At 68.3% G+C, this 57,671-nt stretch carries 47 protein-coding genes and 5 tRNA genes (2 of these 52 running past the window's edge); 26 read left to right on the top strand and 26 right to left on the bottom strand.

Features of this window, described 5'->3' with window-relative positions; genetic code table 11:
- Positions 1-1,106, top strand: partial view of an MFS transporter gene (locus KW843_RS05925; RefSeq protein WP_218294130.1) — the 3' portion only. 70 nt of this gene lie to the left of the window's left edge; 1,106 of the gene's 1,176 nt are visible here — the last part of the coding sequence; its start codon lies beyond the left edge, outside the window; its stop codon occupies positions 1,104-1,106.
- Between the two features lies 1 nt (position 1,107).
- Here the strand turns inward: KW843_RS05925 and KW843_RS05920 are convergent, their stop codons facing one another.
- The gene (locus KW843_RS05920) at positions 1,108-2,073 is read right to left on the bottom strand and encodes a LysR family transcriptional regulator (RefSeq protein ID WP_218294129.1); all 966 of its coding nucleotides are present in this window, start codon (positions 2,071-2,073) and stop codon (positions 1,108-1,110) included.
- A gap of 163 nt (positions 2,074-2,236) precedes the next feature.
- Here KW843_RS05920 and ilvD point away from each other — a divergent pair, with 163 nt between their 5' ends.
- Positions 2,237-3,943, top strand: coding sequence for a dihydroxy-acid dehydratase (gene ilvD, locus KW843_RS05915; RefSeq protein WP_218294128.1), 1,707 nt, complete (start codon positions 2,237-2,239; stop codon positions 3,941-3,943).
- Positions 3,944-4,154: 211 nt separating this feature from the next.
- Here the strand turns inward: ilvD and KW843_RS05910 are convergent, their stop codons facing one another.
- The 5 genes from KW843_RS05910 to KW843_RS05890 form a co-directional block, all read right to left on the bottom strand.
- Positions 4,155-5,354: a hypothetical protein gene (locus KW843_RS05910; RefSeq protein ID WP_218294127.1), complete on the bottom strand. Its 1,200-nt coding sequence runs from the start codon at positions 5,352-5,354 to the stop codon at positions 4,155-4,157.
- Positions 5,351-6,091 carry an ABC transporter ATP-binding protein gene (locus KW843_RS05905; protein ID WP_369642173.1) on the bottom strand — a complete coding sequence of 247 codons (741 nt, stop codon included), beginning with the start codon at positions 6,089-6,091 and terminating at the stop codon, positions 5,351-5,353. The genes KW843_RS05910 and KW843_RS05905 overlap by 4 nt, the downstream gene beginning before the upstream one ends.
- 47 nt (positions 6,092-6,138) lie before the next feature.
- On the bottom strand, positions 6,139-6,969 hold the full coding sequence (locus KW843_RS05900) for an ABC transporter permease (protein ID WP_218294125.1): 831 nt from the start codon (positions 6,967-6,969) through the stop codon (positions 6,139-6,141).
- A 12-nt stretch (positions 6,970-6,981) separates the two neighbouring features.
- The gene (locus KW843_RS05895) at positions 6,982-8,103 is read right to left on the bottom strand and encodes a glycosyltransferase family 1 protein (protein ID WP_218294124.1); all 1,122 of its coding nucleotides are present in this window, start codon (positions 8,101-8,103) and stop codon (positions 6,982-6,984) included.
- Between the two features lie 191 nt (positions 8,104-8,294).
- Positions 8,295-8,537: a TIGR04438 family Trp-rich protein gene (locus tag KW843_RS05890; protein ID WP_218294123.1), complete on the bottom strand. Its 243-nt coding sequence runs from the start codon at positions 8,535-8,537 to the stop codon at positions 8,295-8,297.
- Positions 8,538-8,643: 106 nt separating this feature from the next.
- Here KW843_RS05890 and KW843_RS05885 point away from each other — a divergent pair, with 106 nt between their 5' ends.
- A complete protein-coding gene (locus KW843_RS05885) occupies positions 8,644-8,949 on the top strand; it encodes a c-type cytochrome (RefSeq protein WP_218294122.1) in 306 nt (101 codons plus the stop codon).
- Positions 8,950-9,076: 127 nt separating this feature from the next.
- Here the strand turns inward: KW843_RS05885 and KW843_RS05880 are convergent, their stop codons facing one another.
- Both KW843_RS05880 and acs read right to left on the bottom strand, forming a co-directional pair.
- On the bottom strand, positions 9,077-9,562 hold the full coding sequence (locus KW843_RS05880; protein WP_218294121.1) for a LapA family protein: 486 nt from the start codon (positions 9,560-9,562) through the stop codon (positions 9,077-9,079).
- Between the two features lie 404 nt (positions 9,563-9,966).
- Entirely contained in the window at positions 9,967-11,961 is a 1,995-nt protein-coding gene (gene acs, locus KW843_RS05875; protein ID WP_218294120.1) for an acetate--CoA ligase, read from the bottom strand.
- A gap of 187 nt (positions 11,962-12,148) precedes the next feature.
- On the opposite strand from acs, the gene KW843_RS05870 reads away from it, so the two are divergent.
- The 8 genes from KW843_RS05870 (at position 12,149) to KW843_RS05835 (ending at position 20,169) form a co-directional block, all read left to right on the top strand.
- Positions 12,149-12,757 (top strand): TIGR00645 family protein, encoded by a 609-nt coding sequence (locus tag KW843_RS05870; protein WP_255591377.1) that lies wholly within the window; start codon positions 12,149-12,151, stop codon positions 12,755-12,757.
- A 61-nt stretch (positions 12,758-12,818) separates the two neighbouring features.
- Positions 12,819-13,913: an RDD family protein gene (locus KW843_RS05865; protein ID WP_218294119.1), complete on the top strand. Its 1,095-nt coding sequence runs from the start codon at positions 12,819-12,821 to the stop codon at positions 13,911-13,913.
- A gap of 196 nt (positions 13,914-14,109) precedes the next feature.
- Positions 14,110-14,976 carry an intradiol ring-cleavage dioxygenase gene (locus KW843_RS05860; protein WP_218294118.1) on the top strand — a complete coding sequence of 289 codons (867 nt, stop codon included), beginning with the start codon at positions 14,110-14,112 and terminating at the stop codon, positions 14,974-14,976.
- A 237-nt stretch (positions 14,977-15,213) separates the two neighbouring features.
- Positions 15,214-15,516 (top strand): hypothetical protein, encoded by a 303-nt coding sequence (locus tag KW843_RS05855; protein ID WP_255594561.1) that lies wholly within the window; start codon positions 15,214-15,216, stop codon positions 15,514-15,516.
- A 20-nt stretch (positions 15,517-15,536) separates the two neighbouring features.
- Positions 15,537-17,135, top strand: coding sequence for an ATP-binding protein (locus KW843_RS05850; protein ID WP_218294117.1), 1,599 nt, complete (start codon positions 15,537-15,539; stop codon positions 17,133-17,135).
- Positions 17,132-17,830 carry a response regulator gene (locus KW843_RS05845; protein ID WP_010460588.1) on the top strand — a complete coding sequence of 233 codons (699 nt, stop codon included), beginning with the start codon at positions 17,132-17,134 and terminating at the stop codon, positions 17,828-17,830. Before KW843_RS05850 ends, KW843_RS05845 begins: the two co-directional genes overlap by 4 nt.
- Positions 17,831-18,143: 313 nt before the next feature.
- Positions 18,144-19,220: a DNA topoisomerase IB gene (locus tag KW843_RS05840; protein WP_370628440.1), complete on the top strand. Its 1,077-nt coding sequence runs from the start codon at positions 18,144-18,146 to the stop codon at positions 19,218-19,220.
- A 157-nt stretch (positions 19,221-19,377) separates the two neighbouring features.
- On the top strand, positions 19,378-20,169 hold the full coding sequence (locus tag KW843_RS05835; protein ID WP_218294115.1) for a Crp/Fnr family transcriptional regulator: 792 nt from the start codon (positions 19,378-19,380) through the stop codon (positions 20,167-20,169).
- 30 nt (positions 20,170-20,199) lie between these two features.
- Here the strand turns inward: KW843_RS05835 and KW843_RS05830 are convergent, their stop codons facing one another.
- The 3 genes from KW843_RS05830 to fumC all read right to left on the bottom strand — a co-directional run bounded on the left by KW843_RS05830 (position 20,200) and on the right by fumC (position 25,593).
- Positions 20,200-22,635, bottom strand: coding sequence for a TonB-dependent siderophore receptor (locus KW843_RS05830; RefSeq protein WP_218294114.1), 2,436 nt, complete (start codon positions 22,633-22,635; stop codon positions 20,200-20,202).
- A 191-nt stretch (positions 22,636-22,826) separates the two neighbouring features.
- Positions 22,827-24,182, bottom strand: coding sequence for a sigma-70 family RNA polymerase sigma factor (locus KW843_RS05825; RefSeq protein WP_218294113.1), 1,356 nt, complete (start codon positions 24,180-24,182; stop codon positions 22,827-22,829).
- Between the two features lie 25 nt (positions 24,183-24,207).
- The gene (gene fumC / locus KW843_RS05820; RefSeq protein WP_218294112.1) at positions 24,208-25,593 is read right to left on the bottom strand and encodes a class II fumarate hydratase; all 1,386 of its coding nucleotides are present in this window, start codon (positions 25,591-25,593) and stop codon (positions 24,208-24,210) included.
- A gap of 436 nt (positions 25,594-26,029) precedes the next feature.
- Between fumC and KW843_RS05815 the strand changes: the two genes are divergently transcribed.
- The 4 genes from KW843_RS05815 (at position 26,030) to murI (ending at position 31,729) form a co-directional block, all read left to right on the top strand.
- Positions 26,030-28,192: a bifunctional diguanylate cyclase/phosphodiesterase gene (locus tag KW843_RS05815; RefSeq protein WP_218294111.1), complete on the top strand. Its 2,163-nt coding sequence runs from the start codon at positions 26,030-26,032 to the stop codon at positions 28,190-28,192.
- Positions 28,193-28,387: 195 nt separating this feature from the next.
- Positions 28,388-28,828 carry a hypothetical protein gene (locus KW843_RS05810; protein WP_218294110.1) on the top strand — a complete coding sequence of 147 codons (441 nt, stop codon included), beginning with the start codon at positions 28,388-28,390 and terminating at the stop codon, positions 28,826-28,828.
- 244 nt (positions 28,829-29,072) lie between these two features.
- Entirely contained in the window at positions 29,073-30,641 is a 1,569-nt protein-coding gene (locus KW843_RS05805; protein ID WP_218294109.1) for a fumarate hydratase, read from the top strand.
- Positions 30,642-30,787: 146 nt separating this feature from the next.
- Positions 30,788-31,729 (top strand): glutamate racemase, encoded by a 942-nt coding sequence (murI, locus tag KW843_RS05800; protein WP_218294108.1) that lies wholly within the window; start codon positions 30,788-30,790, stop codon positions 31,727-31,729.
- A gap of 49 nt (positions 31,730-31,778) precedes the next feature.
- Here murI and KW843_RS05795 read toward each other — a convergent pair whose 3' ends face one another.
- The 13 genes from KW843_RS05795 to KW843_RS05735 all read right to left on the bottom strand — a co-directional run bounded on the left by KW843_RS05795 (position 31,779) and on the right by KW843_RS05735 (position 44,509).
- The gene (locus tag KW843_RS05795; RefSeq protein WP_218294107.1) at positions 31,779-32,303 is read right to left on the bottom strand and encodes a M48 family metallopeptidase; all 525 of its coding nucleotides are present in this window, start codon (positions 32,301-32,303) and stop codon (positions 31,779-31,781) included.
- Between the two features lie 131 nt (positions 32,304-32,434).
- Positions 32,435-33,067 carry a DUF6806 family protein gene (locus KW843_RS05790; RefSeq protein ID WP_218294106.1) on the bottom strand — a complete coding sequence of 211 codons (633 nt, stop codon included), beginning with the start codon at positions 33,065-33,067 and terminating at the stop codon, positions 32,435-32,437.
- A gap of 13 nt (positions 33,068-33,080) precedes the next feature.
- Positions 33,081-33,173: transfer RNA gene (locus tag KW843_RS05785), tRNA-Leu, on the bottom strand.
- Between the two features lie 155 nt (positions 33,174-33,328).
- Positions 33,329-33,404 (bottom strand) — tRNA-Gly (locus tag KW843_RS05780).
- A 188-nt stretch (positions 33,405-33,592) separates the two neighbouring features.
- Positions 33,593-33,666, bottom strand: a tRNA-Cys gene (locus KW843_RS05775).
- Positions 33,667-33,724: 58 nt separating this feature from the next.
- Positions 33,725-33,800, bottom strand: a tRNA-Gly gene (locus KW843_RS05770).
- Positions 33,801-33,887: 87 nt separating this feature from the next.
- Positions 33,888-36,320: an endopeptidase La gene (lon, locus tag KW843_RS05765; protein WP_218294105.1), complete on the bottom strand. Its 2,433-nt coding sequence runs from the start codon at positions 36,318-36,320 to the stop codon at positions 33,888-33,890.
- Positions 36,321-36,446: 126 nt separating this feature from the next.
- Positions 36,447-37,712 carry an ATP-dependent Clp protease ATP-binding subunit ClpX gene (gene clpX, locus KW843_RS05760; RefSeq protein ID WP_218294104.1) on the bottom strand — a complete coding sequence of 422 codons (1,266 nt, stop codon included), beginning with the start codon at positions 37,710-37,712 and terminating at the stop codon, positions 36,447-36,449.
- A gap of 102 nt (positions 37,713-37,814) precedes the next feature.
- Positions 37,815-38,423 (bottom strand): ATP-dependent Clp endopeptidase proteolytic subunit ClpP, encoded by a 609-nt coding sequence (clpP, locus tag KW843_RS05755; RefSeq protein ID WP_304505098.1) that lies wholly within the window; start codon positions 38,421-38,423, stop codon positions 37,815-37,817.
- 128 nt (positions 38,424-38,551) lie between these two features.
- Positions 38,552-39,865 (bottom strand): trigger factor, encoded by a 1,314-nt coding sequence (gene tig / locus KW843_RS05750; protein ID WP_218294103.1) that lies wholly within the window; start codon positions 39,863-39,865, stop codon positions 38,552-38,554.
- Positions 39,866-39,940: 75 nt separating this feature from the next.
- Positions 39,941-40,027: transfer RNA gene (locus tag KW843_RS05745), tRNA-Leu, on the bottom strand.
- A 91-nt stretch (positions 40,028-40,118) separates the two neighbouring features.
- Complete coding sequence (locus KW843_RS05740; protein ID WP_218294102.1) at positions 40,119-43,301, bottom strand: efflux RND transporter permease subunit; 3,183 nt, start codon at positions 43,299-43,301, stop codon at positions 40,119-40,121.
- An 8-nt stretch (positions 43,302-43,309) separates the two neighbouring features.
- Positions 43,310-44,509 carry an efflux RND transporter periplasmic adaptor subunit gene (locus tag KW843_RS05735; protein WP_218294101.1) on the bottom strand — a complete coding sequence of 400 codons (1,200 nt, stop codon included), beginning with the start codon at positions 44,507-44,509 and terminating at the stop codon, positions 43,310-43,312.
- Positions 44,510-44,626: 117 nt separating this feature from the next.
- On the opposite strand from KW843_RS05735, the gene hpnC reads away from it, so the two are divergent.
- Both hpnC and KW843_RS05725 read left to right on the top strand, forming a co-directional pair.
- Positions 44,627-45,565, top strand: a complete 939-nt coding sequence (gene hpnC, locus KW843_RS05730; RefSeq protein WP_218294100.1) for a squalene synthase HpnC — start codon at positions 44,627-44,629, stop codon at positions 45,563-45,565.
- 84 nt (positions 45,566-45,649) lie between these two features.
- Positions 45,650-46,369 (top strand): hypothetical protein, encoded by a 720-nt coding sequence (locus tag KW843_RS05725; RefSeq protein WP_255594560.1) that lies wholly within the window; start codon positions 45,650-45,652, stop codon positions 46,367-46,369.
- Between the two features lie 74 nt (positions 46,370-46,443).
- Here KW843_RS05725 and KW843_RS05720 read toward each other — a convergent pair whose 3' ends face one another.
- Entirely contained in the window at positions 46,444-47,415 is a 972-nt protein-coding gene (locus tag KW843_RS05720; RefSeq protein WP_255594558.1) for a LysR substrate-binding domain-containing protein, read from the bottom strand.
- Positions 47,416-47,687: 272 nt separating this feature from the next.
- Here KW843_RS05720 and KW843_RS05715 point away from each other — a divergent pair, with 272 nt between their 5' ends.
- From KW843_RS05715 to KW843_RS05675, 9 genes are all read left to right on the top strand, one after another.
- A complete protein-coding gene (locus KW843_RS05715; protein ID WP_218294099.1) occupies positions 47,688-48,059 on the top strand; it encodes a RidA family protein in 372 nt (123 codons plus the stop codon).
- Between the two features lie 363 nt (positions 48,060-48,422).
- Positions 48,423-49,823: an L-serine ammonia-lyase gene (locus KW843_RS05710; protein WP_218294098.1), complete on the top strand. Its 1,401-nt coding sequence runs from the start codon at positions 48,423-48,425 to the stop codon at positions 49,821-49,823.
- 131 nt (positions 49,824-49,954) lie between these two features.
- Entirely contained in the window at positions 49,955-50,794 is an 840-nt protein-coding gene (hpnD, locus tag KW843_RS05705) for a presqualene diphosphate synthase HpnD (RefSeq protein WP_218294097.1), read from the top strand.
- 19 nt (positions 50,795-50,813) lie between these two features.
- The gene (gene hpnE / locus KW843_RS05700; RefSeq protein ID WP_218294096.1) at positions 50,814-52,133 is read left to right on the top strand and encodes a hydroxysqualene dehydroxylase HpnE; all 1,320 of its coding nucleotides are present in this window, start codon (positions 50,814-50,816) and stop codon (positions 52,131-52,133) included.
- 124 nt (positions 52,134-52,257) lie between these two features.
- Positions 52,258-53,271, top strand: a complete 1,014-nt coding sequence (locus KW843_RS05695) for a tripartite tricarboxylate transporter substrate binding protein (RefSeq protein ID WP_218294095.1) — start codon at positions 52,258-52,260, stop codon at positions 53,269-53,271.
- Between the two features lie 161 nt (positions 53,272-53,432).
- The gene (locus KW843_RS05690; RefSeq protein WP_218294094.1) at positions 53,433-54,101 is read left to right on the top strand and encodes a response regulator; all 669 of its coding nucleotides are present in this window, start codon (positions 53,433-53,435) and stop codon (positions 54,099-54,101) included.
- Between the two features lie 2 nt (positions 54,102-54,103).
- The gene (locus KW843_RS05685) at positions 54,104-55,501 is read left to right on the top strand and encodes a sensor histidine kinase (RefSeq protein ID WP_218294093.1); all 1,398 of its coding nucleotides are present in this window, start codon (positions 54,104-54,106) and stop codon (positions 55,499-55,501) included.
- A 23-nt stretch (positions 55,502-55,524) separates the two neighbouring features.
- Complete coding sequence (locus tag KW843_RS05680; protein ID WP_370628439.1) at positions 55,525-56,580, top strand: Bug family tripartite tricarboxylate transporter substrate binding protein; 1,056 nt, start codon at positions 55,525-55,527, stop codon at positions 56,578-56,580.
- Positions 56,581-56,731: 151 nt separating this feature from the next.
- Positions 56,732-57,436 carry a DUF899 family protein gene (locus KW843_RS05675; protein WP_218294092.1) on the top strand — a complete coding sequence of 235 codons (705 nt, stop codon included), beginning with the start codon at positions 56,732-56,734 and terminating at the stop codon, positions 57,434-57,436.
- 51 nt (positions 57,437-57,487) lie between these two features.
- Here KW843_RS05675 and KW843_RS05670 read toward each other — a convergent pair whose 3' ends face one another.
- Positions 57,488-57,671: the 3' end of a M14 family metallopeptidase gene (locus KW843_RS05670; protein ID WP_218294091.1), read on the bottom strand. Its footprint extends 1,325 nt past the window's final position; the window shows 184 of its 1,509 coding nt (coding positions 1,326-1,509); its start codon lies off the right edge, out of view — the gene reads right to left on this strand; its stop codon occupies positions 57,488-57,490.

Genomic DNA, 57,671 nt, shown 5'->3' with positions numbered 1-57,671 from the left:
TCATCGGCATCACGCTCACCTCCATCGTGGGGGCAAGGCTGGCGCCCTGGCCCACCCTCGCCACGCTGCCGCTGGCGCTGCTGGTTCTGGGCAACCTGCTGTCGGTGCAGCCGCTGTCGCTGTTCATGCAGCGCCGGGGGCGGCGCGCGGGGCTGCAGGCCGGTGCGCTCCTTGGCGTGGCGGGCGGGCTGGTGAGCATGGCGGGCGTGCAATGGGGCAGCTTTGCCGTGTTCTGCGCGGGCACGCTGGCCATCGGCGCGTACCAGGCATCGTCGGGCTACTACACCTATGCGGCGCTGGAGGCGGTGGACCCGCAGCAAAAAGGGCGCGCGGCGGCCTGCGTGGTGGCCGGCGGCCTGTGCGCCGCCGTGTTCGCGCCACCGCTGGCGCTGTGGTCGCGCAACCTGCTGGCCACGCCGCTGGCGGGCGCCTACCTGACCATTGCGGTGTTGTCCGCACTCGGGTGGGCGGTGATGGCACGGCTGCGCGAGGGGGCCGCGCCCCAGCCTGCGGCGGGCGGCATCGCGGCCATGCGCACCCTGCTCGCCCGGCCCGGGCTGCGCGCCGCCGTGGTGATGGCGGCCATCGGCCACGGCCTGATGATCCTGGTGATGAACGCCACGCCGCTGGCCATGGAGGTGTGCGGCTTCTCGGCGGCCTCGGCCGCGCAGGTGATCCAGTGGCACGTGATCGGCATGTTCTTCCCGGCGCTGTTCGCGGGCCAGCTCGTGGACCGCTTCGGCAGCCGCCCGGTGGCGGCCGTGGGGGCGGCCTGTCTGGCGGCCAGCGCGGCGGTGGCGCTCTCGGGCATGGCGTTCACCGAATTCCTGGCCAGCTCCTTCCTGCTGGGCACGGGCTGGAACCTGATGGTGATCTCGGGCACAGCGCTGCTCGCCGAAAGCCATGCACCCGAGGAGCGCGGCCAGGCGCAGGCGCTGATGCAGCTGGCCAACGGCACCGTGGCGGCGGCCATGTCCTTTGCCTCGGGCGCGCTGCTCACTGGCGTGGGCTGGACGGCGATCAACGCGGTGATGCTGCCACTGCTGGCCATCGCGGTGGGGCTGCTGTTCGCGCGCGGGCGCGCCGCGCCGGCCGCGGCGGGCTGACTCACCCCGCCGCCGAGCGCTCGCGCACAAAATCAGTGAAGCGCGCCAGCGCGGGGTTGTTGAGCGCGGCGGGCCAGACCAGGCTGGTTTCGCACACGGGCAGTGGCGGCGCGGCCGCCGCCTTGGCGGCCCTGGCCGGGGCCCTGGCCGGCGCGGCCCCGAACGCATCCGCCGCGCGGTAGACCACGCCCTCGCGGCGGAACTGGGTCACGCTCTCGGGCACCCAGGCCACGCCCAGGCCGCCCCATACCAGGTTGACGATGGTCTGCATCTGGATGGCCTCCTGCGCCACCACGGGCACGCGGCCCGCTGCGTGGTACAGCGCAAAGATCGCGTCGTGCAGCGAAGGCACGATGCGGCGCGGAAAGATCACCAAAGGTTCGGCCAGCACCCGCGCCAGGTCCAGGCGCGACGCACCGGCCAGCGCGTGGCGCTCGGGCAAGGCGAGCACCAGCGGCTCCTGCGCCACCACCAGCCGCGCCAACCCGGGCGGCGCGAAGCCCGGCGAATGCAGCATGAGCCCGGCGTCCAGTTCACCGCGCGCAAACAGTTCGCGCTGCACATCGCCCGTGGCCTCTACCAGTTCCAGCGCCACCTGGGGGCACAACACGCGAAAGTCCCGCACCCATTCAGGCAGGCGCTCGAACCCGATGGTGGAGACGAATCCCAGGCGCACGCGCCCCACCTCACCGGCCGCCGCCGCGCGGGCGCGGGCCGGCAAGGCCTGCGCACGCTCCAGAAAGTCGCGCACGTCGGGCAGCAGGGCCTCGCCCGCCGGGGTCAGCGCCACGCGCCGGCGCGTGCGGTCGAACAGCACCACGCCCAGCGAGCGCTCCATCTGCGCGATCGCCTGGGTCAGGGGCGGCTGCGTCATGTGCAGGCGCAGCGCGGCGCGGCCGAAGTGCAGCTCCTCGGCCACGGCCACGAACTGGCGCCAGGCGCGCACGTCGATGAATGCTTCTTTCATAGCGGTGGTGATCCGGTGATATGTTTTATATATTACTGAAGCAGGCGAAAGGGATTGGAAACGCCACTCCAAACCTCGCATACTTGCACCCCGACAGCCGAAGACCCGTGCGCCCCTCTGCGGCGTCTTCCCACTACAACGACTCCCCACCAGGAAAACCGCCATGGCAGACAGCAAGACCATCCCGATCCAGCCCATCAACCGCCGCAGCGCCAACATCACGCAAGGCAAGTCGCGCGCGCCCAACCGCTCCATGTACTACGCCATGGGCTACGAGGAAGGCGACTTCGTCAAGCCCATGGTCGGCGTGGCCAACGGCCACAGCACCATCACGCCCTGCAACAGCGGCCTGCAGAAGCTGGCCGACGCGGCCATCGCCGGCATCGAGGAAGCGGGCGGCAACGCCCAGGTGTTCGGCACGCCCACCATCAGCGACGGCATGGCGATGGGCACCGAAGGCATGAAGTACAGCCTGGTGAGCCGCGAGGTCATCAGCGACTGCATCGAGACCTGCGTGGGCGGCCAGTGGATGGACGGCGTGCTGGTGGTGGGCGGCTGCGACAAGAACATGCCCGGCGGCCTGATGGGCATGCTGCGCGCCAACGTGCCCGCCATCTACGTCTACGGCGGCACCATCCTGCCCGGCCACTACCAGGGCAAGGACCTGAACATCGTGAGCGTGTTCGAGGCCGTGGGCGAGAACGCCGCGGGCAAGATGAGCGACTTCGACCTGAAGGAAATCGAGAAGCGCGCCATCCCCGGCACCGGCTCGTGCGGCGGCATGTACACCGCCAACACCATGTCCAGCGCCTTCGAGGCCCTGGGCATCAGCCTGCCGTACTCGTCCACCATGGCCAACCCGCACGACGAGAAGATGAACTCGGCCAAGGAATCGGCCAAGGTGCTGATCGAGGCCATCAAGATGGACCTGAAGCCCCGCGACATCGTGACCAAGAAGGCCATCGAGAACGCCGTGGCCGTGATCATGGCCACCGGCGGCTCCACCAACGCGGTGCTGCACTTCCTGGCCATCGCACACGCCGCCGGCGTGGAATGGACCATCGACGACTTCGAGCGCGTGCGCCAGAAGACCCCCGTGCTGTGCGACCTCAAGCCCAGCGGCAAGTACCTGGCCGTGGACCTGCACCGCGCGGGCGGCATCCCGCAGGTGATGAAGGTGCTGCTCAACGCCGGCCTGCTGCATGGCGACTGCATCACCATCAGCGGCAAGACGATTGCCGAAGTGCTCCAGGACGTGCCCGACGTGCCCCGCGCCGACCAGGACGTGATCCGCGGCATCGACAACCCGATGTACGCGCAGGGCCACCTGGCCATCCTCAAGGGCAACCTGAGCCCCGAGGGTGCCGTGGCCAAGATCACGGGCCTGAAGAACCCCGTCATCACCGGCCCCGCCCGCGTGTTCGACGACGAACAATCGGCCCTCGAAGCCATCCTGGCCGGCAAGATCAAGGCCGGCGACGTGATGGTGCTGCGCTACCTCGGCCCCAAGGGCGGCCCCGGCATGCCCGAGATGCTGGCCCCCACCGGTGCGCTCATTGGCGCCGGCCTGGGCGAAAGCGTGGGACTGATCACCGACGGCCGCTTCTCCGGCGGCACCTGGGGCATGGTGGTGGGCCACGTGGCGCCCGAGGCGGCGGCCGGCGGCACCATCGCCTTCGTCAACGAAGGCGACAGCATCACCATCGACGCGCGCCAGCTGCTGCTGGAGCTGAACGTGCCCGAGGAAGAAATCGTCAAGCGCCGCGCCGCCTGGACGGCCCCTGCCCCCCGCTACACCCGCGGCGTGCAGGCCAAGTTCGCCTTCAATGCATCGAGCGCGAGCAAGGGTGCGGTGCTGGACGCCTATTGATGAACGGATGAGCGGCCATTGATGGCCCTTTCTGGCGGCAGGCCGCCGCGCCCCCGGGGCCGCGCCGGACAAACAAGCGCCCATGCTGCCCCGCATGGGCGTTTTGCCTTGGCGGGCATCACCACAGGGAGGCCCAGGGCACGCGCCCCGGGTGTTTCCCGAAAGACGCTGGCCAGCCCATCACCGTGCGTGCCGGCCCGTTCGCAGGGCCTCAATGCTTGCGAAACCGGGAGATCCAGCGAAGCCATCCTCCCGCCAGGCTTCTGAGCGGGGCCGTCACACGCCATGACCAGCTGGCGCGCATGAGGGCCGCTTCATTGCGCACCGCGCCCATCAGCAACGCCTCTCGCGCGGAGACACCGCGCGCCAATCGAAGCATCGCGGTCCGCAGCCCCTCGCCCGCGGCCTGTGCGGGCGCCAGCGTGTCCCGCTGGCGCAGGTCAGGCGGCAAGATGGCCTCAAGATCAAAAAAGGCCAGGGGCTGCTCCGCACAGGTGGTGACCAGCAAACCCCAGGGCTCATGCACATCCACCCCCTTGGGCCCGCCCTCCCTCGGGTTGTGCTGCCCCTTGCGGAAGGTGGCATCGTCGAGCACCCGCACCAGCGCATGGGGCTCGGACGCACCATCCGGCCAGCCCTGCGGCGCTCGGCGGAACAACGCGATGTGCGGAGTCCCCGCATCCGCGACCAGCAAAACTCTGCCCCTCGCCGCGAAGCACACGCCATGGGGATAGCTGAGCCCGTGCAGTTCGGCCGATGGCCTGGCGGCGGCCTCCAGCCGCGCATCGTTGCGATACAGGGCCACCACATGCCGGTCATGGTTGCTGATGGCGACCCAATCGCCCGCAGGATCCAGTGCCACGCCATCGGGCACTTCCAGGCCTTCGCGCATCAGGACCTGGGCGTCCACATGGGTCAAGCCGGAACGGGCATCCAGCAGGTGGTGGGTCACGTAGTGCGCGAAGCCATTGCACACCCAGAGTTCAAGCAGTCCGGAGCCCAGAGGCCTGGCGCACAGGCTGCCGGGCGACTTCAGCAGTTCGGTATCGCCCTTGCCAACCGTCGCCAGCGGCTGCAGCCTGCAGGCGGACACGGGCCGCTGCGCGGCGGGAATATCAAAGAACGACACGTTGCCCTCGCGGCTGGCAACCGCCACGGTCCCGTCGCTGACCCAGCACACTCCGTGCGGGCGCTTCAGGCTGGAGGAAGCCACCTGCATGGCATCGGAAACATGGATGCATTTATGCCCATCCTCCAGGCGGCAGTCCACGCCGAGAATCAGCAGCTTGTCCACCGCGATGCCGGCCAGCGCGATGCGGCGCCCATTGGGCGACCAGCTCACGTCCTCGGTACGCCCCAGCGCCGCGATGGTTTCCAGCACCTCGGCCGGGCCCGTGCATTTCAGTCTCACCGGAGCACCCCTTGCTGCAGGTTGTGGAAAGCCAGGGCGTCATCGACGCTGCCATCCATCACCACGCGCCCCTCGCTGAGTACGAGTGCGCGGTTGCAGAAGCTCCGCAGGATGACCTCGTTGTGGGATGCCAGCACCAGGATGGAGACCTGCTCGATCAGCCCGTTGATGCGCTCCTTGGCCTGGCTGAAGAACTTGGCGTCCCCGGCGCCAATCATCTCGTCCATCAACAGGATATCGGGCACCACACTCGTGGACACCGCGAACGCCAGGCGCAGCAGCATGCCCTGGGAGTAGGTCCTTACCGGCAGCTGCAGGTGCTCACCGAGCTGGGTGAACGCCTCCACCGAAGGGACAAGTTCCATCGCCTGCCTGCGCGTGAGGCCCATCACGATGCCGCGCATGATGATGTTGTCGTAGCCCGTGGCATCCACGTCCATGCCGAGCATGATGTCCGTGAGGGCGGCCACCCGGCCGCGGAAAGACAGATCGCCCTGCATGGGCTCATACACGCCGGACAGCACGCGCAGCAGCGTGGTCTTGCCGGCGCCGTTGGAGCCGATCAAGCCGACGCGGTCCCCCGTGCGCAACGCCAGGTTCACGTCGCGCAACGCATGCACGCTGACCCGGCCCAATCCGCTGGATTCGACACGGGCCTTGTCGCGCTGGGGAAACCCCAGCACGGTATTGAGCAGGCCACGGGAACGCGTCGTGAAGACGGGGAAATCTATCGACACGCCTTTCAGCTGGATGTAGGCCGTCTCCGACCCCGAAAGCGCCCGCATCACAGCCAGTACACGATCCGGCGCCGGATCACCACGTACTGCCAGAAAAAAACCAGCGCCAGCAGCACGACCATGCCGCCGGCCGCCCCCCAGGTCCGCATGCTGGGCACGGTCCCCATCAAGGGACTGCGCACCAGGTCCAGGAACAGGGCCAGGGGATTCAGGTGCACCACCCACTGGGCCCGTTCGGTCAACTGGTCCGGCACCCACAGCACGGGCGTCACAAAGAAACTGACCTGCATGAGGCTGCCCGTGGCCACCGTGACATCACGGAAACGGGTGGCCAGGCCCCCTAGTATGGCGACCACGAAGCAGGCGGCGGCCAGCGTCAAGGCAGCCGCGCCGAGCAAGGCCCACCACTGCACGTCCCCCAGCCGCCCCGACCAGAGCAGCACCGCCAGCACGATGACCGCGCTGTGCAACATCAGAAGGGAGCACCGGAACACGGTGCGAAAAACAAACGCCATCTTGGGATAGGGCGTCTGCTTCAAGAAGGCGTCCGCGCCGATGTAGGTCAGGCAGCCCTCATTGATCAAGGCGCTGAAATACCCGAACAGCACATGCCCCGCGCAAAAATAAGGCAAGTACCAGTCCGGCGGGTACTTGAACAGCTGCGCACCGATCAGGCCGAAAGCGATGATGAACAAGGCCGTGTGCAACGCAATCCACACGGGGCCCAGGAAGGTGCGCCGGTACTGCTTGGCGACATCGTTCCATCCCATGAAGCACCAGAACCTCCATGCGAGCATGGCGCCGCGGATATCGCGCCACAGCAGCTGAACCTGGCGCTGTCGCGCCGAGACGGAGGGGCTGTGGGTCGCTGTGGTCATCGCAGAAATATTTCAAGCCATCGACTCGTAGACACGCAAGGTTTTTTCGGCGCACGCCTGCCAGCTGAACGCCTGCACCCGGTCACGCCCCCGTGCCACCAGCCGGGCCGCAAGCTCAGGCTGCTCCGCGATGCGGCGCATCGCATCCGCGATCTCATCGGTGCGAAGAGGGTCGATCAGCAAGGCCGCGTCACCCGCGACCTCGGGGATCGATGTCGTGTTGGACGCCACCACCGGCACGCCGGCAGCGAATGCCTCCAGCACCGGCAAGCCGAAACCTTCGTGCAGCGACGGAAACACCAGGGCGGTGGCCCGCTTGATCACGACCTGAAGCTCCGCATCCGGCAGATGCCGAAGCCACCGCACATGCTTCAATCCACCCCCCGTGAAGCGTGCAACGACGTCATCGCACCCCCAGCCCGGCTTGCCGACGATGAGCAAGGGGTACTCGCGCTGCAGATGCTCTGGAAGGCTCGCGTGCGCCGACAGCAGGCGGTCGATATTCTTGCGCGGCTGCAGGGTGCCCACGCTCACGAAATAGTGATCGGGCAGCGCATGCCGCGATCGCACGGCCTCATGCAGGGCCGCGTCCAGAGGTACGAACCACTGGGCCCCGACTCCCAGCGGAATCGCGGTGATCCGCTCCTCGGGCAGGCGGAAATGGATGGCGATCTCCTGGCGGGAATACTCCGAAATCGTGATGACATGCTGCGCCCAGAAGGCCGTGCGCCGCCACAACTCATTTTTCAGGCTCTTGAAACGGTATCTGACCCACTCCGGGTTCGACAGCGGTATGGCATCGAAGATCGTCGCCACCACCGGGATTCCGCGCAGGCGCGGCACCAGGTGGTCGGTGGCATGCACGAGATCGGTCCCCTTCCCCAGTGCGCGGCGTGCGTGGCCAAAGTCCACCCCTACCAGCGTCGCGGCCAATGCCTGCCAAGCAAAGGAGCCAAACGGCATCGCGGGTGTTGCTCCCCGCCACACACTGGTCGGCGCGTCGAATACATAGGGCTGCAACCGTGCCGCCTGCGGCATGGCCGCCATCAGCTCCCGAGTGTAGGTGCCAATGCCATCCACGCCGCCCTGCTGGATAGAACGTGCCAGCACGCTGACACCAAAGGCCACATTCATTGGACCACCTCAACGTGGATGATCCTCAGCATGCCGTAGTCGCTCATCAGGCACTCGGGTCGCAAATCGGCTTCTACCCTCATGCGGCAGAGCTGTTCCTGTTTTGTCATGTACAACGGTGATCGGTTCTTCTTGTGGCGCAGCCTTGTACATCCGCGCTGGCGGTGCGAGGAACAAACGCAATGGACTGTCTAGCGTGGCTTGCGCGGGCGCATGCCCAGGGCTTCCTTGTTCTTGTTGATCCGGTCCTGCTTGCGCTGGTCCATCTTTTCCATGGCTTTACGTTTCGTATACCCTGTGGAATCCGCCCAGGCCCACCATAGGGCCGTGGCGGCAAAGGGTGCCAGCACCCACCACCAGGACCAGTTGGCCACGGGTCCGATCTCGAAATACTTCAGTGCCAGAAGCACCAGTGAAAGACCCAGCAGGTACATCGCGATCTCCAGAAAACGCCGGGTTGACGACAGACAAATGCCTGTCAACCCAACTCACTACAATTCCATTAAAAGAACTGTAACCCAACCCACAGGAAATCCCACCATGAAGCGTACCCTGATCACCCTTGCCATGACGCTGTCGGTTGCGGCACCCGCCATGGCCGATCTGGCCCTGGCGACCTCGAAGAACTGCATGGCCTGCCACGCCGTGGACAAGAAGCTGGTGGGTCCTTCGTACAAGGACGTGGCCGCCAAGTATGCGGGCCAGAAGGATGCCGTGGACAAGCTGGCCGCCAAGATCATCAAGGGTGGCGCGGGCGTATGGGGTCCGGTCCCGATGCCGGCCAACGCGCAGGTCAACGATGCAGAGGCCAAGAAGCTGGCGGCTTGGGTGCTGACGCAAAAGTGATGCGCCTTTGATGGACTTACGGCGGGGGGCTGCATCGCCCTTCCCCGCCCCTTGCGGCCGTGCCAGATCCCTGTCACGGCCGCAAACGTTTCCGGGCCCTGCCGCCCGCGCCTCGCGCAAGCGGGGATCAGACGAGTGGCGGCACCACGGGCGCGGGCTCCAGGCCCCGGGTGCGCAGCTGGTGTTCCAGCTGCCCCACGTAGGCCGCGGTGGAATTGTCGGATTCGGCGACCCGCGCCGCCAGGCGCGCCTCCAACTGGTCCAGCCGGGTCAGCAAGGCGGCGTGCGCCTGATGGTGCTGGGCATCCAGGAAGGTGCGCAATTCCGTGAACCGCGAGGCTTCTGCCTTGTCGGCCAGTTCACGCTGGACTTGCATCTCCTTGCCGTGGCGCCGCGTCTCCATGAGCACGGACCCCTGGAGGGACAGGACGTAGGCCAGGAAGAATATCCCCAGCAGGGCCGTCAGGGCCAGCATGATGAGGCCCAGCGGTGCCTCGAAGACCACGATCCCCAGGGAGACCAGGGCGGGAGCGGCCAGGGTGGGCCAGTTGAGCGCCGCGAGTATCGCGATGGCCAGCACCGTCAACAAAAGTACTATGGAACGCAGATGCATGGGAAACCTCCGGTATGCAGCGCCCAGGCATGCAGCCTGGGACACGATGCCGCCGTTGTAACCCATGCAGGGGCCATCCCGCGCCGCGGGGGAGCGGTTTCAGTCGGTGTCCTACAAGGGGCCGCGCACGCCTTCGGGCTGGACGGCACCCCGTTGCCGATGGCGAGGTTCCCGTGAACGGTGAACGCCAGCCACGCCCCCACGCAAGGCCCCCCACCACGCTGATTTGCAGGCGCAGCGCGCCCGCGCCCCGCGGCGGTGCACCGCCCTCTGGTCAGTTGGCCTTGGCCAGCTGGTCCAGGATTGCCGGATTCTGTGGCCACGTCACATCGCCTGTGGCGACATGAGTGGCCCCAAACCCGCAGGCGCTGCACGCTGGCGCCGCATGCACGGCACCTCCTGGATCAGTTGGTCTGGGCCAACTGATCCAGGATTGCGGGGTTTTCCAACGTGCTCGTGTCCTGCGTGATGGCTTCCCCCTTGGCGATGCTGCGCAGAAGGCGGCGCATGATCTTGCCGCTGCGGGTCTTGGGCAGGTTGTCGCCAAAGCGGATGTCCTTGGGCTTGGCGATGGGGCCAATCTCCTTGGCAACCCAGTTGCGCAGCTCGTTGGCGATCTGCTTGGCTTCCTCGCCGGTGGGGCGCGAGCGCTTGAGCACCACGAAGGCGCAGATCGCCTCGCCGGTCACATCGTCGGGGCGGCCCACCACGGCGGCCTCCGCCACCAGGTCGGTCTTGGAGACCAGTGCCGATTCGATCTCCATCGTGCCCATGCGGTGGCCCGACACGTTGAGCACGTCGTCGATGCGGCCCGTGATGCGGAAGTAGCCCCGGTCGGCGCTGCGCACGGCGCCATCGCCAGCCAGGTAGTAGCCCTTGAGCTCTTCGGGGAAGTAGCTCTTCTTGAAGCGCTCGGGATCGTTCCAGATGGTGCGGATCATGCTGGGCCACGGGCGCTTGATGACCAGGATGCCGCCGGCGCCGTTGGCCACATCGTTACCGGTCTCGTCCACGATGGCTGCGGTGATGCCGGGCAGCGGCAGCGTGCAGCTGCCGGGCACCAGCGGCGTGGCGCCGGGCAGCGGGGTGATCACGTGGCCGCCGGTCTCGGTCTGCCAGAAGGTGTCCACGATGGGGCAGCGCTCGCCGCCCACGTTCTTGTGGTACCACATCCAGGCCTCGGGGTTGATGGGCTCGCCCACGCTGCCCAGGATGCGCAGGCTCGACAGGTCCGACCGCGCGGGGTGCACGGCGGCGTCGGCCTCGGCCGCCTTGATGAGCGAGCGGATGGCGGTGGGCGCGGTGTAGAAGATCGTGCACCGGTGCTTTTCGATCATCTGCCAGAAGCGCCCGGCGTTGGGGAAGGTGGGAATGCCCTCGAAGATGATCTGCGTGGCGCCAGCCGCCAGCGGTCCATAGGCCACGTAGGTGTGGCCGGTGATCCAGCCGATGTCGGCCGTGCACCAGAACACGTCGTCCGGGCGCAGGTCGAAGGTCCAGTCCATGGTGAGCTTGGCCCACAGCAGGTAACCGCCGGTGCTGTGCTGCACGCCCTTGGGCTTGCCGGTGGAACCGCTGGTGTACAGGATGAACAGCGGGTGCTCGGCCCCCACGGCCACCGGCGGGCAGTCGGTGCTCTGGCCCGCAAGCGCCTCGGCGAAGGTCTTGTCGCGCCCCGCCACCATGTTGCAGGCCGTGGATGTGCGTTCATAGACAAACACGTTGCGCAGCGTGTCGCAGCCGCCCGTCGCCAGGGCCTCGTCGATGATGGCCTTGAGCGGCAGCTCCTTGCCGCCGCGCATCTGGTAGTTGGCCGTGATGACGGCCACGGCCCCCGCGTCGATGATGCGCTCATGCACCGCCTTGGCGCTGAAGCCGCCAAACACCACGCTGTGCGTGGCGCCGATGCGCGCGCAGGCCTGCATGGCGATCACGCCCTCGATGGTCATGGGCATGTAGATCAGCACGCGGTCGCCCTTGTTCACGCCGTGGGCCTTGAGCGCGTTGGCGAACTGGCTCACGCGGGCCAGCAGCTCCTTGTAGGTGATCCTGGTGACGGTGCCGTCGTCGGCCTCGAAGACGATGGCGGTCTTGTTCTCGGTGGGCGTGCCGATATGGCGGTCCAGGCAGTTGGCCGAGGCGTTGAGTTCCCCATCGGCGAACCACTGGAAGAAGGGTGCGTTGGATTCATCCAGCGTGCGCGTGAAAGGCTTGGTCCACTGCACGTTCTCGCGGGCCAGGCGGGCCCAGAAGCCTTCGAAGTCCTTGTCGGCTTCGGCACACAGCGCATCGTAGCCCGCCATGCCCGAAATGCGGGCAGCCTTGACGACCGCATCGGCGGGCGGGAACACGCGGTTCTCAACCAATACGGACTCGATCGCGGATGTGGGCGCACTCATGGTGTTGTCTCCTGGGTCTGATGGAATTGGAATTGGGCGGTACTGTCGGACGCGGCACTTACAAGCCACTGACTGGCACGAAGCTTACAGAATCGCCAGTGCCGGGCAGGGAAGAAGGCACCTGTGCGCGAGGGGCTGTCACGCGGCACCCCTAAAATCGCGCGACCCAAGTCCCACCCTACATTCCATGTCCCTCCCCCCAAATCCCGCCACCCCGTCGCCCATGCGCCCCTTGCCGTCGCTGATCTTTGCCAGCCGCTGGCTGCAGCTGCCCCTGTACCTGGGCCTGATCCTGGCGCAGGCGGTGTACGTGTTCCACTTCTGGGTGGAGCTGGTGCACCTGATCGAGGCAGCCTTCGGCAACACCGCCGCGCTCAAGCAGCTGGTCTCCAGCATCGGCTACAAGAGCGATTTCGAGGTCACCGCGCTCAACGAGACCATCATCATGCTGGTGGTGCTGGCGCTGATCGATGTGGTGATGATCTCCAACCTGCTGATCATGGTGATCGTGGGCGGGTACGAGACCTTCGTCTCGCGCCTGCACCTGGAAGACCACCCCGACCAGCCCGAATGGCTGAGCCACGTGAACGCCTCGGTGCTCAAGGTCAAGCTGGCCACCGCCATCATCGGCATCAGTTCGATCCACCTGCTCAAGACCTTCATCAACGCCGCCAACTACGACCTCAAGGTGCTGATGTGGCAGACCATCATCCACGTGGTGTTCCTGCTGAGCGCGCTGGCCATCGCGCTGACGGACCGCCTGATGGCGCACACCGCGCCGCCCGCACGGCACTGAGCCCCCACCCCGCGAGGAGGCCGCCTGGCGCGGCCTCTTGCCCACCCCAGGCGCACCCTCCATGCAATGCCCCCGCTGCAACTGGCAGAACCATGCTTCCTACACGCAGTGTTTCAGTTGCCAGGCGCCGCTGGTGGCGGACATGCCCGCCCCGAGGGCCCCGGCAGGCCGGGGGCAGCCCGCCCAGACACCCGCGCCGGCGCGGCTGGTGGAGGTGTTTCCGGGCACCATGGCGCGCCTGGGTGCCACGCTGATCGACGGCGCATGCATGGCGGCCTTTCCGGTCGCGCTGGCGCTGGCCTGGGTGTTCGCGCGCCCGGCCTTCGACAGCGCCCCGGGCGCCACGTACCCGGCCGCGCTGGCGCTGGGCATCCTCGGCCTGTTCCTCCCCGCGCTGATGGATGCGCTGGGCCAGGGCTCGGCGGGCAAGCGGCTGCTCGGCATGCGGGTGGCGACCCGCACGGGTGAACGCCCCGGCATCGCGCGGTCCGTGCTGCGGCACTTTCTGAAGTATTCGCTCACCCTGGCGCTCACGCTGGCCGTGCCGTTCCTGCTGCACCGCCTGCTGACCGCCCTGTTTGGCGAGCGGGGCCTGCACAGTTCGATCACGGGCACGTTCGTGGTCTCCCGCCACGCCAGCGATACCGCCATCCAGCAGGCAGTGGCCCTGGTCCGCGGGCCCGGCTGGTTCCTCAAGGCGCTGGTGATGCTGGGCGGGGTGGCCGCCTTGAGCTTTGCGGCCATGGTGGCCGTGGCGCTGTGGCACCAGGGAGAGGAGCCCGCCAATCCGCGCCGCGAAGCCGTGCGCCAGCTGGACGGCGCCGCGCGCACGGTGCTGGGGCTGGTGGAGAACCACTACCGGAGCACCGGCGCCTTTCCCGCCAGCGCCGCCGCCATCGGCCTGGGCCGGCCCGGGCAGCTTCCCACCGGCTTCCAGGCCATGGCCATCGATCCGGCCAATGGCGTGGTGCGGCTGACCATTGCCGACAGCTCAGGCGACCGGGCGCTGGCTGGCAAGCACCTGGTCTACACCCCCGTGCTGCGCACCCGCAAGCAGCAGACGGACATCCACAAATGGCAGTGCGGCAGCGACGACATCGTGCGTGGCGACCGGTCCTTCAGCTGCCGGCACGAGGCCACCGGGGCGGCGAAGTAAGCCCACGAAGCCCGCCCGGCGCCGCGCAGTGCGCTTGCATCCGGCGCCCACGGTTTCCGGCAAAAACCGCTTTTTCGCTTTAGGGACAAGCGCTGATAGCTATTTAATTTATAGCACTCCAAGGGAGCAGCGGCTCCCTAATTTCTCCCCAATCGGACGGCACAGTGCAGGCCATACCCACTTGCAGGAGCCATCCATGGACCGCCTCCCCTTCCCCGAGCCCCTGGCCGCCGCCGCACAGGCCCCTTCCAACCGCCGCCTTGCGCTGAATGCCCTGGGTTCGCTGGGCGTGGCCACGCTCCTTGGCTGCGGGGGCGGGGGCAGCGACACCGAAGCCAGCGACACGACCGAGGCCACCGGCACGGGGACCGGAACGGGAACGGGAACAGGTACGGGCACCGGGACAGGCACCGCCGCCACCTGCTCGGTTGTTCCGGAGGAAACCGCCGGCCCCTACCCGGCCGACGGTTCCAGCGCCAGCAACAACACCTACAACGTGCTGGCGCTCAGCGGCATCGTGCGCTCGGACATCCGCAGCTCCATCGGCTCCTCCACGCAGGTCAGCGGCGTGCCGTTCACCATCACCATCACGCTGACCAACACCAACGCAAGCTGCGCCGCGCTGTCCGGCTACGCCATCTACCTGTGGCACTGCACGCAGGACGGCAACTACTCCGTGTACAGCTCCAGCAACATCGCCGACAACTACCTGCGTGGCGTGCAGGCCACCGATGCGAGCGGCACGGTCACCTTCACCACCATCGTGCCCGGCTGCTACGCGGGCCGCATGCCCCACATGCACCTGGAGGTGTACCGCAGCCTGGCCGCCGCCAGCAGCGCGAGCAACAAGATCAAGACCACGCAGCTGGCCTTCCCCACCGCGCTGCTCAGCACCATCTACAGCGCCAATTCGGGCTACAGCGCCAGCGTGCGCAACCTGGCCTCCATGTCGTTCGCCACGGACAACGTCTTCAGCGACGGCACCACGCTGGAGATGACCACCATGCAGGCCAACAGCGGCGGCGGGTACTCGGCCAGCATCACGATCTCGATCGCAGCTTGACTGAAAGCCCCCCTGAGTCGCCTTCGGCGCCTTCCCCCGGAGGGGGACGCACCCGGTGGTCCGGCGAAGCCGGTTCCTCGGGTGCACTGGCCTGGGCGGCGCCGGTTTCTGACAACGTGCCCCACCCGTCAACCGCTTTCCTTAATCCATTGCGCCCTCAGACGCGCCGCGCCGGTAGCACGTGCTGGCGCTGACTTGCTGATCTCCTTTCTCCACAACACTGAAAGAAAAAACACCATGCCTATGCACTCTCTTCGTCCCCGCTGGCTGGCCCGCGTGGCGCTCACGACCATGCTGGCTGCAATATCCGCCACCCCCGTGCTGGCGCAATCCCAGGGCCGGCAGGACCCACCCGCGCCGCCGCCCGAGGCCTATGCCGCCTGCAAGGGCAAGACCGAAGGCGCCAGCGTGACGTTGACCATGCCCGATGGCAAATCGCTCGCAGGCACATGCCGCACAATGGGCGGCACCCTGGTGGCCATGCCCGCAGGCGGGCCTGGCGGCCCCGGCGGAGCAGGCGGCCCGCCCCCCGCCCGCTGACGACACCTGCTCCCCTATCGATGCCCCACCTGACCCTGCACCGCAAAGCCTTCATCGCCCTGGCCGCCCTGCTGGTGGCCTTGCTGCTGATTTTTGCGGGCTTTTCGCGCCTGGGTCTGCAGCGGGGCCTGGGGCCGTATGTGGCAGAGATCGAACTGGCCCGCATGGGCTGGCTGGCCGAGCGCCTGCAGGCCCACCACACGCAGACGGGCGGCTGGGACACCCTGCGCAACCAGCCCCACCTCTGGGGCCAGCTCAGCCACCCGGGTGGCAGCCTGCGCCGATCAGGCACCCAGGGCGTGGAAGGTTCACCCCCCACCGACCGCGGCGGACCACCCGGCATGCCCCCCGAACTGGCTAATGGCAACCCGGCAGTGGGCCGCAGCATGCAGCGGCCCCCGCCACCGCCCCCCGACGGCGGCCCGCCCCCGGGCGAACGCAGCGCGGGTGGCCCACAACGCCACCCCGATGACCTGTTCCCCCGCCTGGGCCTGGTGGATGCACAGCAAAACCTGGTGGCAGGTGCCACGCCCCAGCCCGGCAGCGCGCGCCTGGCCCTGACCGGTGCCGATGGCCAGACCATCGGCCAGCTGGTGCTGGCCCCCCCGCAGGGCGTGCGCAGCGAGGCCGATCAGGCCTTTCTGGCGCAACACCTGGGCTTTGTGGCGTGGACAGGCCTGGCCGGCCTGGCGCTGGCACTGCTGCTGTCGGGCTGGCTGGCACGGCGCTGGCTGGCGCCGGTCGAAGCCCTGGCCACCGGCGCACGCGGCATTGCGCAGGGCCACCTGCACACCCGTGTGCCTGTGCACGGCAACGATGAACTGGCCCAGCTGGCCCGCACCTTCAACACCATGGCCGAACAACTGAGCAGCATCGAGTCCTCGCGCCGCCAGTGGCTGGGCGACGTGGCCCACGAGCTGCGCACCCCCCTGGCCGCCATGCGCGCCGAGATCGAAGCCGTGCAGGACGGCGTGCGCCCCTTTGACGACAAGACCGCGCTGCGCCTGCACCGGCAGGTGATGCGCCTGATCCAACTGGTGGGCGACCTGCGTGCCAGCCTGGACGCCGCTGGCACCAGCGCGCCATCGGCCCAGGTTCCCGTGCACCCGCTGTCGCTGCTGACCGAAGCACTGGCGTCGATGCGCCCGCGCCTGGCGCAGGCCGCCATCGATGTAGATACCACGGGCCTGGACGCCCTGGCCGCGCGGTCGTCCGTGTCAACGCCCGCCCCAATACCCGCCCCATTGGTGCGCGGCGACGCGCAGCAGCTGCACCAGGTGTTTTTGAACCTGCTGGAAAACAGCCTGCGCTACACCGACGCGGGCGGCCTGCTGCGCATCGCAGCGCGCCTGCTGCCACCGGCCGATGGAGCCCCCCAACTGCAGGTGCAACTGGACGACAGCGCGCCCGGCGTGCCCCCCCACGAGCTGCCACGCATCTTTGACCGCCTATACCGCGCCGAAACCTCGCGCAACCGCGACCATGGCGGTTCCGGCCTGGGCCTGGCGATCTGCCGCGCCATCGTGCTCGCGCACGGCGGCACGCTGGTGGCCGACACCTCCCCCCTGGGCGGTCTGCGCATCACGCTGCAACTGCCACTGCTGGACAACCCCTCATGAGCCACCGCATCCTCGTCGTCGAAGACGAACCCGACATCGCCGCCATCGTGGTCGACTACCTGCGCCACGCGGGCTATACCGTTGAGCACCAGGCCGATGGCCGCGCGGCGCTCGCCAGCATGCTGGCCGCGCCGCCCGACCTCACGCTGCTGGACATCATGCTGCCCGGCATGGATGGCCTGGAGGTGCTGCGCCAGGCACGCCGCCACACACAGCACCCCATCATCATGCTGACCGCACGCGTCGAAGAAGTGGACCGCCTCATCGGCCTGGAGCTGGGCGCGGACGACTACATCTGCAAGCCTTTTTCGCCGCGCGAAGTGGTGGCGCGCGCCAAGGCCGTGCTGCGCCGCACCGCCGCCGCGCAAGAGCCCCCGGCAGCCACCACCACGGTGGCGGCGCTGATGCTGGACGAATCGCACTGGCAGGCCACACTGCACGGCACGCCACTGGGCCTCACGCGGCGCGAGTTCCGGCTGCTGCAGGTGCTGGCCCGCCAGCGCGGGCGCATCTTCTCGCGCGCGCAGCTGCTAGACCAAGCGTACGACGACACGCTGGACGTGAACGAGCGCGCCATCGACAGCCACATCAAGAACCTGCGCAAGAAGCTCAAGGCCGCCAGTGCCGATGGCAGCGACTGGATTCGTTCGGTGTACGGCGTGGGTTTTGCCCTGGACCCGACTGCGGCCGATTGAGCGTGGTCCGATCAAGCAGGTTGCTAGATTTTTTGTAGCTATTGGCGCTTATCCAATAAGCGCAGGAGCCATTTTTTTACCCACAATGGTGGCACAACAGGCTACCGATTCGGTCCCTGTCTCACCCCTGCGCACGGAGCGCACCTACAGCGCCACCGCCCGGGCACAGGTGTGATCGGGGCCACGCACTGGCCCTTACCACCTGCTCGCCCCGATGCACACTCCCTCCCCAACGCCCCGCGCGCCTGCGCCAGCCCGGCCCCCAACGCGCCCACAGAAGCTGCCCGGTGGGCTGGTGTACGTCACACCCGCCATGCCCGGCCTCACCCGCGTGCGCAACGGCGCCAAGGCGTTTCGCTACCGCCAGCCCGATGGCCAGTGGCTCCAAGACCCGGATGAGATCACCCGCATCAATCGCCTGGCCATCCCGCCCGCCTACACCGACGTCTGGATCTGCCCGCTGCCCAACGGCCACCTGCAGGCCACTGGACTGGACGCACGCGGGCGGCGCCAGTACCGCTACCACCCGCAGTGGCGCAAGCAGCGCGACGAGGGCAAGTTCGAACACATGCAGGCCTTCGGCCGGGCGCTGCCGCGCATCCGCGCCCGCGTGGCCCGCGAGCTGGCGGCGCACCGCAGCGGCCAGCCGCTGACCCGCAGCCTGGTGCTGGCCACCCTGGTGCGCCTGCTGGACACCACCTTCCTGCGCGTAGGCAACGAGGAATATGCCACCACCAACAAATCGTACGGCCTGACCACGCTGCGCACGCGGCATGCGCAGGTCAAGGGTAGCCAGCTCAAGCTGCGTTTTCGGGGCAAGAGCGGCGTGCAGCAGGAGGTCGAGCTGAGCGACCCCCGTGTGGCCCGCGTGGTGCGCCACTGCCGGCAGTTGCCCGGGCAGGAGCTCTTCCAGTACGAAGATGAGGACTGCACCCCGCGCACCGTGGGCTCGGGCGACGTGAATGACTACCTGCGCGAGATCACGCACGGCGCGTCCGACACCGACTGCGATCACTTCACCGCGAAGGACTTTCGCACCTGGCACGGCACCACGCAGGCGCTGGAGCTGACGCGCCTGGCGTGCACCCAGACCGACGCCTCCGGCGCGGCCGACAAAAACGTGCGCTACAGCGCCAAGGCCATCCTGGCCGAGGTGGCGCGCCAGCTGGGCAACACGCCTGCCGTGTGCAAGAAGTCGTATGTGCACCCGGCCGTGCTGGATCTGGGCTCGCGGCTGGCATCCGACGCGGGGCCGGGCATGCAGGAGGTGTGGAATCACATCGGCAGCACCACATCGCCACGGGGCCTGAGTGCGGCGGAGCGCCGGCTGCTGGCGTTTCTGCGCAAGCCACAAAGGCAGCACAAGGCGCGCCCCAGCGCCAAAGCGTAGGCAGGGCTGCGGCACCCGGCGATGGGGTGTCGCGCAAGTGCCGTGCAGGACCATCGCGGTGCGGGCTGTATCGCTAAACTGGCATGCTGCGCCTTGTCACCGTCTTTCCGCCCGGCCCTGCGCACAGGCCGGCCCCGCCCAACTCCAGCCTGCCGCCATGCCCACCGCCACCATTGCCTTGCCAGAGTCCACCCATTCCCTGGCCGACCACCACCTGCAACGCCCGTTCCTCAGCCAGACGGAGCGTGAAGCCATCAACCGAGGCCGCTGGTTCGCCGCGCTCACGCCGTCGCTGCGGCATGACATCTTCCGGCTGGGCCGCATCACGCGCTATACGCATGGCCAGATGATCGTCGAGCAGGGGGATCTGGCGCAGGACTGGTTTGCCTGTGCCAGCGGTGCCATCCGGTTTCGGCGCACCACACCGTCGGGCAAGCAGGTGACGCTGGCTTACGTGGAGCCCGGCATCTGGGTGGGCGAGGCCGAGGTGCTGCACCGCGGCCCCAACACCTACGACGCGCATGCCCACGGCCCCACCACGGTGCTGAGCGTGGCCGAGGGCGTGTTCCGCCAGCTGCTGCGCGAACACCCCGAGTTCGGCGAGGCCCTGCTCACGCTGCAGGCGCGCCGCATGCGCTACCTGTACTGGATGATGGAAGACATGGCCACCCTGCCCCTGCGCGCGCGGCTGGCCAAGCAGCTGCTGCACGTGCTGCGCCGATTCGGCGAGCGCGCCGCCGTGCCCGGCCAGCGCGGCGCCATCGGGCTGTCGCTGGTGCAGGACGAGCTCGCGCAGCTCCTGGGCGGCTCGCGCCAGCGCATCAACGTGGAGCTCAAGTGGATGGAACGCGAAGGCATCATCGGCATCCACCAGCGCAGCATCGTGGTCTACCAGCAGGAGCAGCTCGAGGCGCTGGCGCAGCAGGAAGTGGCCGAGCCCCACGGCTAGGCCCCGCACATCCCCGCCCGCCGCAGCGCATCACCAGCGGTACGCGGCCGAAAGCGTGGCCGTGCGCGGGCTGCCGTCCCGGCAGTGGGCGCCGTTGCAGATCAGGAAAGCCTTGTCGAACAGGTTGCGCACGTTGAGCGCCACGCGCCACGGCCCGTCCTGCCAGGCGAGCATGGCATCGACGAGTCCATAACCCGGGATGCGGTAGGCGCTGGCCGTGCCATCGACCATGTCGCCGGTGTAGCGCAGGCCCGTGCCCAGCGTCCACGCCGGAAGGCCCCAGGCCGCCAGGCGGTAGTGCCCCCAGACCGAGGCCTGGTGGTAGGGCACCTCGGCCGCACGGCGGCCCACTTCGTCCGGCAGGTTGCTGCGCGTGATGCGGCGGTCGGTGTAGGCATAGGCGCCCACCACCTCCAGGTGGCGCGCCACCTGCCCGCGCACCTCCAGCTCGGCCCCGCGCGAGCGTGCCTGCCCCGTCTGCACGCTGAACTGCGGATGGGCGGGATCTGGCGTGAGCACGTTGTCCTGGCGCAGGTCGTACACGGCGGCCGACAGCATCATCCCCTCGCTGCCGCTCGGCTGCCACCGCACCCCCAGTTCAAACTGCTCGCCCTCGGTGGGCTTGAAGCGCCGGCCCTGCGCGTCCGTGCCGCCCTGCGGCTGGAACGACTGGCTGTAGCCCGCGAACGGCGCCCAGCCGCCCGGCGCCAGGTAGACCACGCCCACGCGGCCGGTGAAGGCATCGGTGCGCTCCACCGACCACGGCGCGGCCGTGAAGAACGGGCGCGAGCGGTCGTCGCTCCAGTCGTGCCGCAGGCCGGCCAGCACCACCCAGCGCTCGCCCAGCTTGATCTGGTCCTGCGCATACAGGCCCGCCTGCCAGCGCTGCGACGTGTCCGAGAACGCCATCGGCGCGGGCGCGCCGGGCACGGCGCCGTACTGCGGCTGGTACAAATCCAGCGGGGCGAGCGTGCGCGCGTACCACTCCGATTCCGAGCGGTAGCGGGTGTAGTCCACGCCGGCGATCAGCGTGTGCTCCACCTCGCCACTGCGCCAGCGCTGCTGCAAGCTCGTGTCCGACGAGAAGCCGCGCACGCGCTCGAACTCGTCGATGGCGCGGCGCTGCACGCGCGTGGGCGCGGCCGGGTCCACGGTGGCGTTGGTGAAGAAGATGTCCGCCTCGGAGTCGAAGAACCGCAGCCCCTGGCGCAGGGTGGCATGCTCGTTCACCTGGTGCTCGAACAAGGCGGTGAGCGTGGTCTGCCGCACATCCTGCCGGTCGTAGGCAGGCTCGCCCACGAAGCGAAAGCGCGCGATGCGCTGGCCGCCGGGGCCGGGCAACAGGGTGCCCACCCGCGGCAGCGGGTACGAATAGCCCAGGCGGCGCTTCTGGTGCTGCATCAGCAGGGTGAGCGATGTGGCGGCCGACGGCTGCCAGCGCAGCGCGGGCGCGATGTACACCGCGTCGTCCTGCAGCGGACGCACGGGTGTCTCGCTGTCGCGCGCCAGCGCGGTGAGGCGCCAGGTCCAGTCGCTGCCCGGTGCCACCTCGCCACCCAGGTCCACGCCGATCTGCCGGTGCGCATACGTGCCCGCCTCCACCACCACCTCGCGCACGGCATCGGCCGTGGGGCGCTTGCTCACCGTGGCCAGCACGCCGCCGGGCGCCGACATGCCGTACAGCACCGACGCCGCGCCCTTGACCAGTTCCACGCGCTCCAGCCCGTACGGCTCCTGCTTGCCCGAGGCCCAGGAGTTGTCGGACACCTTGAGCCCGTCGGCAAACAGGCTGCCATTGCGCGCATCGGCCCAGAAGCCCCGGCTGTAGATCGCGTCGTACGAACCGCTGTAACCGGACACGGGACGCACGCCCGCAGAGTATTCGAACGCCTGCTCCAGGTCGCGCACGCGCTGCACCTGCATCTGCTCGGCCGTGACCACGGTGATGGTCTGCGGCGTTTCCATGAGCGGCGTGTCCGTCTTGGTGGCGCTGGCGCTGCGCCGGGCCACCAGTCCGCGCACGGGGCCGGTGGCGGTTTCGACCTCGGCCTCGGCGGCCACGCGCACCTCGGGCAGCGCGGCGGCGCCGTCGGCCGGAGCGCGTTCCACCACCAGGGTGGCGCCGTCGCGGCGCATGCGCAGGCCACTGCCGCGCAGCAGCTCGGCCAGCGCCGCCTCGGGGCTGCGCGCGCCCTGCACGGGCTGGGCATGCCGGCCCTGCACCAGCTCGGGCGGGTAGATCAGCTGCACGCCCGACTGCCGGGCGAATTGCGCCAGCGCGTCAGGCAGGGGCTGGGCGGCAATGTCGAAGGCCGCCGGGGCCGGTGCGCCCTGGGCGGTGGCCATGTCCATCTGCAGCGACGCCATGGCCAGCATGGCGGCGGCGAGTGCGTGGCGGGCAGGACGGGAGGTGCGTGCGGGGCCGGAAGGCCGGGGGGCCGGGGTGCGGGGCCGTTGTCGGTTCATGGTGAAGTCCTTTCCCCGCTACAACGAATGGGCCCTCCCACTTCCTGAATGGCGGCGCGCCTGCCAGCGCCCTGATCGGCCAAACAGCTATTAAAACAATAGCTTTCAGCGCTTATGGAGCAAGCGCTGTCGGCCACTTTCACCAACATTCCCCAAAATCGCGCGTCCTGCCCCATCCTCCGGCCTGGCCGTCAGCGCGCGGCCACCCGCCATTGCCCCGCCACGAGCCGCACCTGCACCGGCACGACGGAAGGCAGTGCCCGCACGAAGTCCTCGGCCTGTGCAATGCGCACCTGCCCCGACAGGCGCAGCGCGGCGGCACCGGCCTCCACCTGAACCGGGCGCGGCAGGTAGCGGCGCAGGCGGTCCACGGCCTCGGCCAGCGGCGCATCGGCAAAAGCCACCACGCCGTGGCGCCAAGCGGCGGCCTCGTGCGCCGGGGCGACGGCCTGGGCGAGCGGTTCGCCCGGCCGCACCCGCAGCGCCTGTCCGCCCGCGAGTTCCCGCACCGCCAGGGGCTGGCCATCCGGCCCCAGCGACTCCACCCGCACGCGGCCCGACTCCACCTGCACATCGACCCCGCTGGCGCCGTGCTCCACACCGAAGCGCGTGCCCAGCACGGTCACGCGCACGGCGCCCCCCTCGGCGCCACCGGGCACCTCCACCACGAAGGGGCGGTCCGCGTCGCGCACCACGTCGAAGAACGCCGCCCCGGCCAGCAGGCTCACGCGGCGCTGCCCGGCGTAGTACGCCATGTGCACGCGGCTTTGCGCGTCGAGCGTGATGCGGCTGCCGTCGGGCAGCGGGTGGCGCAGCGTCTGCCCCTGGCCGGTGCGTGCCACCTGCTGCCACTGCGCGACTGCGGTGCGCCACCATTGCCAGGCCCCCACGCCGCCCACGCCCATTGCGGCAAAACTCAGCAATGCCGCCAGCGAGCGGCGGCGGCCGGTGCGGCGGGTTTCGTGGTGCGACGCCGGTGCCACAGGAGAGCTGCGGCCCGCCGCGTGCCACTGCTCCATGGCAGCCTGCACGCGGTCCATGGCGAGCATCATGTCGCGCTCGACCATGTTGCGCGAGATGCCGTATTCGGCCGCGAGCGCGCCCTGGCCTTCGCCGTTGATGCGGTGGCGCAGGAAGACCTGGCGCGCGCGCTCGGGCACGGCGGCGAGCGCGGCTTCGACCGCGTCCACCGCCTGCCGGTACATCAGGGCCTCGGCGGCATCGGGGCCGTGGCGCGCCGCCGTGCCGGCGCCCGAGTCCGCATGGGCCTGGGCCAGCGCATGGCGGGCCACCACGCCCGCGTGGCGCTGCCGGTCGATGACGAGATTGCGCGCCATGGCGAATACATAGGCCCGCGCCTCGGCCTCGCACAGCGCGGGCCGCTCGCCGCGCAGGTCCATGTCGGCCAGGCGCAGCCAGGTGTCGTGCGCCACGTCGCGCGCGTCATCGGCATTGCCGGTGCGGTGCGAGAGGTAGCGCAGTAGGTCGCGGTAGCTGTCGCGAAAGCTCGCGAGCAGCGGAGATGACGGCAGTGCCCCCGTGCCCATGGCGTGCAGGCCGACCCGGGCGGAATCAGCGGCCCACCATGTGGCCCGGCACCACCCACTGGTCGAACTGCTCGCCCGTGACGTGGCCCGAGGCGACAGCAGCTTCGCGCAGGCTGGTGCCTTCCTTGTGCGCCTTCTTGGCGATGTAGGCGGCCTTGTCGTAGCCGATGTGGGTGTTGAGCGCGGTCACCAGCATGAGCGAGCGGTCCACCAACTCGGTGATGCGCTCGCGGTTGGGCTCGATGCCCACGGCGCACTGGTCGTTGAAGCTCACCATGCCGTCGGCCAGCAGGCGCACGCTCTGCAGGAAGTTGTGCGCCACCATGGGACGGAAGACATTGAGCTCGAAGTTGCCCGAGGCACCTCCGAAGTTGATGGCCACATCGTTGCCGAACACCTGGGCGGCCAGCATGGTCACGGCCTCGCTCTGCGTGGGATTGACCTTGCCGGGCATGATGGACGAACCGGGCTCGTTCTCGGGGATGCTCAGCTCGCCGATGCCGCTGCGCGGGCCGCTGGCGAGCCAGCGCACGTCGTTGGCGATCTTCATCATGCTGGCGGCCAGGGTCTTGAGGGCTCCGTGGGCGTGCACCAGGCCATCCACCGAGGCCAGCGCCTCGAACTTGTTCGGCGCGGTGACAAAGGGCAGGCCCGTGAGGCGCGCCAGCTCGGCGGCGGCCTGCTCGGCATAGCCCTTGGGCGCGTTCAGGCCCGTGCCCACCGCCGTGCCGCCCAGGGCCAGCTCGTAAAGGTGGGGCAGCGCGGCGCGCACGTGGCGCTCGCCATGGTCGAGCTGGGCCACATAGCCCGAGAACTCCTGGCCCAGCGTGAGCGGGGTGGCGTCCTGCAAATGGGTGCGGCCGATCTTGACGATGCCGTCGAAATCCTGCGCCTTCTTCGCCAGCGTGGCGCGCAGCCTGGCGATGGCGGGCAGGAGCCTGTGCGTGAATGCTTCCACGGCGGCCACGTGCATGGCGGTGGGGAACACGTCGTTGCTCGACTGGCTGCGGTTCACATCGTCATTGGGGTGCACCAGGCGGCCTTCGCCGCGCTCGCCGCCCAGGATCTCGCTGGCGCGGTTGGCCAGCACCTCGTTCACGTTCATGTTGGTCTGCGTGCCCGAGCCCGTCTGCCACACCACCAGCGGGAACTCGCCCGGGTGCTTGCCGGCGATCACTTCGTCGGCGGCGGCCACGATGGCCTCGGTCTTCTTCGCGTCCTGCAGGCCCAGGGCCTGGTTGACCACGGCCGAGGCGCGCTTGACCTGCGCCAGGGCCTTGATGATCTCGCGCGGCTGCTGCTCGCCCGAGATGTCGAAGTTCTGCAGCGAGCGCTGCGTCTGCGCGCCCCAGAGCCTGTCGGCCGGCACCTCGATGGGGCCAAAGGTGTCGCGTTCGGTACGGGAGGTCATGGGCAGTGGTTCTCCAAGTGAAACAACAGGCGGGCGGACGCCGGACGCCCGGCGTGGCGGGAAGGCCACGGCGGCGGGCCAGCGTCTGGCCGGAAAAGGGTGCGGCCGGGGAATGTCGGCGCGACCGGCAGCATAATGCAAAAACAAACCATTCTCATTTACAGACTTGTATGGCCCGTGCGGGGGCGTGGAGCAGTCAGTGTGCGGCAAGCCCTGCCCCGGAAGGAAACAGCCCGCACCGCCACCACTGCAGGTGGGGACATCCACCCGGCCAAGCCAGGGCAAACCCCCACTCCGGCGCGGCTTCGCGCCCCTGGCTACACTCCGTCGCGCGCGGCCCCTGCCCTGCAGGCTTTCGCCGCATGTCTGCCCAGGCCCTTGACGGCGCCGCGCGCCCGATGCACCCTGCCCTTCCAACCCCAGCACCTTTCGCACCATGAACACGTTCATGCCCTCCAGCTACAACCTGTTCGTGGTGGCCGCCTCCTTTGCCATTGCCATGCTCGCGTCGTACGTGACGCTCGACCTGGCGCGGCGGGTGCGCACCGCGCAGCGCCGCGTCGGCCTGGCGTGGTGGGCCGCGGGGTCCATCGTCATGGGCACGGGCATCTGGTCCATGCATTTCCTGGGCATGCAGGCCTTCCGGCTGCCCATCGAGATCGGCTTTGCCGGCGGGCTCACGCTGCTGTCGTGGCTGGCCGCCGTGGCCGCCTCCGCCATGGCCCTGCAGCTCGCAAGCCGCACACACTTTGGCCGGATGCAGCTGGCGCTGGGCGCGCTGGTGATGGGGGCCGGCATCAGCGGCATGCACTACATCGGCATGGCGGCCATGGAAATGGCGCCAGGCATCGTGTGGAACCTGCCGCTGGTGGCGCTGTCGGTGCTGATCGCGGTGCTGGCCTCGGCCACGGCCCTGCTGATCTTCAAGCTGCTGCGCCGGGTGCGGCCCAGCCAGCGCCTGCCCTACCAGCTGGCGGCATCGTTCGTGATGGCCGTGGCCATCTGCGGCATGCACTACACCGGCATGGCGGCGGCCAGCTTTGCCATGGGCTCCGTGTGCCTGAGCGCGGGAGAGCTCGGCGGCCCGGGCCTGACGGCCATGGTGCTCATGGCCACCGGCATGCTGCTGGTGAGCACCTTGTTCACCTCCATCCTGGACGCGCGGCTGCAAGCCACGGCCGAGCGTCTGACGCGGTCGCTGCAGGACAGCAACACCCGCCTGCAGGCGGCCAATGACGAACTGCAAAAACGCGCATTCGCCGATGCCCTCACCGGCCTGCCCAACCGGCTGCTGTTCGAAGACCGCCTCATCCACGCGCTGCTGCGCCTGGACCGCACCAACCACCACCGCGTGGAGGACCGCCTGGCCGTGCTGTTCGTGGACCTGGACGGCTTCAAGCCCATCAACGATTCGTTTGGCCATGCCGCGGGCGACGTGATCCTGCGCAGCGCGGCCGACCGGCTGCGCCGCGAAGCCCGCGAGGGCGATACCGTGGCGCGCGTGGGGGGCGACGAATTCCTGATCCTGCTGGAGGACGTGAGCGACGTGGCCGACTGCGTGACGGTGGCCAACCGGGTGCTGTCCTCCCTGTCGCAGCCGTTCGAGGTGTCGGGCAAGCAGGTGCAGATCGCCTGCTCCATCGGCGTCGTGGTGCACCCCGACCACGGTGACCGCAACAAGCTCGTGGCCAACGCCGATGCCGCCATGTACGCCGCCAAGCGCGCGGGTGGCGGCTGCTATGCGCTGTTCGAACCCCACATGGGCTCCGATGCATCCGAGCAGCTGGAGCTGCAGAACGACCTGCGCCAGGCGCTGGACCGGGGCGAACTGGCCCTGCACTACCAGCCCAAGATCGACGGCACGCGCGGCCAGATCAGCGGCGTGGAGGCCCTGCTGCGCTGGAACCATCCGAAGCATGGCATGGTGAGCCCGGTGGTGTTCATCGCGCTGGCCGAGCGCTTCGGCCTGATCGGGCGGCTGGGCAACTGGGTCATCAACGAGGCCTGCCGCCAGGTCGCCGAGTGGGCGCGCAGCGGCATGCGCATGCGCGTGGCGATCAACCTGTCGGTGCACCAGCTGCGCGAAAGCGGGCTGGCCGAGCGCATCGGGCAGGCCCTGCTGCGCCACGGGGTGGATGCCTCGCAGCTGCTGTGCGAGATCACCGAATCCGTGGCCATGGAAGACATCAAGGCCACCCAGCGCACTTTCGACGGGCTGGCGCGCATCGGCGTGTTCCTGTCTATCGACGACTTCGGCACCGGCTACTCCAGCCTGAACTACCTGCGCCAGCTGCCCGCGCAGCAACTCAAGATCGACCGCAGCTTCGTGAACGACCTGGAAAGCAGCGAGGACGCCCGCGCCGTCGTGGCCGCCGTGGTCAGCCTGGCGCATGCCCTGGGCCTGCGCGTGGTGGCCGAGGGAGTGGAGACCAGCGGCCAGCGCGACATCCTGCTGGGCATGGGCTGTGACGAGCTGCAGGGCTTCTTCTACGCCCGCCCCATGCCGGCAGACACACTGCTGGCCTGGTCGCAGGGCGAAAAGCCCGTGGGCAGCGCGGACTTCACCCCGTCCGTCATCGGGACGCTGCCGGACTTCTGAGCGCGGCAACCAGCGCCCGGGCACCTTTTCAAGGCCTTGGGAAGGTACCGGCGAAGATGGACGACACCCATGTCAGCGCTGCCTGACGCGGGGCAGCGCCGTGCACGCCGACGATGGCATTGCGGCGGTGTTTCCGCCTCCGCGCCGCGGATCCGCATGGAGCCCGCGCCCCCTCCTCAACCATCGGAGCAGACCATGGCCACCAGCAGCCTTCTCGGCATCGACGCCGACAACCTTCCCCCCGCCCACAGTGCCACCGGCATCGACAGCCTGGGGCCCAGTGACGCCTCCGACTCCGGCAGCGACAGCGCAGGGGCCTACAGCACGGAATCGGACAGCGACACCGACCGCTTTGGCACGGGCGAGCGCGGCAGCGTGGAGCCCGACCCGCAGCCCACCGCCCGCGACATCCTCCCCGACCATGTGGAAACCATGCAAGCTGGCGGTCCCGGTGACGGCGGCGGCCCGGATGAAGGGATGCAGGACGACGAACGCGACGCCGTGGATACCGAGCGCGAGACGCCAGGGCGCGGCAACCGGCAGGCCGGCGCGCCCCCCTTGAGCGCGGACGACCTGCCGGGCACCAGCGACACCGACGAAGAACCGGAGGACGGGGAGGGAACAGGAGCGCCGTGAACACGGCGGACCGAACACCACCCCATGGGGGTATCTGGCGCCCCCGTGCAGGCGCCAATGGCCGACCGGCGGCGCCCGCCTTTGCCCGGGCGCAAGGTGGCGCCAGCGGGGGTCTGTCAAAATACGGTCCGCCTGCCATCGGCAGCGCGGTTTGCGGCCCAGCGCTGGTCGACAGGCGGCGTGTGCGGCGGGCAGGACAGGAACGCGTTTGCGTTCTCCACAAAAGACTCCCCCACGAACCGCCATGACCACCTCCATCCGCCAGGACGATCTCATCGAATCCGTAGCCGCCGCGCTGCAGTACATCAGCTACTACCACCCCACCGATTACATCGCCCACTTGGCCCGCGCCTACGAGCGCGAGCAAAGCCCGGCGGCCAAGGACGCGATCGCGCAGATCCTGACCAACAGCAAGATGAGCGCCACCGGCCAGCGCCCCATCTGCCAGGACACCGGCATCGTCAACGTGTTCCTGAAGGTGGGCATGGACGTGCGCTGGGACGGCTTCACGGGCAGCCTGGACGACGCCATCAACGAAGGCGTGCGCCGCGGCTACAACCACCCCGACAACACCCTGCGCGCCAGCGTGGTGGCCGACCCGCAGTTCGACCGCAAGAACACCAAGGACAACACGCCCGCCGTGATCTTCACCGAGATCGTGCCCGGCAACACCGTGGACATCACCGTGGCGGCCAAGGGCGGCGGCTCGGAGAACAAGTCCAAGATGTACATGCTCAACCCCAGCGACAGCGTGGTGGACTGGGTGCTCAAGACCGTGCCCACCATGGGCGCCGGCTGGTGCCCGCCCGGCATGCTGGGCATCGGCATCGGCGGCACGGCGGAAAAGGCCGTGCTCATGGCCAAGGAGAGCCTGATGGACGACCTCGATATGTACGAGCTGCAAGCCAAGGCCGAAGCCGCCAAGACCGGCGGCCCCGCGCTCGACAAGGTCGAAGCGCTGCGCCTGGAGCTGTTCGAGAAGGTCAATGCCCTGGGCATCGGCGCTCAGGGCCTGGGCGGCCTGACCACTGTGCTGGATGTCAAGATCAAGATGTACCCCACGCACGCGGCCAGCAAGCCGATCGCGATGATCCCCAACTGCGCCGCCACGCGCCACGCGCACTTCGTGCTGGACGGCTCGGGGCCCGTCTACCTCACGCCGCCCAGCCTGGACCTGTGGCCCAACGTGAACTGGGCACCCGACTACAACAAGAGCAAGAAGGTTAACCTGGACACGCTGACCAAGGAAGAAGTGGCCAGCTGGAAGCCCGGCGACACGCTGCTGCTCAACGGCAAGATGCTCACCGGCCGCGACGCCGCGCACAAGCGCATCCAGGACATGCTTGCCAAGGGCGAGAAGCTGCCCGTGGACTTCACGAACCGCGTCATCTACTACGTGGGCCCCGTGGACCCGGTCAAGGACGAGGCCGTGGGCCCCGCCGGCCCCACCACCGCCACGCGCATGGACAAGTTCACCGACATGATGCTGGAGAAAACCGGCCTGATCGCCATGATCGGCAAGGCCGAACGCGGCCCGGTGGCCATCGAGTCCATCAAGAACCACAAGAGCGCCTATCTCATGGCCGTGGGTGGCGCCGCCTACCTGGTGAGCAAGGCCATCAAGACCGCCAAGGTCGTGGGCTTCGAGGACCTGGGCATGGAAGCCATCTACGAGTTCGACGTGGTGGACATGCCCGTGACCGTGGCCGTGGATTCCGGCGGCACCAGCGCGCACATCACCGGCCCGGCCGAGTGGCAAAAGCGCATCGCCACCGGGGAGTTCAAGGGCATCGGGGTCGCCGCCACCGCCTGACAGGCGGCCCGCGCAGCCTGGTGGGTGGCCTCCTCGGGCCCTCGCCAGGCACGCGCTCCCCGGAGTGCCTCCCGCCGCGCGGCATTTTGCGCGCGACTGCGGCACACTGTCGACTTCATCTCCCCCAGCATCGCAGTGATTTTTTCATGATCCAGCCAACGCCGCCGCAGCCACAGCAACCCATCGGCGTGTTCGACAGCGGGGTCGGCGGCCTGAGCGTGCTGCGCGCCCTGCGGGCCGAGCTGCCCCACGAGCGTTTCGTGTACCTGGCAGACAGCGCCAACGCCCCCTACGGCGAGCGCGGCGATGCCTACGTGAGCGCGCGCACCCACGCCATCACGCAGTACCTGCGCGGGCAGCACCACATCAAGGCCCTGGTGGTGGCATGCAACACCGCCACGGCGGCGGCCATCCACGAGGTGCGCAGCAACCACCCCGACCTGCCCCTGGTGGGCCTGGAGCCCGCCATCAAGCCAGCGCTGGCAGCCACCAGAACAGGCCGCGTGGGCGTGATCGGAACGCGGGGCACACTCACCAGCAGCAAGTTCGGCAAGCTGCTGGGTTCGCTGGCGGATCAAGCGGAGTTCGTGGTGCAGCCGTGCGACGGCCTGGCCCATGCCATCGAGCGCGGCGTGGCCCAGCCCATGCCAGCACCTGGCGGCGCCGTCGGTGCCACCGAAACCGGCGCCCTGTGTGAGCGCTACATCCGCGCCATGGGCATGTTCGGCGCTTCAGCCGGGCAGATCGACACGCTGGTGCTGGGCTGCACGCACTACATCTTTGTGGCGCATGAATTGCGGGCGCTGGTGGGGCCTGACGTCCAGTTCATCGAAACCGGCGCGCCTGTGGCACGGCAGACGCAGCGGCTCCTGGAAACAGCGGGATTGCTCAACACACCCTCCAGCGCCACCGCGGCGCAATCGCCGGACATCCGCCTGCTCACGACCGGCCCGGTGGCCATGCTCGAGGCGGCGGCGCAGCGCTGGCTGGGCCTGCCCGCGGATTGCTGCGAAACCGTTGCGGTGCCTTGTCCAGGCGCCTCGGAGGCCCTCAGCGCGCGCAGCGCAGGCCTGCCCATCATCTCCTGAGCCGCACCGCCCGCGGCCGTAGCCATCGCGCTGGCGTCCAGGAGCCGCTTCACGCAGGCTCCGCGCTCCAGAGCCGCTCTCCGGCATGCTCCACGTGCGTGAGGTACAGACGCAGGTCGAATTCGTACTGGTGGTACTGCGGCTCCATGTGGGTGCACAGCTGATAGAACGCCTTGTCGTGGTTCTTCTCGCGCAGATGCGCCAGCTCGTGGACCACGATCATGCGCAGAAACTCGTCCGGCGCTTGCTTGAACATTGCGGCAATGCGGATTTCATGCTTCGCTGCGAGCCGGTTGCCCTGCACGCGCGACACGGCCGTGTGCAAGCCCAGCGCATGGCGCACCACATGGATCTTGTTGTCGAAAAGCACCTTGTTGACCGTGCCTGCGTTGCGCAGGTGGCGCGCCTTGAGCTCCAGCGCATAGTCGTACAGCGCCTTGTCGCTGCGCACCGCATGCGCGCGGGGGTACTTGCGCAACAGCATCGCCCCCAGGCGCCCTTGCGCGAGCAGGTCGCGGGCCTGGTCCTGCAGGGACTCAGGGTAGGAGCGCAGGTAAGGAAGATCGGATGTCATGGTTCATGAACAGCGAAGAGGCAGCGGCGGCTACTACGGTGCCGGTTCAGCGCCAGCGCTTGCACCGCGCGCTGATGCCCGAGCCCGCTGCGGCCCCACGAACAGCGGAGCGATGCAAAGCCGGCGGCCGCTCAGTGGAGGTGGCGCGGACGGCGCCCCCCCCCGCCACCGTGTCCGCTGCCCGAGCCCCCCGGGCCCCTGGGGGGCTTGCCGATTTCCAGCGAGCTCACCAGGGCATCGAAGCGCTGGCTGAATAGCTTGTCGATCTCAGCCACCACGCCGCCGAGTTCCGCGCCGTCGAAATGGCGCTCCATCATGTTCACCACGTCCTGGACCAGGAGATCGCGCTGCACCTGCATGATGGCCGCAGGCGTCGGGCCCACGAAAAGCATGACGAAATCATCGCGCGACTCTGCGTCCTGCTCTTCCTCTTCCTCGTCGAAGTCCGCATCGTAGAACGTGACTTCAATGGCGGCACCCTGCTCGGCCAGCTCGTTCAGGCTCATGCACATCTCGTCGAGCGATTGGCGAAAATCCTCATCCCCCCGCACGGTCCAGCACATCTGCAGTAGGTGCTCCTGCGTGTCGAACTTGATGCCCGGCTCTTCCTCGTAGGCGCTCGCAGCACCGTCGGCCAGGGAGCGGGCTCCTGCGTACTTCCACAAGGGTTTGAGCGCCTCCTGGAGCTGGTCGAAGCTGGCATCGGCGCGCAGCTGGACTTGTCCGTGGACGTGGATTTCAAAGGGAGCGTTGTAACTTGACATGATTGAATCGTAGTGGTGCCCCGAGCCGGGGTCGAACCGGCACGCCCCTTTTCAGGAAAGCGGCGGATTTTAAGTCCGCAGTGTCTACCAATTTCACCATCGGGGCGCCGGCTGCCCAACGCACTCCTGCGTCGCAGCGTAACCCGGGCAGCGCATGCGCGCAATGCCCTGTCGCATCTCTGGTCACAGGGCCGCTGGTCGCCAAACCACCTTTGCTGCGCCGCCAAGAAAAAAGGGAAGCCGAAGCTTCCCTTACAAATATGGAGCGGGAAAAGAGTCTCGAACTCTCGACCTCAACCTTGGCAAGGTTGCGCTCTACCAACTGAGCTATTCCCGCATTTTGCCTACTGCAGCCGATGTTTCCATCTGCATGAATTAGCAAGCCTCAAATTATATCGCTATTTTTTGGCTCTATTCGATTGCAAGCCAAAAAATCAACCAACTGACCACCATCCATCCTCCACGATCCGGTCGATGCAAAGATCCCGCAGGATCCTGTGCCGCATCGACGGCACAAACCGTATCTGGAGGCGCGGTCCGGAGTCGAACCGGACTAACCGGATTTGCAATCCGGGGCATAACCGCTTTGCTACCGCGCCAGGAATTCACATTCCTCTGACAAAAAAGGGAAGCAATTGCTTCCCTTTTTGTGGAAATTGGAGCGGGAAAAGAGTCTCGAACTCTCGACCTCAACCTTGGCAAGGTTGCGCTCTACCAACTGAGCTATTCCCGCATTTTACCGAAGCCTCACATTGTACAACGTTTGCTGCGATGGAATGAATTGTAGCGCATTTTTTGAAGCATCCCAAAAACTTTTTCTTCAATGCTTCAAGCCATCCGTGGCCGCGGCCGAACCCGCGCTCTTCTCCGCCGCAGCAGCGGCCACCACGGCCACCTCCTCGTCCGTCAGGGGCACGGGCTTGGTTTCCAGTGCGATCTCGAGCACCTTGTCGATCCAGCGCACGGGAACGATCTCCAGGCCGCTCTTCACGTTGTCCGGGATCTCGGCCAGGTCCTTGACGTTCTCTTCGGGGATCAGCACCGTCTTGATGCCGCCACGCAGGGCCGCCAGCAGCTTTTCCTTGAGCCCCCCGATGGCCGTGACCTCGCCCCGCAGCGTGATCTCGCCCGTCATCGCGACGTCCCCACGCACGGGAATACCCGTGAGCGCCGAAACGAACGCGGTGGTCATCGCGGCACCCGCACTCGGGCCGTCCTTGGGCGTCGCGCCGTCGGGCACGTGGATGTGGATGTCGCGCTTCTCGAAGGCCTCGTCCTTGATGCCCAGGATGCGCGAGCGGCTTCGCACCACCGTGCGGGCAGCCTCCACCGATTCCTTCATCACATCGCCCAGCGAACCGGTGCGCGTGATCACGCCCTTGCCGGGCATGGCGGCGGCCTCGATGGTCAGCAGGTCGCCACCCACCTCGGTCCAGGCCAGGCCGACCACCTGGCCCACCTGGTTCTGCGCCTCGGCACGGCCGTAGGTGTACTTGCGCACGCCCAGGAAGTCGGGCAGGTTGTCGGCGGTGACGATGACCTTCGGCTCGAGCTTCTTGAGCTGCAGGCCCTTAACCACCTTGCGGCAGATCTTGGACAGCTCGCGCTCGAGCGACCGCACGCCGGCCTCCCGCGTGTAGTAGCGCACCATGTCGCGCACGGCGGGCTCGGTGATCTCGAGCTCCTCGTCTTTCACGCCATTGTTCTTGAGCTGCTTGGGCAGCAGGTACTTCATGGCGATGCTGGTCTTCTCGTCCTCGGTGTAACCCGACAGGCGGATCACTTCCATGCGGTCGAGCAGGGCCGGCGGGATGTTCATCGAGTTCGAGGTGGCGACGAACATCACGTCGGAGAGGTCGAAGTCCACCTCGACGTAGTGGTCGCCGAAGGTGTGGTTCTGCTCGGGGTCCAGCACCTCCAGCAGCGCGCTCGAGGGGTCGCCCCGGAAGTCGGTACCGAGCTTGTCGATCTCGTCGAGCAGGAACAGCGGATTGCGCGTGCCCACCTTCGAGAGGCTCTGCAGCACCTTGCCCGGCAGCGCGCCGATGTAGGTGCGGCGGTGCCCGCGGATCTCGGCCTCGTCGCGCATGCCACCCAGGGCCATGCGCACGTACTTGCGGCCGGTGGCCTTGGCGATGGACTGGCCCAGGGAGGTCTTGCCCACGCCAGGAGGTCCTACCAGGCACAGGATGGGCGCCTTCACCTTGTCCACGCGCTGCTGCACCGCGAGGTATTCAAGGATGCGGTCCTTGACCTTGTCCAGGCCGAAATGGTCTTCGTTGAGCACGCCCTCGGCATTGACCAGGTCGTGCTTGATCTTGGTCTTCTTGCTCCAGGGGAGCGCCGTGAGCACGTCGATGTAGTTGCGCACCACGGTGGCCTCGGCCGACATGGGCGACATGAGCTTGAGTTTCTTCAGCTCGGCGTCGGCCTTCTTGCGCGCCTCGGCGGGCATCTTGGCGAGCTTGATCTTCTTCTCGATCTCCTCGATATCCGCGCCTTCGTCGCCTTCGCCCAGTTCCTTCTGGATCGCCTTGACCTGCTCGTTGAGATAGAAGTCGCGCTGGTTCTTCTCCATCTGGCGCTTCACGCGCCCACGGATCTTCTTGTCGACGTTCAGGATGTCGACTTCGCGGTCAAGCTGCTCGAACAGGTTTTCCAGCCGCGCCTTCACGTCGGCGAGATCCAGCACGACCTGCTTGTTTTCGAGTTTGAGCGGCAGGTGGGCCGCAATGGTGTCGGCCAGGCGGCCGGGGTCGTCGATGCTGGAGATCGAGGTCAGGATCTCTGGCGGAATCTTCTTGTTGAGTTTGACGTACTGGTCGAACTGCTGCATCACCGCGCGGCGCAGGGCTTCGATTTCGCTCGGCTTGTTGGCCTCGGGCGTGGCTTCGACCGGCGTCACGGTGGCCGTGAAATGGGTTTCGGCATCCTCGATGGAGGCCACCATGGCACGCTGCTGGCCTTCGACCAGCACCTTCACCGTGCCATCGGGCAGCTTGAGCATCTGCAGGATGGTGGAGACGCAGCCCACGTCGAACATGTCCGACACGGAAGGCTCATCCTTGGCCGCGGCCTTCTGAGCGACCAGCATGATGCGGCGATCCGCCTCCATGGCCATCTCGAGCGCCTTGATGCTCTTGGGACGGCCCACGAACAGCGGGATGACCATATGGGGAAACACCACCACGTCGCGCAGGGGCAACAGCGGCAGGTCAATGGGGGTGGCTGGCAGGGGGGTGTGTCCGGACATGGAAATCCTCAAAGTGCTCTGTGGAAGTTGGTCCACATGTGGGGATTTTCAACCCTGGCGCGCAGCCGCACTGCCGCCAGGGTTGATGGTTCAAGGGGCGGCAACAAGGCGCCCGCTCCGGGCATTTCAGGCCTTTTTGGCCGCTTCGCGGTAAACGAGCAGCGGCGGCTTGTTTTCTTCGATGGTGGACTCATCCACCACCACCTTTTCGACATTGCTGGTGTTGGGCAGGTCGAACATCGTTCCGATCAGCGATTGCTCCAGGATGGAGCGCAGGCCGCGCGCGCCAGTTTTTCTGGCCAGCGCCTTGCGGGCAATGGCCTTCAGCGCGGCGGGGCGGATCTCCAGATCCACGCCTTCCATGGCCAGGAGCTTGCTGTACTGCTTGACCAGCGCATTCTTCGGCTCGGTCAGGATCTGCACCAGCGCGTCCTCGCTCAGCTCGGCCAGGGCCGTCACCACGGGCATGCGGCCCACCAGCTCGGGGATCAGGCCGAACTTGATCAGGTCTTCCGGCTCGATCTCGGTGAACACCTCGGTCAGCGAACGCTGCTTCTTGCTCTTGACCGATGCGCCGAAGCCGATGCCGGATGCTTCGGTGCGGTTCTCGATGACCTTCTCCAGGCCCGCGAACGCGCCCCCGCAGATGAACAGGATGTTGGTCGTGTCGATCTGCAGGAAGTCCTGGTTCGGGTGCTTGCGCCCGCCCTGGGGCGGCACGCTGGCCATCGTGCCTTCGATGAGCTTGAGCAGCGCCTGCTGCACGCCCTCGCCCGACACGTCGCGCGTGATGCTGGGGTTGTCCGACTTGCGCGAGATCTTGTCGATCTCGTCGATGTAGACGATGCCGCGCTGCGCGCGCTCCACCTCGTAGTTACAGCTTTGCAGCAGCTTCTGGACGATGTTCTCCACATCCTCGCCCACGTAGCCGGCTTCCGTCAGCGTGGTGGCGTCGGCCATCACGAAGGGCACATCCAGCATGCGAGCCAGGGTCTGCGCCAGCAGCGTCTTGCCGGAACCTGTGGGCCCGATCAGCAGGATGTTGCTCTTGGACAGCTCCACCTCGTCCTTGTGGGCCTTGTCCTTGTGGCGCAGGCGCTTGTAGTGGTTGTACACCGCGACCGCCAGCGTGCGCTTGGCCACATCCTGGCCAATCACGTAGTTGTCGAGATTGGTCTTGATCTCCACCGGCGTGGGCAGATCGGCGCGGCCTTCGCGCGCCAGGTCACCGGCCGGGAGCTCATCGCGGATGATCTCGTTGCACAGGTCAATGCACTCGTCGCAGATAAAGACCGACGGGCCAGCGATCAGCTTCTTCACTTCATGCTGGCTCTTGCCGCAAAAAGAGCAGTAAAGGGTTTTTTCGCTGGAAGAGCCTTTTTTCTCGGCCATGGGGGCAATGCCTTGCTTGTTACGGAAAGTTGTCGGGATGATAACCAAATAAAAAACGGCGTCTTCCCTCAGGGAAAACGCCGCCGCGCGACCCTGTGGCTATCAGGAGCGCTTGCTGATCACCTGGTCGACCAGGCCGTATTCCTTGGACTCGTCGGCCGACAGGAAATAGTCGCGCTCGGTGTCGCGCTGGATCTTCTCCAGCGGCTGGCCCGTACGCTCGGCCAGGATCTTGTTCAGTTGCTCGCGCGTCTTGAGGATCTCGCGCGCATGGATCTCGATCTCGGTCGCCTGGCCCTGCATGCCGCCCAGCGGCTGGTGGATCATGACTTTCGAGTTGGGCAGCGCAAAGCGCTTGCCCTTGGCGCCCGCCGCCAGCAGGAAGGCACCCATGCTGGCCGCCATGCCCGTGCACAGGGTCGACACATCGGGCTTGACGAAATTCATGGTGTCGAAGATCGCCATGCCGGCGCTCACCGAACCGCCCGGGGAGTTGATGTAGAACGAAATGTCCTTGTCGGGGTTTTCGCTCTCCAGGAACAGCAGCTGCGCCACCACGAGATTGGCGGTCTGGTCGTTGACCGGCCCCACCAGAAAAATCACACGCTCCTTGAGCAGGCGCGAGTAGATGTCATAGGACCGTTCGCCACGGCCCGACTGCTCGATGACCATGGGGACCATGCCCAGGCCTTGTGTTTCCAATGCGCTCATGTTTTCTCCAGACAAGCAGGTACTGTACCCAGAAATGAATTGGGGCTTGTGCACGAAAGCACAAGCCCCTGTATGTGTCGGCAACAACCGGGCAGTTCGGTAACCGACAAGCCGCCCGGCCAGGCCTATCAGCCTTGTTGGGCCATCAGTTCGTCGAACGACACGGACTTTTCGACCACTTTGGCCTTGCCCAGCACGAATTCGGTCACATTGTTCTCGATCACGACCGCTTCGACTTCCGCCAGGCGCTGGCGGTCACCGAAGTACCAGCGCACCACGTCCTCGGGCTTCTCATAGCTGGCGGCCAGCTCGTCGATGTGGGCCTTGAGCTGCTCGGGCTTGGCCTGCAGTTCGTTGGCACGCACCAGTTCGGCCAGCACCAGGCCCAGGCGCACGCGGCGCTCTGCCTGGGGACGGAACACGTCTTCAGGGATTTCGGCCTTGTCGGCGTCCTTGATGCCGCGCTGCTTGAGTTCTGCACGGGCGCCTTCGAGCAGGCGGGCGATTTCAGCCTGCACGCTGGAATTGGGCAGGTCCAGTTCGGCCTTGGACACGAGAGCGTCCATCACGGCCTGCTTGTTGCGGGCCAGCAGGCGGAACTTGACTTCGCGCTCCAGGTTCTTCTTGATGTCGGCGCGCAGGCCTTCCACGGAACCATCGGCGATGCCCAGCGACTTGGCCAGGGCGTCATTCACTTCGGGCAGGTGGGCCGCTTCGATCTTCTTGACCGTGACGAGGAAGTCCGCCGTCTTGCCGGCCACGTCCTTGCCGTGGTATTCCGCAGGAAATGCCAGGGGGAAGGTCTTGCTTTCGCCCGACTTCATGCCACGCACGGCTTCCTCGAACTCCTTGAGCATCTGGCCTTCGCCGACCAGGAACTGGAAGTCTTCGGCCTTGCCGCCTTCAAAGGGCTCGCCGTCGATCTTGCCTTCGAAGTCGACCGTCACGCGGTCGCCGTCTTGCGCGGCGGCTTCGAGCGCGCGCTGCGCAAAGCTGCGGCGCTGCTTGCGCAGGATGTCGATGGTCTTGTCGATGGCCGCATCGGTCACTTCGGCCGACAGCTTTTCGACTTCCGCGTCCGCCAGATCGGCGATCTTGACTTCGGGGAACACTTCGAAGATGGCGTCGAAGGTCATCTGGCCCTCGGGAGCGCCGTCCTTCTCGGAGATGCGGGGCTGGCCGGCGACACGCAGGTTGGCTTCGTTGGCGGCCACGGCGAAGGCTTCACCGACCTTGTCGTTGAGCACTTCGTACTGCACCGAGTAGCCGTAGCGCTGGGCCACCACGTTCATGGGCACCTTGCCGGGACGGAAACCGTCCATCTTGACCGTGCGGGCCAGGCGCTTCAAGCGCGTGTCGACTTCGGACTGGATCAGGGTGACGGGCACGCTCAGCGTGATCTTGCGCTCGAGCTTCTCAAGGGTTTCAACAGTAACGGCCATGGCTATTCCTCTTATGAATGTGGATCGTGCTGGCTGCAGCGCAGCGGCGCCGTGTTCCGCAAAGTCTCACATGGGTGGTGCGCGGGGGGGGACTCGAACCCCCACACCATTGCTGGCGTCAGGACCTAAACCTGGTGCGTCTACCAATTTCGCCACCCGCGCGGTTCTACAACAAACAAACAGGCGGCACGAACTGCCGCCTGTGTGAAATCGGTCAACCTTCTATTTTACCCTGATGCGGGCAGGGTGGGAATCAAACCCCTCCAAGGACCTCCGGCGCCGGCCTTTTGACACGGAACCAAGCAGCATACATCGCGGGCAGCGCCAGCAGCGTGAGCACGGTGGCCACCACCAGCCCGCCCATGATGGCCACGGCCATCGGCCCCCAGAACACGCTGCGCGACAGCGGGATCATGGCCAGCACCGCGGCCGCGGCCGTGAGCACGATGGGGCGCAGGCGGCGCACGGCGGATTCGACGATCGCATCCCACGCCGGCACGCCCCGCGCGCGGTCCTGCTCGATCTGGTCGATCAGGATCACCGAGTTGCGCTGGATCATGCCCATGAGCGCGATCACGCCGAGCAGTGCCACGAAGCCGAAGGGGCGGTTGAGCAGCAGCAAGGCCGCCGCCACGCCCGCCAGCCCGAGCGGCCCGGTCAGGAACACCAGCATCGCGCGGCTGAAGCTGTGCAGTTGCAGCATGAGCAAGGTGAAGGTGATGAACAGCATGACCGGAATGCCCGCCGCGATCGATGCCGAGCCCTTGGAGCTTTCCTCCACGGCACCCGCCACCTCGATGCGGTAGCCGGCCTGCCCCGCGGCACGCCACTTCGCCTCGATCTCCTTGAGGGCAGGCAGCAACGCCGCCGTCACCGTGGCGCCCTGCAGGCCCTCGGTCACATCGCCCTGCACCGTGATGGCGTAGTCGCGGTTCTCGCGCCACATCACGCCCGGCTCCCAGGTGAACACCGGCTTGGCGATCTGCGTGAGCGGAATCGACTTGCCCGACGCCGTGGGCAGATAGGCATTGGCGATGTCGGTGATCGCGTTGCGCTCCTCCTGCGGCTGGCGCAGCAGGATGTCGATGAGCTTGTCGCCCTCGCGGAACTGGCCCACCTGCGTGCCCGACAGGATGGTCTTGGAGGCCTGTGCGATGGACTGGCTGGTCACGCCCAGGGCGCGCGCCTTGGCCTGGTCCACTTCCAGGCGCAGCACCTTCACGGACTCGTTCCAGTTGTCGTTCACGCCGCGCATGTCGGGGTTCTGGCGCAGCTGGGCTTTCACCTCGTCCGCGCGCTCACGCAGCACCAGCGGATCGGGGCCCACCACGCGGAACTGCACGGGGTACGGCACGGGCGGCCCGTTGGGCAGCAGCTTCACCCGGCCGCGCACCTCCGGAAACTCCTGCGCCAGCAGCGCCGGCAATTTCACGCGCAGCGATTCGCGCACCTTCAGGTCCTGCGGCAGCACGATGAACTGCGACACATTGCTTTGCGGGAACACCTGGTCCAGCGGCAGGTAAAAGCGCGGCACGCCCGACCCCACCCAGGTGCTCACGGAGCTGACCCCATGCTCGGAGAGCAGGCGCTGCTCCACCCGCTTGGTGACTTCTTCGTTGCCCGCGAACGAGGTGCCCTCGGGGAACCAGATGTCCACCAGGATCTCCGGGCGGCTCGAATCCGGGAAGAACTGCTGCTGCACCTTGCCCATGCCGGCGATGCCCAGCGCGAAGGTGAGCACCGTGGCGCCGATGGTGAGCCAGCGGTGCTGCACGCACCAGTCCACCAGGCGGCGGAAGGTGCGGTAGAACGGGCTGTCAAACACCTCGTGGGGATCGTCCGTGATGCCTTGGCTGGCCTGCGCGGCCAGCACGTGGGGCGGCACCTTGAGCAGCAGCGTGCCCAGGTATGGCACGAAGTACACCGACACGATCCAGCTGAGCACCAGCGCGATCACCGTCACGGCAAAGATCGCGAACGTGTATTCGCCCGTGGTGGACTTGGCCAGGCCGATGGGCAGGAAACCCGCCGCCGTGATCAGCGTGCCCGTGAGCATGGGCATGGCCGTGATCTCGTAGGCGAAGGTGGCGGCACGCACCTTGTCGTAGCCCTCCTCGAGCTTGAGCACCATCATCTCGACCGCGATGATCGCGTCGTCCACCAGCAGGCCCAGCGCGATGATGAGCGAGCCCAGCGAAATCTTGTGCAGGCCGATGCCCCAGTACCACATGGCCAGGAAGGTCACGGCCAGCACCATCGGGATGGTGATGCCCACGACCAGGCCGGGGCGCGGGTCGATGTACCAGCGCTTCCACAGCGGATTCTTGCCGGGGCGCCTGTGGAAACCCAGCGCGATGAAGCTCACCGCCAGCACGATGACCACCGCCTCGATCAGCACCTTGACGAACTCGTTCACCGAGGTCGCCACGGCCTTGGGCTGGTCCTGCACGTTGACGAGCCTGACGCCCGCCGGGAGGGTGCTGCCAATCCGGTCGGTGGCCGTGTGCAGCGCCTTGCCCAGCGCGATGATGTCCCCGCCCTTGGCCATGGACACCCCGAGCGCGATCACTTCCTGCCCCTGGTGGCGCACCTTCACGGAGGCCGGGTCCACATAGCCGCGCTTGACCTCGGCGATGTCCGAGAGACGCAGCTGGGCGCCCGACGGCCCGCGGATCGGCATGGCGCCCAGGTCTTCGACGGCATTGAACTGCCCTTGCACGCGCACCTGCACCTGGTCCTGCGGCGTCTGGATGGCGCCCGCGCTTTCCACCGCGTTCTGCTGGCCCAGCTGGGCCAGCACCTGGTTCATGTCCAGGCCCAGCTGCGACAGGCGCTTTTGCGAGATTTCGATGAAGAGCTTCTCGTCCTGCACGCCGAAGAGTTCGACCTTGGCCACGTCAGGCACGCGCAGCAGCTGCTGGCGCGCGTCGTCGGCGAACTGTTTGAGTTCGGCATAGCTGAAGCCCTCGGACTCCAGCGCGTAGATCACGCCGTACACATCACCGAAGTCGTCGTTGAAGAACGGCCCCTGGATGCCCTGCGGCAGGGTGTAGCGCATGTCGCCCACCTTCTTGCGCACGCTGTACCAGACGTTGGCCACCTCGCTGCCCTTGGAGGAGTCCTTGATCTGGAAGATGATCTGCGACTCGCCCGGCTTGGAGTAGCTGCGGATCTTGTCCGCATAGGGCACTTCCTGCAGGGTGCGCTCGATCTTGTCGGTGACCTGCTCGGCCACCTGCTGCGCCGTGGCGCCGGGCCAGTAGGTGCGCACCACCATGGCACGGAAGGTGAACGGCGGGTCTTCGTCCTGCCCGAGCTGGAAGTAGGCCGCGAAGCCCAGCAGCATCAGCACCACCATCAGGTAGCGCGTGAGGGCGGGATGGTCGAGCGCCCACTTGGAGAGGTTGAACCCCTCTTTGGGTTGTACTTGCGTCATGGCCGGCCTCAGTTGGCAGTGGAAGCCGCGGGCGCCACAGCAGCGGCGGCAGGATTTGCTACTGAATTTATAGCTGTTTGCGCTTTACCGGCGGGCGCCGAGGCCACTTTTGGCTGATAAACCAGCACCTTCTGCCCGGGTGAGAGCACGTGCACGCCCGTGGCCACCACCTGCATGCCGGGCGTGAGGCCCGCGGCCACCACGGCCTCGTTGCCATCGGCCGTGGCGATCTGCACCACCTGCGACTTCACGGTGCTGCTGGCCGCGTCGTAAACCCACACGGCCGTGGACTGGCCCTCCTGGCGCAAGGCACTGGTGGGCAGCTTGATCGCCTGGATGCCAGCGTGGCTCAACGCCTTGGGCGTCACATACACCGTGGAGCCCAGCGCGGGCGCGTCGGCGCTGTCGATGGCCACCTTCACCTGGTAGGTGCGGGTGGCGGCGTCGGCACTGGCCGCGACTTCGCGCACGCGCCCCGCCAGGGGGGCGCCGCCCGACCAGCCGCGCACCGCCACCTCGGAGCCTTGGGCAATCTGCGCCACCTTGTCTTCCGGCACCGCGAACACCACGTCGCGGGGGCCGTCCTGCGCGATGCGCACCACGGGCGTGCCCGCCGACACCACCTGGCCCGGTTCGGCATCGATGCCCGTCACCACGCCCGACACGTCGGCCACCAGCGTGGTGTAGGCCGCCTGGTTGCCCTGCGACGACAGCTGCGCGCGGGCCTGGTCCAGCGTGGCCTGCGCGGCCTTGAGCGTGGCATCGCGGCGCTCGAGCTCGGCGCCGCTGATGAAGTTCTGGTCCTTCAGGGCCTGGTAGCGCTTGTAGTCGGCGGCCGCCAGATCGCGCTGCGTGGTCGCCGATGCGAGTTGCGCGCGCGCGGCGTCGGCAGCCAGCTGGTAGTCCTTGGGGTCCAGCTGCGCCAGCACCTGGCCGGCCCGCACATGCTGGCCCAGTTCGGCCTGGCGCTGCACGATCTTGCCGGCCACGCGGAAACCCAGGCGCGATTCCACGCGCGCCCGCACCTCGCCCGAATACTCCAGGCTCGACTGCAACGCGCCCACGCCCACCGTCAACAGCTTCACGGAGCGCACGGGCTCCTCGGGCGGAGCGGGGCGCGAACAGGCAGCCAGCAGGGCCGCCGTGGCCAGCACCAGCAGGTACCTGGAATGCCGTTGAAAGGGCCGCGAAGCGGAAGGTGTGCGCATGGAAAATCCGGTGAGTAAAAAAGGGCCGCAAGGAGCTGCGGGCAAACGCAGGCACGGGCCAGCCTCCTTGTCCCTGTCGAAGATTATTTTGATTACTGACTGACCGGTTAGTAATCTATGAGAAGCCTCCCGCCTTGTCAAGCGACAATCCCGGGTGTGAACGACCGATCCAGCCCCCCTTCTCCAACCGCCCTCACGCCGCCGCCGGCCACCCCGGTGGCCGCGCCGCCCGTGACCCACTACGAGAATTTCCCCGTGGCATCGCTGCTGTGCCCGCCGCGCCTGCGCCAGCCCATCGCAGCCATCTATGGCTTTGCCCGCACCGCCGACGACATCGCGGACGAAGGCGATGCCCCGGCCGCCAGCCGCCTGGCGGACCTGGCCGCATACCACGCCGATCTGCAAGCCATCGCCCAGGGCCGGCCCCCGTCGCCCCGCTGGGCAGGCGTCTTCCTGCCCCTGCAAGGGGTGCTGCGCAGCCACCAGCTGCCCCTGCCGCTGCTGCAGGACCTGCTCAGCGCCTTCGTGCAGGACGTGGAGAAAACCCGCGAGGCCGAGGGCTACGCCGACCGCAGCGAGCTGCTGGACTATTGCCGCCGCTCGGCCAACCCGGTGGGCCGCCTGCTGCTGCATCTGTATGGCGTGACGGATGCCAAGGCGCTGCAGGAGAGCGATGCCATCTGCACCGCGCTGCAGCTGATCAACTTCTGGCAGGACCTGAGCGTGGACATCCCCCGAGGACGCCACTACCTGCCGCGCGCCGACTGCGCGGGCCACGGCGCCGGCCAGGCCGAACTGCTGGCGCTGCAAAGCACACCCGAAAACGCCCGCCTGATCACCAACTGCGCGCGCTGGGCGCGCGCCACCATGCGCAGCGGCGCCCCCCTGGTCCACCGTCTGCCCGGCCGTGCAGGCTGGGAACTGCGGCTGGTGGTGCAAGGCGGCCTGCGCATTCTCGACAAGGTGGACGGGCTCCAGGGCGGCAGCCTGCACACCCGCCCCCGGCTGCACGCGTGGGACTGGTGCGTGATGCTGGCACGCGCACTGCGGATGTAGGGACAGCGGTGCAGGCGGAGCCTGGGGCACACTCGGGCAACAGCGGCCAGCCGCACCATCGCCATACCGGAGAGGGAGCATCCATTGCCATACAGGCATCTCTTCAAGGCCCTCCAGTGGGGGCTGATCCTCTTTTGCCTCTGCTTCGCCATGGTGGGCGGCACGATGGCAGAGCGCCTGCTGGAGCTGCTGCAGTGCCAGCCGCACGCCAACCCCGCGCTGCGCAGCTGCGCCTGGCTGCCCAATGCCCTCGGCCTCAGGCTTGCACCGTTTCTCTCGGCCGGCGGCATTTCGGACTACCCCTTCGTCCTGCTGCAAAACTTCTGGGCGCTGATCGCAGTGTGGATGGTTGCGCTCATTGCCACACACCGGGCGGCGCGCAATGCCGCAAGCACGGCCGCTCTGCCGGACCGGGGGAAAACACGCTACCCCGGCATCACAGGCGCCGATGCCGGGCGGTGGGCATCGCGCGCCGCCTTCTGGGTACTGCTGCTCGGCCTTGCCGGTTTTTGCATGGCCTTTGGCACGCCCATCCTCGGCAACCGGGTGGCGCTGGAAGTACTGGGTGCCCTGGGCTGCTCGCCGGGCACGTTCGACCCTTTCTCGTCGCCCTGCATGTCAGCCCCGGGGTTCTGGACGCACCGCCTCGCGGTCTACGTCATCCCACTCGCAGGCCCCTTGCTGGCGCCCGTGTGGCTGTTCATGGCGTTCTGGGACATCCTGCTGGCATGGACGCTGCTCACCGCAGCCGCTTACATACTGCAAGACCATCTGTCAAAGCGCGCCCGGCGGCCGGCGCCATAACCCGAACGCGGTGCGGCCGCCCTTGCCTTGAACCCATGGAGCACCGGCGTGCGCCGGCTGCCCGCGCTCACCGGCTAGGCCACCGCCAGCCACGCGCAGAACGCGGCCGACACCGGGTCGTCCGCCGCGCGCGCGGGCCGCAGCCAGTAGTAGTTCTTCTCGCCCGACAGGCGCTGGGCAAACGGCATGACCAGCAGGCCGCCCGCGAGCGCATCGCCCAGAAATCGGGGGTTGCCCAGCGCCACGCCCAGACCCTGGATGGCGGCTTGCACGCTCAGGTGCGCGTGGTCGAACACCAGGTCGCCCGCAGGCTGCAGGCCTGGCGCGCCCGCCTCTTCCAGCCACCGCTGCCAGGCCACCGGCGTGGACCGGCTGTGCAGCAGGGTGTGCCGCGCCAGCCCCTGCGGCGACTCCATCGCCCCATCGCCCGCCAGCAGGGCCGGGCTGCACACCGGGGTGAGCTTGTCGGGGATGAAGGGCCCCAGCGCCACGTCCCGCCAGCCCGCGCGCGCGGGCAGCGCCGCCAGCTCGCTGTCGGCGAAGCAGCGGATCGACACGTCGTACTGGGCGGGCTCGAAATCCAGGTGGCCCAGCGTGGTGACCAGCTGCACGTCCAGCCCCGGCATCTGTGCGCAAAAACCCGCCAGCCGCGGGATCAGCCACTGCGAGGCCAGCGTGGACGTGGCATTCACCACCAGCGTGCCGCGCCGCGTGAGCCGCTCGATGCCCGCCGTGGATTGCGCCATCAGATCCAGCGCGCGGGTGAGCCCGGGCAACAGCGCCGCGCCCGCGGTGGTGAGCGCCAGCCGACGGCCTTCGCGCGCCACCAGGGCCACGCCCAGCCAGGACTCCAGGGCCTTGATCTGGTGGCTCACGGCGCTTTGCGTCACGCTCATTTCGCGGGCCGCATGGGTCACGCTCAGCAGGCGCCCTGCCGCCTCGAACGCACGCAGCATGTTCAGCGGCGGCAGGCGGCGTGCGCCGTTGCCCCCGCCCGGACCGGCGGGCGACAGGCCGGCACTGCTTTTGCCATGAGCTGAATTCATGATTGGACGAAATATTGTCGATAGTCACAGGCTGGCGTGCTCCGTACGATCACCGGCATGCATCGAAACCCACCTGCGGACTGGATAGATTTACTCATTATGTGCCGGGTGTGCACGGCACCGGTGGCCGCGCCCTGCCGTCCGCCCTCGCCAGCGCCCTGGCGCAGAGGCTACGCCCGGTGGTTCTTCGCGCCATGGGCCGCCTCCCAGGCCGCGAGGGCGCTGTCCAGGAGCGGGCTGCAACCGGGGCACCTCCGCAGCGAAGGCCCCGCATGACGGCGGGACGCGCCGCGCGGGCCCTGTGCGTGGGGGTATGGCATGCACGCACCACGCTCTCCATCCGCGTGGCCTGCATGGCCTCTGATTCACCGCCCGGCGGGCGGCAGGACGACCATGGGCAGTTCATGCAGGTGCTCGCGGCGGCCGAGCGCCTGCTGCGCGAAGCCGGCGCCGATCCCCGGAGCATCCTGTCGTGCGACGTGTTCGTGCGCGGCCCCGCCGCCCGGACCGCCGTGCTGGCGGTGCTGCGCCCACGGGCCGCGCGCTGGCCCACACTCCCCCGCATCACGCCACACCCTTCGCCTTTCACACCCCAGGCCACGGTGTCCCTCGCACTCGTGGCGGCCCGGCCCACCCCACTGTAAGAAACATTCATGGGTGGCAAGCCGAGCCATGCGGCCTAGTGGGAGCGGCCAGAGCGATACGGCAAAAGCGCCGCTACCGCTTTTGCCCGTTCAATATTTTGCTATCAATATTGAAATTCAGCACGTGCAACGCCGCGCAGGGTGATGGACCCGGGGCCCCGCTCATCAGGGATTACGCGTGTGCCGGCCGGCGCCTGCACGGTTAGCCTCGCGCCCACTGCGGGCACCAAGAGTACCGGCAGTGCGAAAGATGCTGTTGCCTCGAGAACAGCGATGGCGCCACCCGCGCCATCGCTGCTTTCCATGGACCAGGGCCCCAGGGGTTCCACGCATCCCCAAAACCTACCCGGTATGCCACACACCATGTCCGTCAGCGTTTTCGACCTCTTCAAGATCGGCATCGGCCCCTCCAGCTCCCACACCGTGGGGCCCATGATCGCGGCGCGGCAGTTTGCCTGCCACCTGCGGGATGGCGTGGGGCTGGCCGCCGTGCACGGTGTCACGGTGGAGCTGTTCGGGTCGCTGTCGGCCACGGGCGTGGGCCACGGCACCGACAAGGCCGTGCTGCTGGGCCTGGCCGGGTACGAGCCCGACCACATCGACCCGGACCGCATCGCCCCCGCCATTGCCGAGATCCGCGGCCGCCAGTCGCTGGCCCTGCTGGGCGAGCGCGCCATTGCCTTTGTGGAAAAAGACCATCTGCTGTTCAGGCGCAGGAGCCTGCCGCTGCACCCCAACGGGCTGTGCCTGCATGCCTTTGACGCACAGGGCCGGGAAATTGCCCAGCGCGAGTACTACTCGGTGGGTGGCGGCTTCGTGACCGACGCCGCGGGGGAGCGCGTGCTCAATCTGGCAGCCACCTGCGGGGCCGATGCCGCGGGCCACGCCCGGGGCCTGCCCTACCCCTTTCGCACCGGGGCCGAGCTGCTGGCCCAATGCCAGGCCAGCGGCCTCACACCGGCCCAGCTCATGGCCGCCAACGAAGAGCATTGGCGCAGCGCCGGCGAGGTGCGGCGCCAGCTCATGGCGATCTGGCGAACCATGGCGGCCGCCGTGCAACGCGGCTGCGCCAGCACCGGCCACCTGCCCGGCCCCATGCAGGTGCGCCGCCGCGCGGCCGAACTGCACAAGAGCCTGAGCGGCTCGCCCGAGGCCGCCCTGCGCGACCCGCTGTCCATGCTGGACTGGGTGAACCTGTATGCCATGGCCGTCAACGAGGAAAACGCCGCTGGCGGCCGCGTGGTGACCGCCCCCACCAACGGCGCCGCCGGCGTGATACCGGCCGTGCTGCACTACTACGTGAACTTTCTTCCAGGCGCGAACGAGGACGGCATCGCCACCTTCCTGCTCACCGCCGGCGCCATCGGCATCATCTACAAGGAGAACGCCTCTCTCTCGGGCGCCGAGGTCGGCTGCCAGGGCGAGGTGGGCGTGGCCTGCTCCATGGCGGCCGGCGCGCTGGCCGCCGTGATGGGTGGCAGCCCCGAGCAGATCGAGAACGCCGCAGAGATCGGCATGGAACACAACCTCGGGATGACCTGCGACCCTGTGGGCGGCCTGGTGCAGATTCCCTGCATCGAGCGCAACGCCATGGGCGCCATCAAGGCCATCAACGCCGCCCGCATGGCGCTGCGCGGCGACGGCCAGCACGTGGTCTCGCTCGACAAGGTCATCAAGACCATGATGCAGACCGGCGCGGACATGAAGGTCAAATACAAGGAGACCTCGCGCGGCGGGCTGGCGGTGAACGTGGTCGAATGCTGAGGCGCCACCGCGCCGCCCCATCGCTATCAAAAAAGTAGCGACTCGCGCTGGATGGAAGAGCGCCAGGGGCCAAAAGCGCGCCAAACCGCGGATCCCCGCCGCGCGGGGTGCGCCATGGGACAATTCCGCCCATGACACCGCAGCAGTACGTACAGCAAAAAGCCGTGGCCTCGGGCAGCAGCTTCTATTACGCCTTTCTCTTCCTGCCCGCGCCGCGCCGCGCGGCCATCACGGCGTTCTATGCGTTCTGCCGCGAGGTGGATGACGTGGTCGATGAGGTCAGCGACCCCGGCGTGGCGCGCACCAAGCTGGCCTGGTGGCAGGCCGAAGTGGCCAAGGCCTATGCCGGCCAGCCCACCCACCCCGTGATGCTGGCGCTGATGCCGCACACCGCCGAATACGGCATCGAGCAGCGCCACCTGCAGGCCGTCATCGATGGCTGCCAGATGGACCTGGAGCAGACGCGCTACCTCGACTTCGCGGGCCTCAAGGGCTACTGCCACCTGGTGGCCGGCATCGTGGGCGAGGTCACGGCGCGCATCTTCGGCCAGACCGACGGGCGCACCACGCAGTACGCCCACACGCTGGGCCTGGCCTTCCAGCTCACCAACATCATCCGCGACGTGGGCGAAGACGCCATGCTGGGCCGCATCTATCTGCCCGTGAGCGAGCTGCAGCAGTTCGACGTGAAGGCGCACGAGATCCTGAAGCGCACCTACTCCGACCGCTTCACCGCGCTCATGTGCTTCCAGGCCGAGCGTGCGCACAGCCTCTACGACGAAGCCCTGGCCCTGCTGCCCGCCGCCGACCGCCGCGCGCAGAAACCCGGCCTGATGATGGCCAGCATCTACCGCACGCTGCTGCGCGAGATCGAGCACGAGAACTTCCAGGTGCTGCACCAGCGCATCCGCCTCACGCCGCTGCGCAAGTTCTGGCTGGCGTGGAAGGTGCAGGCGCTCGGACGGATGTAGCGGCCGTGCGGCAGCATCCATGAAAGTCGCCGTCATCGGCGCGGGCTGGGCCGGCATGGCCGCGGCCATCGCGCACGCCCAGGCGGGCCGCGAGGTCACGGTGTTCGAAGCCGCCCGCACCGTGGGCGGCCGGGCGCGTGCCGTGCCCGCCACGCTGCCGGGGGGCAAGGTGGTCACGCTCGACAACGGCCAGCACATCCTCATCGGCGCCTACGCCGAAAGCCTGCGCCTGATGCGCCTGGTGGGGGTGGATGCCAGCACCGCGCTGCTGCGCCTGCCGCTCACGCTGCAGTTTCCGGATGGCCAGGGACTGCGTCTGCCCGACCTGCCGCCCCCACTGGATGCCTTGCTGGGCATCGCGCGCGCCAGGGGCTGGAGCTGGCGCGACAAGCTGGCCCTGCTGCGCACGGCCACCGCCTGGCAGATCAGGGGGTTCCGCTGCGCGCCCACGACCTCGGTGGCCGACCTGTGCGCACCGCTCACGCCCCGCCTGATGGCAGAGTTCATCGACCCGCTGTGTGTGTCGGCCCTCAACACCCCGGCGCATCAGGCCAGCGGCCAGGTGTTTCTGCGCGTGCTGCAAGACAGCCTGTTCAGCGGGCGCGGCGGCTCCAACCTGCTGCTGCCGCGCGCCGACCTGGGCGCGCTTTTTCCCGAGCCTGCGGCGCGCTGGCTGCAGGCGCAGGGCCGCCACCAGGTGCTCACCGGCCAGCGCGTGCAGCGGCTGCAGCCGCAGCACGCCGGGCGCTGGCAGGTCGTCGGCGCCGCCGGTGCGCCGGGCGCCACGGACAATGCACCGGAGGTGTTCGACCACGTGACCCTCGCATGCCCTTCGTGGGAGGCCAGCCGGCTCGTGGCGGGTGTGGCCGGCATGGCGGGGCTGGCCAGTGCCGGCCGGTGGAGCGCCCTGGCCGGCGCCTTGCACTTCGAGGCCATCACCACCGTCTACGCCCACGCGGCGGACGCGCGCCTGGCCCAGCCCATGCTGGCGCTGCGCAGCGCCCCGGACAGCCCCGCACAGTTCGTGTTCGACCGTGGCCAGCTGGACGGCAACCAGGGCCTGCTCGCGTTCGTGGTGAGTGCCAGCGAAGGCGAGCGCACCCACATCGAACAGCAGGTGCTGCGGCAAGCCGCCGCGCAGTTGGGCATCGGCTCCCTGTCGCCCGTACAGACGGTGGTGGAAAAACGCGCCACCTTTGCCTGCACGCCCGGCCTTGCACGCCCCGGCATGCAGGTGCTGCCCGGGCTCTCGGCCTGCGGTGACTATGTGGACGGCCCCTACCCCGCCACGCTGGAAGGGGCGGTGCTCAGCGGCACCGCGGTGGCCGCGCTCCCCTGACCCGACGCTCGGGCGCCCTGGCCGCACCCCCCGGGAAAACCCCAGGCCGACTGACAGCATTCCGAAAGCACGCGGCGCGCACCATGGCGGCTGTCACGCCTTGATGGCTTTCATGGAGACAAGCATGCCTACAGACACCCCCCATTCCCACACCCTCCACCCCAACCGCCGCCACCTGCTCGGTGCCGGCGGCGCCCTGGCGCTGGGCGGCCTGCTGCCCGCATCGGTGTCGGCACAGGCCGCATGGCCTTCCAAGTCGGTGCGTTTCGTCGTGCCCTTCGCGCCGGGCGGCAGCTCCGAGATCGTCGCCCGCTCCACCGCCGCCGAGCTGACCAAGACGCTGGGCCAGAGCGTGTTCGTGGACAACAAGCCCGGTGCGGCCGGCAACATCGCCATGCAGGAGGTGGCGCGCGCCGACGACCAGCACACGCTGATCCTGGGCCACATCGGCACGCTCGCCGTGAACCCGTACATCTTCGACAAGCTGCCCTACGACGCCAACAAGGACTTCAAGCCCGTGAGCCTGCTGGCCAAGGTGCCCAGCCTGTACGTGGTGCACCCCGACGTGCCGGCCAAGAACCTCAAGGAATTCATCGCCTACGCCAAGAAGAACCCCGCCAAGCTCAGCTACGGCTCGGCGGGCAACGGCAGCGCCGGCCACCTGGCCTTCGAGTACCTGAAGATGACGGCCGAGATCTTCATGCTGCACGTGCCCTACCGCGGCACCGGCCCCATGATGACCGACCTGCTCTCGGGCCGGCTTGACGCCGCTTCCGTGGGCGCCGCCGCCATGCTGCCCTTCATCAAGTCGGGCAAGGTGCGCTGCATCGCCACGGGATCGACCCAGCGCCTGCCCCAGTTGCCCGATGTGCCCACCGTGGCCGAGCAGGGCTTCCCGGGTTTCGAGATGACGCAGTGGTACGGCATGCTGGCCCCGGCCAGCCTCACGCAGGAGCACCTGGACAAGCTGGCCGCCGAAACCATGAAGGCCGTCAAGGCGCCGGAATCGCTCAAGCGCCTGAGCGGCGATGCGGCCGAAGCCATCGGCGGCACGCCGGCGCAGTTCGCGCAGTTCATCGCCTCCGAACAGGCGCGCTGGCAGAAGGTGCTCAAGCGCGCGCAGGTCAAGCCGGATTAGGAAGCCCCCTGAGTCGCTTCGCGTCTTCCCCCCAGAGGGGGACGCCACCCGTGGTCTGGCAAAGCCAGTTCCACGGTGGCGCTGGCGGGGCGCGCCAGGCCTGCGGCCCGGGCGCATGTGCCTCGGCGATGGCACTGCACAACAGCATTAGCATCCCCTCCATGCGCATCCTTCTGGCCGAAGACGAACACAGCCTGGGCACCTGGCTCAGCCGCGCGCTGGAGCACGCGGGCATCCAGGTGGAATGGGTGAATGACGGCCGCCTGGCCGACCGATCGCTGCAGCAGCACGACAACTACGACGCACTGGTCCTGGACCTGGGCCTGCCGGGCCTGGACGGCCACGCGGTGCTGCAGCGCCTGCGCGACCGCGACCAGCGCCTGCCCACGCTGATACTCACCGCGCGCGATTCGCTGGACGAGCGCGTGCGGCTGCTCAATGCCGGGGCGGACGACTTCCTGGCCAAGCCGTTCGAGCTGGCCGAGCTGGAGGCGCGCCTGCACGCCCTGGTGCGCCGCGCGCGCGGCACCGACCACCCGCGCCTGGCATGTGGCCCGCTGGCGTACGACAGCGCGCGCAGGCAATTCGTGCTGCAGGGCGAACCCCTGGCGCTGTCGCCGCGCGAGCAGGCCGTGCTGCGCGTGCTGGTGCAGCGCAGCGGTGAGCCGTTCTCCAAGCAGCAGATCCTGGAGCGCGTGTTCTCCGACGATGACGACGTGCACCCCGAGGCCGTGGAAGTGTTCGTGCACCGCCTGCGCAAGCGGCTCGACGGCAGCGGCGTGCGCATCGTCACGCTGCGCGGCCTGGGCTACGCACTGGAATCGCACTGAACATGGGCCTGGCCGCACGCCTGCGCCGTGCCAGCCTGTGGCGGCTGCTGGCGTGCCTGCTGCTGCCGCTGCTGGCCGTGGTGACGGGCGTGGAGCTGTGGATGACCCGGCACGACGCGCTGGAGGCCGCCAACGCGGCCTACGACCGCTCGCTGCTGGGCGCGCTCAAGTCCATCGATGCCAACATCTCCACCGCCTCGGGCGGGCTCTCGGCCGAGCTGCCCTACAGCATGCTGGAATTCTTCGAGCTCACGGCCAGCGGACACGTGTATTTCCGCGTGGCATCGTCGGATGGGCTGGTGGAGCTGGGCAACGCCGACCTGCCCCTGCCGCCCGGGCCGCTGGAGCCCGGTGTGCCGCGCTTCTACGATGCGACCTACTTTGGAGAATCCGTGCGCCTGGCCGCCTACCGCCGCGCGATGGAAGGGCCGCCATCCGCCCCCGGGACAAGCAGCGTGCTGGTGCAGGTGGCGGAAAGCACCCAGTCGCGGCAGGAGTTCACGCGCCGCTTCGTCCGCCGCGCCGCGCTGCGCGATGGCCTGGTGCTGGCGCTCATGGTACTGGGCACGGCGGCCACGCTGGCCCTGGCGCTGCGCCCCCTGGCACGCCTGGCCCGCGAGGTGCAGGCCCGCAGCCCTGACGACATGACACCGGTCGCCGGCGCCGAACTTCCCGCGGACATCCGCCCGCTGGTCACCGCCGTCAACCAGCAGATGGCGCGCACGCAGGACCTGGTGGCGCAGCAGCGCCAGTTCCTCGACGATGCGTCGCACCAGCTGCGCACACACCTCACCACGCTGCAGATGCAGATCGACTACGCACGCCGCGAACCCGACGCGGCCCGGCTTCAGGACACGCTGGCAGCCCTGGGCGGCGAGATCGCGCGCGCCACGCGCAGCACCCAGCAGCTGCTGGCCCTGGGGCGCAGCGACACCGCCGCGGTGGAGTTCGCACCCTGCGACCTGGCCTTGCTGCTGCGCACCGTGGCACTGGAGCTGCTGCCGCAGGCCCGCGCCAAGCAGATCGACTTCGGCATCCACACCGCCACGGCCGAACTGGCCGCCGTGGCGGACAGCGGGCTGCTGCGCGAGGCGCTCACCAACCTGGCGGCCAACGCCATCGCCTACACCCCGGAGCAAGGCACCATCACCGTGTCGGCCGCCGGCGACAGCCTGGGCTGGAGCCTGAGCGTGGAAGACAACGGCCCGGGCCTCCCGCCCGAAGAGCGCGACGCCCTGGGCCACCGCTACCGGCGCGGCTCGCAGGCCGTGGCGGGCGGCTCGGGCCTGGGCCTGGCCATCGCCCGGTCGATCGCGGAACGCCACCGGGGCCGGCTGCGGCTGGAGGCCCGCGCCGGCGGCCCGGGCCTGCTGGCCATACTCTGGTGGCCCCGGCCATGAAGAACCCGGCCCGCCACACCGCCATGCAACCCCTTGCCCCCCACCCCTTGCGCGAAGACGGCATGGCCGCGGCCCCGAGCCGCCGGCAGATGCTGGCAACGCTGGCAACGCTGGCGGCCTGGGGCGGCGCCCTGCCCGCGCGCGCAGCGGCCGCGGATGCCTCCACCGAGCCCGCGGAATGCGTCGCGCCCTCACGCCCCGGCGGTGGGTTCGACCTGACCTGCGGCCTGGCCGGGCAGGCCCTGCAGGCCGTGCGGCCCGCGCGCACCCCGCTGCGCACCCGCTACCTGCCCGGGGGCATCGGGGCCGTGGCGTTTGACCAGGTGGCCACCGGGCGCCTGGGCGGCCCGGGCACCCTGGTCGCTTTCTCCAGCGGTTCGCTGCTCAACATCGCACAGGGCCGCTTCGGCCCGCATCCGGTGGGCACCGTGCGCTGGATCGCCACGCTGGGCACCGACTACGGCGTGGTGGCCGTGCACCGCGATGCGCCTTACCAGCGCCTGCAGGACGTGGCTACCGCGCTGCGCAGGGACTCCAACCGCGTGGTGTTTGGCGCCGGCGGCACACTGGGTAGCCAGGACTGGATCAAGGCCGCGCTGCTGGTACGTGCGGCGGGGCAGGACCACAAGCGCATGCGCTTCGTGTCCTTCGAGGGCGGCGGCGAGGCGCTCAAGGCCCTGCGGGGCGGGCACATCGGCATTTTCACCGGCGATGCGGCCGAGGCCCTGCAGGCAGCCGCGCAGGGCGCGCCGCTGCGCGTGCTGGCGGTGCTCTCGCAGGCACGTCTGGGTGGCAGCCTGGCGGGCCTGCCCACGGCACGCGAGCAGGGTCTGGACCTGGTCTGGCCCACGGTGCGCGGCCTGTACATGGCCGCCAGCACGCCCGATGCGGCGGTGCGCGCGTGGACCACCGCGCTGCGGGATGCCTTGGCCGCCCCCGGCTACGCCGCGCTGTGCGCGCAGTACGGCCTGTACCCGTTCGCGCTGACGGGCGCGGCGCTCGAAGATTTCGTGCAGCGCAGCCTGGCGGACTACCGGCGCCTGGCGCAGGACCTGGGACTCCGGGCCTGGGCTCGCTGAGCCGTGTACCGCTCCAACCCGACACGCTCCAGGCGCCCGTGAAGGACTGCGCCTGCACGGGGCCGCAGTTTTTTCCTACCTGCATCAGCCCCCTGCGGCGGCAGAGTGCAAGACCGCGCGCCCACAACCCGCCACGCACTGGAGGAAGCCCATGCCCGCCACACTGAAGCCCGCGGCCGAAATGGCCCGCAACGCGAAGACGCCCTTCCCCGGCGCCTCGGCCGCATACGAAGAGGCCCGCCGCGCGCTGCTGGCCGAGGAGATCGAGTTCCGCCGGCACATGAGCCGCCTGACCGAGCAGCGCCGCGCGCTGCCGCCCGGCCCGGTCATCGCGAAGAACTACCGCTTCCAGGACGAACAGGGGTCCGAGGTGGGGCTGATCGACCTGTTTGGCGACAAGCAAACCCTGATGGCCTACTTCTGGATGTACGGGCCGCAGCGCGAGCGCCCGTGCCCCATGTGCACGAACTGGCTGGGCGCCGTCCATGGCAACGCGGCCGACATCAAGCAACGGGTCGCGCTCAAGGTCCTGGGCCGCTCGTCGGTGGAGCGGCAGCTCGCGTTTGCGCAGGAGCGGGGTTGGCGCGACCTGAACTTCGTGCAGACCGTGGGGGACGACTACGCCCGGGACCTGGGCATCCTGATGCCCGACGGCAGCGAGTACCCGGCGCTGACCATCTTTCGGCGCGACGGCGACAAGGTGCGCCTGTTCTGGGCCAGCGAGATGGCGCGCGAGATGGCCGACCCCGGGCAGGACCCGCGCGATGCGCCCGACATCGCCGCGCTGTGGTCCATCCTGGACCTCACGCCCGAGGGCCGCGGCACCGACTGGTATCCCCGGCTCCGCTACGACTAGGCAGCATCAGGGCATGGGGCGTTTGCATCCCGGCCCGGCCCAGCACCCGCCTCACACCGGCGCCAGCACCCGCCATGCCAGGAATTCACCGCCCGCCACCGGCTCCGGCACGATGCCATTGGCCACCAGGCCATCGTCGCTTTCCGCTTCGCACGCGTACACCGCGATCGCGCCGTGGCGCTGGCCGGTGGGCACCACGCACCAGCCTTGCGGCAACGCGCGCTGCGCCCGGCGG

It is taken from the genome of Acidovorax sp. sif1233 (genome assembly GCF_019218755.1).
Lineage (GTDB): Bacteria > Pseudomonadota > Gammaproteobacteria > Burkholderiales > Burkholderiaceae_C > Acidovorax.
Note: the sequence above shows the minus strand (reverse complement) of the source record. Positions and strands in the feature narration are given on the sequence as shown.

Coding starts and splice junctions, on each gene's coding strand:
- KW843_RS05920 (WP_218294129.1), bottom strand. CDS start 2,073: ATGAAAGAAGCATTCATCGACGTGCGCGCCTGGCGCCAGTTCGTGGCC.
- ilvD (WP_218294128.1), top strand. CDS start 2,237: ATGGCAGACAGCAAGACCATCCCGATCCAGCCCATCAACCGCCGCAGC.
- KW843_RS05900 (WP_218294125.1), bottom strand. CDS start 6,969: ATGACCACAGCGACCCACAGCCCCTCCGTCTCGGCGCGACAGCGCCAG.
- KW843_RS05895 (WP_218294124.1), bottom strand. CDS start 8,103: ATGAATGTGGCCTTTGGTGTCAGCGTGCTGGCACGTTCTATCCAGCAG.
- KW843_RS05890 (WP_218294123.1), bottom strand. CDS start 8,537: ATGTACCTGCTGGGTCTTTCACTGGTGCTTCTGGCACTGAAGTATTTC.
- KW843_RS05885 (WP_218294122.1), top strand. CDS start 8,644: ATGAAGCGTACCCTGATCACCCTTGCCATGACGCTGTCGGTTGCGGCA.
- KW843_RS05880 (WP_218294121.1), bottom strand. CDS start 9,562: ATGCATCTGCGTTCCATAGTACTTTTGTTGACGGTGCTGGCCATCGCG.
- acs (WP_218294120.1), bottom strand. CDS start 11,961: ATGAGTGCGCCCACATCCGCGATCGAGTCCGTATTGGTTGAGAACCGC.
- KW843_RS05870 (WP_255591377.1), top strand. CDS start 12,149: ATGTCCCTCCCCCCAAATCCCGCCACCCCGTCGCCCATGCGCCCCTTG.
- KW843_RS05865 (WP_218294119.1), top strand. CDS start 12,819: ATGCAATGCCCCCGCTGCAACTGGCAGAACCATGCTTCCTACACGCAG.
- KW843_RS05860 (WP_218294118.1), top strand. CDS start 14,110: ATGGACCGCCTCCCCTTCCCCGAGCCCCTGGCCGCCGCCGCACAGGCC.
- KW843_RS05855 (WP_255594561.1), top strand. CDS start 15,214: ATGCCTATGCACTCTCTTCGTCCCCGCTGGCTGGCCCGCGTGGCGCTC.
- KW843_RS05850 (WP_218294117.1), top strand. CDS start 15,537: ATGCCCCACCTGACCCTGCACCGCAAAGCCTTCATCGCCCTGGCCGCC.
- KW843_RS05845 (WP_010460588.1), top strand. CDS start 17,132: ATGAGCCACCGCATCCTCGTCGTCGAAGACGAACCCGACATCGCCGCC.
- KW843_RS05840 (WP_370628440.1), top strand. CDS start 18,144: ATGCCCGGCCTCACCCGCGTGCGCAACGGCGCCAAGGCGTTTCGCTAC.
- KW843_RS05835 (WP_218294115.1), top strand. CDS start 19,378: ATGCCCACCGCCACCATTGCCTTGCCAGAGTCCACCCATTCCCTGGCC.
- KW843_RS05830 (WP_218294114.1), bottom strand. CDS start 22,635: ATGAACCGACAACGGCCCCGCACCCCGGCCCCCCGGCCTTCCGGCCCC.
- KW843_RS05825 (WP_218294113.1), bottom strand. CDS start 24,182: ATGGGCACGGGGGCACTGCCGTCATCTCCGCTGCTCGCGAGCTTTCGC.
- fumC (WP_218294112.1), bottom strand. CDS start 25,593: ATGACCTCCCGTACCGAACGCGACACCTTTGGCCCCATCGAGGTGCCG.
- KW843_RS05815 (WP_218294111.1), top strand. CDS start 26,030: ATGAACACGTTCATGCCCTCCAGCTACAACCTGTTCGTGGTGGCCGCC.
- KW843_RS05810 (WP_218294110.1), top strand. CDS start 28,388: ATGGCCACCAGCAGCCTTCTCGGCATCGACGCCGACAACCTTCCCCCC.
- KW843_RS05805 (WP_218294109.1), top strand. CDS start 29,073: ATGACCACCTCCATCCGCCAGGACGATCTCATCGAATCCGTAGCCGCC.
- murI (WP_218294108.1), top strand. CDS start 30,788: ATGATCCAGCCAACGCCGCCGCAGCCACAGCAACCCATCGGCGTGTTC.
- KW843_RS05795 (WP_218294107.1), bottom strand. CDS start 32,303: ATGACATCCGATCTTCCTTACCTGCGCTCCTACCCTGAGTCCCTGCAG.
- KW843_RS05790 (WP_218294106.1), bottom strand. CDS start 33,067: ATGTCAAGTTACAACGCTCCCTTTGAAATCCACGTCCACGGACAAGTC.
- lon (WP_218294105.1), bottom strand. CDS start 36,320: ATGTCCGGACACACCCCCCTGCCAGCCACCCCCATTGACCTGCCGCTG.
- clpX (WP_218294104.1), bottom strand. CDS start 37,712: ATGGCCGAGAAAAAAGGCTCTTCCAGCGAAAAAACCCTTTACTGCTCT.
- clpP (WP_304505098.1), bottom strand. CDS start 38,423: ATGAGCGCATTGGAAACACAAGGCCTGGGCATGGTCCCCATGGTCATC.
- tig (WP_218294103.1), bottom strand. CDS start 39,865: ATGGCCGTTACTGTTGAAACCCTTGAGAAGCTCGAGCGCAAGATCACG.
- KW843_RS05740 (WP_218294102.1), bottom strand. CDS start 43,301: ATGACGCAAGTACAACCCAAAGAGGGGTTCAACCTCTCCAAGTGGGCG.
- KW843_RS05735 (WP_218294101.1), bottom strand. CDS start 44,509: ATGCGCACACCTTCCGCTTCGCGGCCCTTTCAACGGCATTCCAGGTAC.
- hpnC (WP_218294100.1), top strand. CDS start 44,627: ATGAGAAGCCTCCCGCCTTGTCAAGCGACAATCCCGGGTGTGAACGAC.
- KW843_RS05720 (WP_255594558.1), bottom strand. CDS start 47,415: ATGAATTCAGCTCATGGCAAAAGCAGTGCCGGCCTGTCGCCCGCCGGT.
- KW843_RS05715 (WP_218294099.1), top strand. CDS start 47,688: ATGACGGCGGGACGCGCCGCGCGGGCCCTGTGCGTGGGGGTATGGCAT.
- KW843_RS05710 (WP_218294098.1), top strand. CDS start 48,423: ATGTCCGTCAGCGTTTTCGACCTCTTCAAGATCGGCATCGGCCCCTCC.
- hpnD (WP_218294097.1), top strand. CDS start 49,955: ATGACACCGCAGCAGTACGTACAGCAAAAAGCCGTGGCCTCGGGCAGC.
- hpnE (WP_218294096.1), top strand. CDS start 50,814: ATGAAAGTCGCCGTCATCGGCGCGGGCTGGGCCGGCATGGCCGCGGCC.
- KW843_RS05695 (WP_218294095.1), top strand. CDS start 52,258: ATGCCTACAGACACCCCCCATTCCCACACCCTCCACCCCAACCGCCGC.
- KW843_RS05690 (WP_218294094.1), top strand. CDS start 53,433: ATGCGCATCCTTCTGGCCGAAGACGAACACAGCCTGGGCACCTGGCTC.
- KW843_RS05685 (WP_218294093.1), top strand. CDS start 54,104: ATGGGCCTGGCCGCACGCCTGCGCCGTGCCAGCCTGTGGCGGCTGCTG.
- KW843_RS05680 (WP_370628439.1), top strand. CDS start 55,525: ATGCAACCCCTTGCCCCCCACCCCTTGCGCGAAGACGGCATGGCCGCG.
- KW843_RS05675 (WP_218294092.1), top strand. CDS start 56,732: ATGCCCGCCACACTGAAGCCCGCGGCCGAAATGGCCCGCAACGCGAAG.